General features: G+C 41.7%; 38 protein-coding genes. 20 read left to right on the top strand and 18 right to left on the bottom strand.

Annotated features, from left to right (window positions below):
* Positions 1-296 precede the first annotated feature (296 nt).
* From ACKLNX_RS01365 to ACKLNX_RS01355, 3 genes are all read right to left on the bottom strand, one after another.
* A complete protein-coding gene (locus ACKLNX_RS01365) occupies positions 297-584 on the bottom strand; it encodes a hypothetical protein (protein WP_412970940.1) in 288 nt (95 codons plus the stop codon).
* A gap of 233 nt (positions 585-817) precedes the next feature.
* On the bottom strand, positions 818-2,854 hold the full coding sequence (locus tag ACKLNX_RS01360; protein WP_412970939.1) for a DUF3857 domain-containing transglutaminase family protein: 2,037 nt from the start codon (positions 2,852-2,854) through the stop codon (positions 818-820).
* Between the two features lie 3 nt (positions 2,855-2,857).
* Entirely contained in the window at positions 2,858-4,243 is a 1,386-nt protein-coding gene (locus ACKLNX_RS01355; protein ID WP_412970938.1) for a hypothetical protein, read from the bottom strand.
* 1,254 nt (positions 4,244-5,497) lie between these two features.
* On the opposite strand from ACKLNX_RS01355, the gene ACKLNX_RS01350 reads away from it, so the two are divergent.
* The gene (locus ACKLNX_RS01350; RefSeq protein ID WP_412970937.1) at positions 5,498-7,825 is read left to right on the top strand and encodes a winged helix-turn-helix domain-containing protein; all 2,328 of its coding nucleotides are present in this window, start codon (positions 5,498-5,500) and stop codon (positions 7,823-7,825) included.
* On the opposite strand, the gene ACKLNX_RS01345 is transcribed toward ACKLNX_RS01350, so the two are convergent.
* The 8 genes from ACKLNX_RS01345 to ACKLNX_RS01310 form a co-directional block, all read right to left on the bottom strand.
* Positions 7,809-10,964 carry an error-prone DNA polymerase gene (locus tag ACKLNX_RS01345; protein ID WP_412970936.1) on the bottom strand — a complete coding sequence of 1,052 codons (3,156 nt, stop codon included), beginning with the start codon at positions 10,962-10,964 and terminating at the stop codon, positions 7,809-7,811. The genes ACKLNX_RS01350 and ACKLNX_RS01345 overlap by 17 nt on opposite strands.
* Positions 10,948-12,417, bottom strand: coding sequence for a Y-family DNA polymerase (locus ACKLNX_RS01340; RefSeq protein WP_412970935.1), 1,470 nt, complete (start codon positions 12,415-12,417; stop codon positions 10,948-10,950). Before ACKLNX_RS01340 ends, ACKLNX_RS01345 begins: the two co-directional genes overlap by 17 nt.
* Positions 12,418-12,430: 13 nt before the next feature.
* Positions 12,431-13,123 carry a translesion DNA synthesis-associated protein ImuA gene (gene imuA / locus ACKLNX_RS01335; protein ID WP_412970934.1) on the bottom strand — a complete coding sequence of 231 codons (693 nt, stop codon included), beginning with the start codon at positions 13,121-13,123 and terminating at the stop codon, positions 12,431-12,433.
* Positions 13,124-13,548: 425 nt separating this feature from the next.
* Positions 13,549-14,958 carry a YdgA family protein gene (locus ACKLNX_RS01330; RefSeq protein WP_412970933.1) on the bottom strand — a complete coding sequence of 470 codons (1,410 nt, stop codon included), beginning with the start codon at positions 14,956-14,958 and terminating at the stop codon, positions 13,549-13,551.
* A gap of 416 nt (positions 14,959-15,374) precedes the next feature.
* Positions 15,375-17,165: a DUF885 domain-containing protein gene (locus ACKLNX_RS01325; protein ID WP_412970932.1), complete on the bottom strand. Its 1,791-nt coding sequence runs from the start codon at positions 17,163-17,165 to the stop codon at positions 15,375-15,377.
* Positions 17,166-17,182: 17 nt separating this feature from the next.
* The gene (locus tag ACKLNX_RS01320; protein WP_412970931.1) at positions 17,183-17,506 is read right to left on the bottom strand and encodes a DUF1820 family protein; all 324 of its coding nucleotides are present in this window, start codon (positions 17,504-17,506) and stop codon (positions 17,183-17,185) included.
* A 207-nt stretch (positions 17,507-17,713) separates the two neighbouring features.
* Positions 17,714-18,853 carry an MBL fold metallo-hydrolase gene (locus tag ACKLNX_RS01315; RefSeq protein WP_412970930.1) on the bottom strand — a complete coding sequence of 380 codons (1,140 nt, stop codon included), beginning with the start codon at positions 18,851-18,853 and terminating at the stop codon, positions 17,714-17,716.
* A complete protein-coding gene (locus ACKLNX_RS01310) occupies positions 18,850-19,425 on the bottom strand; it encodes a TetR/AcrR family transcriptional regulator (protein WP_412970929.1) in 576 nt (191 codons plus the stop codon). Before ACKLNX_RS01310 ends, ACKLNX_RS01315 begins: the two co-directional genes overlap by 4 nt.
* Before the next feature lie 543 nt (positions 19,426-19,968).
* Here ACKLNX_RS01310 and ACKLNX_RS01305 point away from each other — a divergent pair.
* Both ACKLNX_RS01305 and ACKLNX_RS01300 read left to right on the top strand, forming a co-directional pair.
* Complete coding sequence (locus ACKLNX_RS01305) at positions 19,969-21,627, top strand: M28 family peptidase (RefSeq protein WP_412970942.1); 1,659 nt, start codon at positions 19,969-19,971, stop codon at positions 21,625-21,627.
* 160 nt (positions 21,628-21,787) lie between these two features.
* Complete coding sequence (locus ACKLNX_RS01300; RefSeq protein ID WP_412970928.1) at positions 21,788-22,861, top strand: CDP-glycerol glycerophosphotransferase family protein; 1,074 nt, start codon at positions 21,788-21,790, stop codon at positions 22,859-22,861.
* A gap of 17 nt (positions 22,862-22,878) precedes the next feature.
* On the opposite strand, the gene ACKLNX_RS01295 is transcribed toward ACKLNX_RS01300, so the two are convergent.
* The 3 genes from ACKLNX_RS01295 to coaBC all read right to left on the bottom strand — a co-directional run bounded on the left by ACKLNX_RS01295 (position 22,879) and on the right by coaBC (position 25,194).
* Positions 22,879-23,274, bottom strand: coding sequence for an adenylyltransferase/cytidyltransferase family protein (locus tag ACKLNX_RS01295; protein WP_411692350.1), 396 nt, complete (start codon positions 23,272-23,274; stop codon positions 22,879-22,881).
* 85 nt (positions 23,275-23,359) lie between these two features.
* Positions 23,360-23,953 (bottom strand): nucleoid occlusion factor SlmA, encoded by a 594-nt coding sequence (gene slmA, locus ACKLNX_RS01290; RefSeq protein ID WP_411692351.1) that lies wholly within the window; start codon positions 23,951-23,953, stop codon positions 23,360-23,362.
* Between the two features lie 8 nt (positions 23,954-23,961).
* Entirely contained in the window at positions 23,962-25,194 is a 1,233-nt protein-coding gene (coaBC, locus tag ACKLNX_RS01285; RefSeq protein ID WP_411692352.1) for a bifunctional phosphopantothenoylcysteine decarboxylase/phosphopantothenate--cysteine ligase CoaBC, read from the bottom strand.
* 92 nt (positions 25,195-25,286) lie between these two features.
* Here coaBC and radC point away from each other — a divergent pair, with 92 nt between their 5' ends.
* The 7 genes from radC to mutM all read left to right on the top strand — a co-directional run bounded on the left by radC (position 25,287) and on the right by mutM (position 29,882).
* On the top strand, positions 25,287-25,961 hold the full coding sequence (gene radC / locus ACKLNX_RS01280; protein ID WP_411692353.1) for a RadC family protein: 675 nt from the start codon (positions 25,287-25,289) through the stop codon (positions 25,959-25,961).
* 13 nt (positions 25,962-25,974) lie between these two features.
* On the top strand, positions 25,975-26,718 hold the full coding sequence (locus ACKLNX_RS01275) for a glycosyltransferase family 25 protein (RefSeq protein ID WP_411692354.1): 744 nt from the start codon (positions 25,975-25,977) through the stop codon (positions 26,716-26,718).
* A 206-nt stretch (positions 26,719-26,924) separates the two neighbouring features.
* Positions 26,925-27,161, top strand: coding sequence for a 50S ribosomal protein L28 (gene rpmB, locus ACKLNX_RS01270; RefSeq protein WP_311360759.1), 237 nt, complete (start codon positions 26,925-26,927; stop codon positions 27,159-27,161).
* A 9-nt stretch (positions 27,162-27,170) separates the two neighbouring features.
* Positions 27,171-27,326 carry a 50S ribosomal protein L33 gene (gene rpmG / locus ACKLNX_RS01265; RefSeq protein WP_311360760.1) on the top strand — a complete coding sequence of 52 codons (156 nt, stop codon included), beginning with the start codon at positions 27,171-27,173 and terminating at the stop codon, positions 27,324-27,326.
* Positions 27,327-27,493: 167 nt separating this feature from the next.
* A complete protein-coding gene (locus tag ACKLNX_RS01260; protein ID WP_412970927.1) occupies positions 27,494-28,540 on the top strand; it encodes a CDP-glycerol glycerophosphotransferase family protein in 1,047 nt (348 codons plus the stop codon).
* A 44-nt stretch (positions 28,541-28,584) separates the two neighbouring features.
* Positions 28,585-29,061, top strand: a complete 477-nt coding sequence (locus tag ACKLNX_RS01255) for a hypothetical protein (protein WP_412970926.1) — start codon at positions 28,585-28,587, stop codon at positions 29,059-29,061.
* Positions 29,062-29,069: 8 nt separating this feature from the next.
* Positions 29,070-29,882, top strand: a complete 813-nt coding sequence (gene mutM / locus ACKLNX_RS01250) for a bifunctional DNA-formamidopyrimidine glycosylase/DNA-(apurinic or apyrimidinic site) lyase (RefSeq protein WP_412970925.1) — start codon at positions 29,070-29,072, stop codon at positions 29,880-29,882.
* Positions 29,883-30,018: 136 nt separating this feature from the next.
* On the opposite strand, the gene coaD is transcribed toward mutM, so the two are convergent.
* A complete protein-coding gene (gene coaD, locus ACKLNX_RS01245; RefSeq protein WP_411692358.1) occupies positions 30,019-30,513 on the bottom strand; it encodes a pantetheine-phosphate adenylyltransferase in 495 nt (164 codons plus the stop codon).
* Positions 30,514-30,671: 158 nt separating this feature from the next.
* Here coaD and ACKLNX_RS01240 point away from each other — a divergent pair, with 158 nt between their 5' ends.
* The gene (locus tag ACKLNX_RS01240) at positions 30,672-32,135 is read left to right on the top strand and encodes a capsule assembly Wzi family protein (protein WP_412970924.1); all 1,464 of its coding nucleotides are present in this window, start codon (positions 30,672-30,674) and stop codon (positions 32,133-32,135) included.
* A gap of 123 nt (positions 32,136-32,258) precedes the next feature.
* On the opposite strand, the gene ACKLNX_RS01235 is transcribed toward ACKLNX_RS01240, so the two are convergent.
* Complete coding sequence (locus ACKLNX_RS01235; protein WP_412970923.1) at positions 32,259-33,035, bottom strand: 3-deoxy-D-manno-octulosonic acid kinase; 777 nt, start codon at positions 33,033-33,035, stop codon at positions 32,259-32,261.
* Between the two features lie 79 nt (positions 33,036-33,114).
* Here ACKLNX_RS01235 and ACKLNX_RS01230 point away from each other — a divergent pair, with 79 nt between their 5' ends.
* The 5 genes from ACKLNX_RS01230 to glpG all read left to right on the top strand — a co-directional run bounded on the left by ACKLNX_RS01230 (position 33,115) and on the right by glpG (position 37,803).
* Positions 33,115-34,161 carry a glycosyltransferase family 9 protein gene (locus tag ACKLNX_RS01230; protein WP_412970922.1) on the top strand — a complete coding sequence of 349 codons (1,047 nt, stop codon included), beginning with the start codon at positions 33,115-33,117 and terminating at the stop codon, positions 34,159-34,161.
* A 97-nt stretch (positions 34,162-34,258) separates the two neighbouring features.
* Complete coding sequence (gene kbl, locus ACKLNX_RS01225; protein WP_411692362.1) at positions 34,259-35,452, top strand: glycine C-acetyltransferase; 1,194 nt, start codon at positions 34,259-34,261, stop codon at positions 35,450-35,452.
* A 35-nt stretch (positions 35,453-35,487) separates the two neighbouring features.
* Positions 35,488-36,516, top strand: coding sequence for an L-threonine 3-dehydrogenase (gene tdh / locus ACKLNX_RS01220; protein WP_411692883.1), 1,029 nt, complete (start codon positions 35,488-35,490; stop codon positions 36,514-36,516).
* Positions 36,517-36,520: 4 nt separating this feature from the next.
* Entirely contained in the window at positions 36,521-36,862 is a 342-nt protein-coding gene (gene glpE / locus ACKLNX_RS01215) for a thiosulfate sulfurtransferase GlpE (RefSeq protein WP_411692363.1), read from the top strand.
* Positions 36,859-37,803, top strand: a complete 945-nt coding sequence (gene glpG / locus ACKLNX_RS01210; RefSeq protein ID WP_412970921.1) for a rhomboid family intramembrane serine protease GlpG — start codon at positions 36,859-36,861, stop codon at positions 37,801-37,803. Before glpE ends, glpG begins: the two co-directional genes overlap by 4 nt.
* Before the next feature lie 18 nt (positions 37,804-37,821).
* Here glpG and ACKLNX_RS01205 read toward each other — a convergent pair whose 3' ends face one another.
* Positions 37,822-38,238, bottom strand: a complete 417-nt coding sequence (locus ACKLNX_RS01205; protein ID WP_412970941.1) for a flagellar basal body-associated protein FliL — start codon at positions 38,236-38,238, stop codon at positions 37,822-37,824.
* A gap of 70 nt (positions 38,239-38,308) precedes the next feature.
* Here ACKLNX_RS01205 and ACKLNX_RS01200 point away from each other — a divergent pair, with 70 nt between their 5' ends.
* Positions 38,309-38,983: a chorismate--pyruvate lyase family protein gene (locus tag ACKLNX_RS01200; RefSeq protein WP_411692365.1), complete on the top strand. Its 675-nt coding sequence runs from the start codon at positions 38,309-38,311 to the stop codon at positions 38,981-38,983.
* 5 nt (positions 38,984-38,988) lie between these two features.
* Positions 38,989-39,849 carry a 4-hydroxybenzoate octaprenyltransferase gene (ubiA, locus tag ACKLNX_RS01195; protein WP_411692885.1) on the top strand — a complete coding sequence of 287 codons (861 nt, stop codon included), beginning with the start codon at positions 38,989-38,991 and terminating at the stop codon, positions 39,847-39,849.
* A 70-nt stretch (positions 39,850-39,919) separates the two neighbouring features.
* Here ubiA and ubiK read toward each other — a convergent pair whose 3' ends face one another.
* Entirely contained in the window at positions 39,920-40,165 is a 246-nt protein-coding gene (gene ubiK / locus ACKLNX_RS01190; protein ID WP_412970920.1) for a ubiquinone biosynthesis accessory factor UbiK, read from the bottom strand.
* A 124-nt stretch (positions 40,166-40,289) separates the two neighbouring features.
* On the opposite strand from ubiK, the gene rep reads away from it, so the two are divergent.
* Positions 40,290-42,296 (top strand): DNA helicase Rep, encoded by a 2,007-nt coding sequence (gene rep / locus ACKLNX_RS01185; protein WP_411692367.1) that lies wholly within the window; start codon positions 40,290-40,292, stop codon positions 42,294-42,296.
* A 145-nt stretch (positions 42,297-42,441) separates the two neighbouring features.
* Complete coding sequence (locus ACKLNX_RS01180; protein WP_412970919.1) at positions 42,442-43,629, top strand: IS4 family transposase; 1,188 nt, start codon at positions 42,442-42,444, stop codon at positions 43,627-43,629.
* The last annotated feature ends 21 nt before the right edge of the window (positions 43,630-43,650 follow it).

The following is a 43,650-nucleotide window of genomic DNA, read 5'->3' as shown; positions in this document are numbered from 1 at the left end:
GTCGTAGAGTTGTTGTGCTAACATCTTTTTCTTTATGAAAATTTGAAAGCACTAGTTTGATCTCATTAATATCATAGTCAACATAAGTTTGAATTGACTAAAACTTAGTGATCGAAGCTTAACCGATCAGCATTACGCCTTCGCGAGGATGACGGTGTGTAGTAGGACCTGTGCGCTTACTAAATGTGTTGGGAGGTCCCCGCCTTCGCGAGGAAGACGGTGTGTAGAAGTAAGTTTATAAGTTAGTTTAATTGGCAAGGATGATAGGCACGATGCTACAATTGCAAATGGGTTACCTATCTACGTGACAAAAACTTTCTTACAAGTTTATTCAAGTGCTTACCCATATCGATATCAAATGAAAATGTCATGCTGACATCTATAGGTTTCTCTTCTTGTTCAATTTCGAGTTGTTTTGAGTCTTTAATTGTTTCCACGGCACTCAATTTTAGGTTTGAAAATAAAGAGGTCGATTGTTCATCTTCAACGGTTGCCAATTGGTAAGTTAAAGCTACAACAGTAACTAACACCAATTTCTTAGCTAAACTTTTAGTATTCTTTGTTTTCAATTGTTCATCTAACATCGCAATTCTCTTAACTCCATTTGCTATCAGGTAATTATGACGAGGATCGTATAAATAACAAACACAAGAAGTTAGGAGATATGTCTAAATACTTTGTCAGTTACACTTTGACACATAAAGGCTTTCTAACTTTAGGTTATTCGACGAAAACCATCTGAAAAAGAATAGCAAAACTTGTTGCTAACAATGCTGATGAGACCAAAGTCAATCAAGCTGAAAAATAAAAGAATAATCTATTCTGTTGTTTTACCCAAAGCTCTGCGTAATCTTTCTTGTAGATCTAATTTTATCGTAGACTGATCATTTGGCACCGTTACCTGAAAATAGAGTGCTTCGCGAATATCACGAATCTTCGAAACATGCTGCCTAGTATTTTCAATCGCAATGTGATCAGACTTCGTCTCATAATGGTGGACTACATGGATTCTTTTTGGACTTGCGTCAATGTTACGAGTATAGGTAATACCTTCGTCCTCAATTTTAATTTTTCTATCTTGCAACTCCCAACCAATTGAAAACGGCAGGTTCACTTCAATATCATGAGTAGAGGTGAACCCCTCGTAAAGCGCAATTGGTGTCTTTCTTTCCTTTACAGATGGTAGCTCAACATAAGAACTGACATTAGTTCCATAAAGCGGTATGCCCACTTGGGAGGTACCTGAAGAAAAAGGGTTCGTCATTTTGAACTGACTAGTGAAACTTAATTTATTTAGGCCGTAGTCGTCGGATTTGATCAGGCTACCTACCTCTACAAGGTCAGGATACGTGCGTAAATAAAAGTTAAACAACTCCGCCTGAAAAACCTTCATGCCCGCACTCGCAATATATTCCCTCATTCTTTCTGCTTCTGAACCTGTGTACACTACGTCTATGGTCACATCAGCGTTTGAAACTTTGTCCTTGATGTCGAACCTTTCGAATATCGAAATATCTCTCTTGTGCTCTGTAGGAGAAGTAACCTTGGCGAGTTGCTTTTCGCCTTCTTTGATAACTAAGCCATACTGAAAGTTACTGATACTTTTATTATCCAATTCGGTTAACTGGAAGCTTTTCGTACCATCGATCCAGTATTCTTTCCCTTCAAACTCAAAGCGAGTCACAACATGGTTAAACGCGCCTGGGCTTGGTAGCACCTCTAGTAATTTGCGTCGCTGAGTAGTGGATATAAGCGCTGCATGAGCTTCTATCCCAGCGTTTTGCAGTAAGGCCGCTATTAGCAGGGCCTTATCTTTGCAGTCACCAAAGCGTCGATCAAATACTTCAATCGGCGTGTGAGGTTTGTGACTATTTTGACCCAATTCTAAACCTAAATAACGGATGTCATTTTGGGTAAACTCGATCACCTTATTGATGTAGTCCTTTTGGTTACTACTTTGTGCTAACCACTGTTTGTTTTGAGATTCGATTGCAGACGATAACTCTGCCGAATAAGGGAATAATTCAGTGGCCCAATTAACAACTTCTTCCCAAGACTGGTATGACGAAAACTCGATATAACCATAAGGGTTATACCAATAAGGATAGTTATCTTCTGCTACAACAGGAGGGAGATCTTGGTATGACCACGCGTATTGCGTTAAACCGCTTTCAGAGTTTATCGACTCAGTCACTATCACTTTACCTGGCGTATTCTCTATTTTGTATTGGAGAGTTTGGTCGGATAGCACGGTAATATAGCTATCATTAATCGGAACTTGCCAGGTTGTACTAAAGCCAGTGAATGCTTTATCTCCGAAAATGCTATTCACGCCGTTAATAGAGTAGGAGTAATCTATTTGGTCGCCAACTCTCACATCCGGAAGTAACACGATTGCTGTTACTAAGCCTGTGATCAAACCCATATTTAAATCTGATTCCGGTTGAATAAGTCGAATATTCTTCGTGTCGAGGATGTCTACCTCTTTGCCATTGCGCGTTCGTGTTATTCGGTGAAATCGTAGCTTCTGGAAGTCAGGGTTAAAACTAATTTCAAGTTTTGCACCATCTTGTAGACCTTGCTCTGAGCTAATGCTATGGACGGTTCTTCTATATGCTTCTCGACGTTCACCCTGAATCAAATACTGAGAATCAAGAAGATGGAAATTCATTCCAAAATCAGTGTTTTGTTTGTAAGTTCTTTTTTCTCTGCCTTTGATCCAGTCTGGCGCAGGAACAACTTCATATTGAAACCTATTTGATTCAACAACTTGAGCTTGTAGTGGCGAGCTGAATAAACCGGCAGATACGATAAAAGCGCCCATGCAAACTACGAAAGACTTGTAAAATGTCATACTTTAAAACCTACCTTGAAGAGATACTATCGATTCATTTTCTAATGAGTTAAGTGCACGATTGAACAGTTCTATTCGTCTGTTAAATTCCGCTGAGCGCTCGTTATGACTATCTTGTATATAAGCTAGTGCTCCCTGCCAACCAGCAATAGACTCTGGACTTAATTGGCTTACAAGCTCGCTTATATAGTTACCTAATGAGCTATCACCTAGCAAAGTGCGAGTCCAAACTAAACTCGCATTCTCAAGACCAATAATTGCGGCATTTTTTTTGAATGAATTAACAATCAAGTTAATATCACTTTCGGCTTCTTTGTTTTCCAGGCGGCGAACTGCCGAAAAGTCGTTGCCGTGTTCATCGTTCATTTTTAACAAAATCATTGCTGAAACCGCCTGCGATTCAGGAATACCTAAATTAGCATATAAGATTAGCTTGTCTTCGATCTGTGGAATGCCAGTTGAGTCATTAGTTGCCATATAAGCCTGAGCGAGCATGGAATATGCGCTAGGTGTTGTGTAATTGTTTTCTTTTATGCGCTCAATAACTTTAAAATACTCCCCTGAATAAAGCTGCCTTCTTATATCCCAAAGGACCATTGAGTAATGATCGCCAGTTAGAAGCGTCTGTTGCTTAACATTAACTAGCTCGGACTTGGGGAGCACTTTCTTTAGGCCAGCTTTTGACATTGAAGTGTTAAACGAATGCATGAAGAATTCACTCTGGTCAGCAAAACTAATTGAATACTGACTCGTTATCTGGTCAATGCCGTGGTGTAAAATCAATAATCTTTCATTCTCTACAATCATTTCCGTTTCATAAACTTCAATGCCTGCCAAGCCCAATAAAAACTCCCCTTCATAAAGCTCTCTTACCAATATAGGCGTAGTTCTTGAATCACCTCTCGCAGTTTGTTTCAGTAACTCCTCACTAATAATGGCTATGCTTTGGGCGATGTGAGCTTGTTGATCGGAACGTTCAAAACGTTCAGCGCAAGCTAGAGCGTAAGACAAAACTGGAATACTACTCGGATGGTTCGCCAGTGCTTTCCTAATATTTATAATACCTGCTCGGTTACAACGCTGTTTGACTGAAGTCTTGTGAAGCTCTGTAGAGTAATTAACATATCTTGAGGTTGCGCCGAGGTTTTCTTGAGCAGAGTAGGCTTTAATAATCGTCGCCCACTTTTGTCTATCTTGATTGAGCTCTTTTAATTGCTGGACAGTTTTATCAAATAATTGAATGTCCTGTTGCGTAAAACTGGCAGCATTGGAAGAAATCGAATTTTTCGTTAAATCTGGTGAACCTGAAGGTGTAGTTGAACCGCAGGCACCTAGGAGACCAAGTGCTAACACTTGAATTGAAATTTTGATCAGAGATGCTGTCTTCATCGTCCTTGAGCCAACATGGAATTAGTCTAAATCCAGAATACTACATGATTAGAAAATAGTGAAATTGGAAAGTGTTGCTTTCGATCATTTCATTAATACCCCGTAAGAAGACGCTTAAGTATGTAAGTACTTACTGGGTTGGCTATCACTCTGTATTAAATAATTTTTTTAGTAATAGCACTGATATAATAAGCGGATTAAACGGATTTTTGGCTATCGAAGAAAAAGAAATGCTACGGCTGAAGGTTATACTTTGCAACCCCAACAATACGATTTCAAATCTGAAATTTAATATTCTATTCGTTTACCGTTAATCAATATAATTTAGCCAATAGTGGCAAATCTACTTAGCTTACTTTTATCTCAATTATCGTAGAAAAAGCAGAATTAAATTAGTGTATTTTTATAAAATCATAAAATCATAAAATCATAAAATCATAAAATCATAAAATCATAAAATCATAAAATCATAAAATCATAAAATCATAAAATCATAAAATCATAAAATCATAAGTGAATTCTAATACAACAATTTCTGTGTTGACCAACATTCATGTCATTCAAAAAAAGTGACATTTTTACGATCATCAAAAGATAAATAAGCGCTAAGTTACGCCTAACTTTAACATTTAAATATGAGATCTTAGAATTCAAAACTGTCTATTTCTGTGTGAAATCGATACTCCAATAATGGTAGAAAAACGAGTAAACGAACTGGGTAACTTTCCCGATTTCTTATTAACTACATTATTTTGGAATTGCTGGATTTTAAGTTCAAAATTTCAATTGGGGAAAAAGTAGAAGGAAAAAGAGAACAAATTTTAGCTCCTACGAAGTGATTTATTCTTGAAATAAAAGTACCCAGAATAGCTTATTTCCATTTAAAAAATGCCTTCTAATTCGCATTTTCTTAATTCTGAATTCTTTTTAAAGATAAAAATGAGAGTAGAAAAAAAATTCTGAGGGCAACTAAAAAATCCTGTTTGCAAGCTATGCTAAAACTTAAATTAACGAGATCTCAGAGTGAAGAATAATGAAATTTTAATGAGTAAAATAACGTAAATATGATCCCTTGTTTGCCATTTTCTCTCACTAGTAAAATGAAGTGAATACAATAAGTTCATAATTTTGTGCTTAGTCACATTGATGATATAATCACCACCTCAATAAAAACGACTTACTACTGTTTGTTAACAAAAGCCAAATTAAATAAGCCCTCTGTCGCTGTTCACAAAAAGTCATATAGGAATTTAAGTGCAAGATTCTTTACTAACATACTTTGGTGAGAGCGTAATATCTTTTGACCAATTCATAATTCACACTCCTTCCGGACAAGTTTTCAAGGGCAAAGAGCTCGTGAAACTCGAGCCTCAAGTTTTCACTTTTTTATTGCTTCTAATTCGTAACAAAGATCACATCGTTAGTCGCGATCAAATCATCTCAGAGGTGTGGGCAGGTAAAAAAGCAAGTGATGATGCGATACGTGCCTTGGTTAAAAAACTGAGAATTGCATTAGGTGATAATGCCAGGGCGCCGAAGTTTGTAAAGACAGTTCCGCTGCAAGGTTACTTGTTCATTATGCCGGTCCAAATTGAATATCATCAAGGGGATTGGTGGCGTTCAAAATATGTCATTTATGGTGTATCTATAGTGGCAATCATTTTGATTACTATCCTGGTGCAATCGCAATTTGGTTCTTTTCAAAGTAATGAGTTAATAGAAAAGCGAAAAGCCTTTGTTTCGACTATTTCTGAAATGAAAGGTTCTGAAGTAAGTCCTTACTTATCTAAAAATGATCGGCTTTTGTATTCGCACCGTGGTAAAAATGATCAATCTCTCCAGCTCTACGCAAAAGATCTAAATTCCTCAGTTTCGAAACGTTTAACTTGGGATAACGCGAATTATGTCGATGGCATTTTTTCTTCTGATGCCCGCCAAGCCATCGTAAAAAGAAGAGAGGGAGATGAAGAGTCTCTACTACTTTTTAAGTTTGATGAACAGTTCAACTTGATGGGGGTTGAACCCATTGTCTTAGATGAGGCTTTGTTAAGGCAAAATATCCAAGCAGTTTCGTACTCACATGACGGTAAGAGTCTCTACTTAACGAGTGAATATGCAATTAGTGAGTCAACAGACTCAATTGTTGAGGAGTCATTCATTACAGAAAGCCCAGATAATTCTTCAGGGGACAATATTAGTGACGCTACAAGGCCTGTCACTGCAAATGAGAGTGTTGCTTTACTCCGTTACAACATCGAAACAAAACAATCAGTCGCGCTGCCCGTTTCCATTTCACTCGGCTCTCAAATCGTAGATGCAAAAGAGTCTCACAATGGCGAATTATTAGCGGTGTTAGTGGGTAATGAGAAACAGTTTGATATGCATATCTGGGATTTGCTGACAAAGGAAGAAAAGTTCGTAAAACGCATGCCTCGCTTCAGCAATAGTTTTGTTTGGTCGGCTGATGCCAGTTCGATTACTTTGTCGAACAAGGCTGGCAAGCTATTCAATCTTAACCTTTCTCGTCAGCGACTCTATGCTTGGTCCGGTTTAGAAATGAAAGTCAGTGAGGTTGTTAGTCAATGCGGTGAGTTTTGCTTCGTCATTAAAGAGCAAGAGGCGGATTTAGTTAATATTGTTGAGCGTCCGTTTAGTTTTAAAAATCAAGCATACATAAGTGCGAATCAGTTTTCGCTTACGTCTAATGATCGCTTTCCGATTTACTTTGACGATGGGAAAGGCATCTACTTCTTATCTCTTACTGACAGTTCATTGTCGTTAATGCGCTATAAAGCAGCGACCGGTATCGAATCGATTTACGACTTACCGAGAACAAGTGATATTAATTCCTTCATATTGAGCCCAGATGAAAAGCAGTTCGCAGGTGAATTAGACGGTCGAATTTTCGTATACAACCTTGGCATGAAGACACTCTCGTTTGTCACGTCAGGTGCACAACGGCATTCAAACCCGGTATGGGTAACAAATGACACTCTTTATTATCAGAAGGAAGACGCAGGCACTACCGTGATCTATGAGCATGATTTACTCTCAAATAAAGTAAATGCGATAGCGAATGAGCTGCTGTTGATTAAACCTTTGGGTGAAAAAAAATGGCTACTGATCGATAAGAATTATAAGGCTTATTTGTATGAATCGCAGATAGAGCAAGGACAAGAACAAGTACAAGAACAAGAACAAGTACAAGAACAAGTACAAGAAGCTTCACCCGATAAACAATTATCAGCGTTCAAATTCTCAACTGAACAATTGGCGGCGCGTAAAAACTTTGCTGTCGTCGAATCTGCAAATAGTAGTAATTTTAGTGTTGTGAAGAATGAGCTTTTTTATCTCAGCAAGTTAAATACGCTTCCGTCACTCTCTAAACTCGATTTGAAAACTGGGGAACTAGAAAGTCGTGAGTTAGGTTTAACGTCAGTTTTAGCTCAACTAGATATTCGCCCCGATTTACAAACGATCTTAGTGGTTGAATCGTCATTGTCTCAAAGTAACTTATTGAAAGTGGATGGTCTCACGCTCACTACTAGACAGGTAAATCAGGTGCTTAGCGAAACTCCCTAGATTGAGTTTCCAATTGTGCGAGTAGGTGGGTTTGGTCGATCAACCTGCCAGCTATAATATGTACAACACCGCCATCGCCTCTTTCAAGAATGCCTTTTACTTGCAGTATCTTGGCGTTCATATATGCCTTTTTTTGTTCTCTTGCTGAGGCTTGCCATACTACCACATTGATATTACCCGTATGATCCTCCAAGGTGATGAACGTGACACCGGCAGCGGTACCAGGACTTTGTTTGCCAGTAACAAGGCCTATCACACTAATTAATGTTTGATGAGGGACGTTCGCCAAGTTATTTGCCGCATGGAACTTGGGTAGTAAGTTGGCTTCGCCTAATAAGGCAATAGGATGTAAATCGATAGAGAGTCCTGTACTGGCATAATCTTCAACGAGGTCATCAAATAATGAAGGCTGTTTAGCATAGGTGTCAGTCGCCTGGCTATGTTGAGCGAATAAAGGTAATTCCATTACGGAGTCCATTAATTCCCATCGAGCTTGATAGCGATTATCAGCCATAGTGGAAAAAGCATTTGCACTCGCCAGTGCCTGTAAACAGGGGGAAGGTAAACCTAACTGACGTATTTGATCTATGTTCGCGTAACCTTCTTTTGGGCGGCACTTAATCAGGGTTGCGATTGAATCCGACTTCAAACCCTTAACTAATCGCAAACCCATACGAATACATAAATCGCTACTGTGCTTGTGTGAGTATGGCGCTTGAGATTGAGACGAAGGCTCTGGTTCACTAAAGACCTGCAAGCTATGATTAGCATCGGATTGATTGACACAAAACCCTAGCACGCCGACGTGATGATGTTTCGCATCCTGAATAATTTGCGAAGGTGAGTAGAAACCCATAGGCAAGCTATTCAGCAAACCAACATAGAAGGCTTCAGGATAGTAATGCTTTAACCAAGCTGAGACATAGGCTAAAACCGCAAAAGATGCTGAATGTGATTCGGGAAATCCATATTCACCAAAGCCACAAATTTGCTCAAACAGGCGCATCGCATAATCATGGCTGTAACCTCTTTCGGTCATGCCGTCAGTCAATTTTTGTTTGAATTTAAATAAGTCACCGTTTTTCTTCCAACTGGCCATTGCGCGTCTTAAGCCATCTGCTTCGCCTCCGCTAAAACCTGCGGCTACCATTGCCAACTGAATCACTTGTTCCTGAAATATAGGGACGCCCATAGTGCGTTTTAGCACTTTCTCAACTTCGGGGGACGGGTATTCAACGTGCTCCTTGCCATCACGGCGGCGCAAATATGGGTGAACCATGTCGCCCTGGATAGGACCGGGCCTAACAATCGCAATCTGTACTACGAGATCGTAATACTCCTTCGGCTTCAGGCGCGGCAGCATGCTCATTTGTGCTCGTGACTCTATTTGAAAAACGCCCACGGTATCGCCTTGTTGAATTTGCTTATAAACTTGAGGATCATCGGGAAGCGCGGTGATAAAAGGAATACTGTAATCATGCCCATAATGCTGTTTGATCAAGCTGAAGCTTTTGCGAATAGCGGTAAGCATACCTAGGGCGAGTACATCGACTTTCAGCAGTTTCAAAGTTTCTAAATCGTCCTTGTCCCATTGAATGACGGTTCTGTCTTGCATCGATGCGTTTTCAATAGGCACCATTTCATATAAAGGACCTGCTGAAATAACGAAGCCGCCAACATGTTGTGACAGATGCCTTGGAAACCCAATCAGTTGTTCAACTAAATGAATGAAGTGCTTGCCGTTGGTGGAGTCGGGATCGATGCCCAGTTCGCTTAGTTGTGATTGCCAGCTGAGTTCGCGGTCACGGCGGTTGACGTTCTTAATGAAGTAATCCAAGTCGGTGCTATTTACGCCAAGCACTTTGCCCACTTCTCGCAACGCGCTTTTGAAGCGATAACATACAACGGTAGCCGCAATGGCCGTTCGTTCACGGCCATATTTAGCGTAAATGTATTGAATCACTTCTTCACGTCGTTCGTGCTCAAAATCGACATCGATATCAGGTGGCTCGTTACGCTCTTTAGAAATGAAGCGCTCAAACAGCACGCTAATCTGGCGAGGATCGACAGCGGTAATTTCTAGGCAATAACACACAATAGAATTCGCTGCGGAGCCTCTTCCCTGATATAGAATGCTTTGAGACTTAGCGAATTGCACAACATCATAAATGGTGAGGAAAAAGTACTCATAAGCTTGTTCATGTATCAGCTTCAATTCCTTTTCAATAGTCGCACGGATATCTTCACTGACACCGTCGGGAAAGCGCCTTTCAATGCCTTGCTCAACCAATACTCGCAAGTATTCCGAAGGAGTGTATTTTGCAGGCAGTATTTCCGCAGGGTATTGATACGCGAGTTCTGATAAATCAAAAGTGCAGAGCTTGGCGACTAATACAGAGTTGTCTAACCATTCTTTGGGATACAAGTTGGCAAGTTTGTTTAAGGGACGCAAGCAAGCTTCTTGGTTTGATAAGGCATCGCGACCGAGTTCATTAACTAGCTTTCCTTCGCGAATAGCATGTTGGCAATGCTGTAATGCTTGTCGGTTTGGATCATGCATGAGTGCGCAGGAGGTGGCGATGATGTCAAAATGAAAGTGTTCAGCGAGGGCTTCGCAGTGACTGATATACTGGTACTCGTTTGCCGTTAGCCAGCGTTTTACTCCCAACCATACTCGCCCAGCGTAGTGCTTGTTGAGCCAACGCGCCCAATCGTGATCTTGAGCCTCTTCTCCGCTAGGCAGCCAAATGCACAGACAGTGCTTAATCGACTTTAAGTCCCACTCGCTGAGTTCGTATTCACCTTTATCTGCGCGTCTACGTGCATTTGTGATAATGCGACAACATTCGCTATAAGCCGCTTTGGTAGGGCATAGCAGAACGATGGTGTTGCCATTGAATACAAACTTACTACCGACAATCATTTTTATCGGTAAGTGATGTTGGGATATTTCGGCATAGGCTCGCACAATCCCAGCCATTGAACATTCATCGGTGATCGCAATGGCTTTGTATTGCAAAAAGTAAGCTTGTCGCACCAATTCTTGCGGATGTGACGCCCCATATAAAAATGAAAAGTTGCTTTGGCAGACGAGTTCGGCAAAAGCAACATGCCGCTCGGGTTTAGATAAAGTAGCCATGTATAAACCACTCATCGTCGAAGGTTCTAAATATCCAAAGCTGTTGGCCTTGGAGGCTCTCGGCTAGGAAGTAGTCGCGTTGAATTTCGTGATTATCCCACCAACCTGAGGCGATGCGCTCGGGGCCATCAATAATGCTCACTTTGCTGTTAAGGGCGATAGGTGTTTGTAGTAGAAAACCCGGTCGGTCTAAAAACACAGGTTTTTTGATTACACTCTGTTTTGTGTTCTTACTGGGCAGTTCCGCAGGTAATTGGGTGCAACATTCTGGGCGATAATCATCATGATAGTGCAGGCGTTTTATTTGTTGTTCACCTAGCTTGGCTTTCAATCGAGATAACAAAGTCATGGCGGCCACATGAGTAGACTTCTCGCTAAAAAAGTCACTCTCACAGCCGTCAGCCTGCTCTATTTTTTCGCATTGAATGGTAATACCGTAAACACCCGAACTCAGCGCGAGATACTCAAATCGTAACTCGATAATATCTAGCCATTGAGCACTTTTATATATAGGTAAAGCGCTATTGATGACTTGTGTAATAGGCTCGTGTTCGCGTTGAAAAAGAGTGATGTGAATGCTTAAGGCTAAACCATTGCGTACTAATAAATACGCTTCGAGCGCGTCAAGGCACTTTCGAATAACAGGGAGTAATCTGGCCGTGAGTTCAATGTCATATAAGAGCTCAAGGTAATGTTCATAGCGTTGCGCGGGTTGGTAAAAACGTAGTTTTGCAGCAGACTCACCGCGCAACTCAGACATTATCTGTAAGCTAAATTTAGATACTCTACTGGCGAAGGCGGATAAAGGCTGCTCAAATAAATCAGCAATACTCTTAATCCCAATACGTTGCAATTTCTCGATGTCTTTTTTATCAATGTCGGTCAGCAGCAGCGAGCATTGTTGCAGTTTTTGCTGAATAAGTTTTTTGTCATCACTCATAAACGCCTGCTCATGTTTGGCAATGAGTTTCGCGACATTGACGGAGTAAGCACTGGCGTAATAAAAATCATAAGCTTGCAGACGAATGACGCCCTGAATAACTTGCCAGTATTGGTTCAAGCTGCCATATAAACGTAGCATGTTCTGAGCACGTAAAAACAAGCCTGAGGGCTCATCAATCACAATGTCTGAGGTAACCAGGTAAAGTTGATTAGCAAGCTCTTGTAGCGCCTGTAGAGCAATCGCCTCTTTATATTCACTCACGACTAAGTGACTACATATAATACTGGCACTGGCAAGTCCCATGCCTTTCTTGATGCCGAGCTTTTGGGCTTGCTTATTCAGTTGTAGTACTTGATTTAACTTGGGATCGTAGACGATTTGAGCGGGTGGCTCTTCCATTACAGTTTGTTTATCGGCAAGCTTTAATGCTTCGGCGTGTGCTTGCTGAATATTGAGCTGCAAATTAGGTAGATATAAATATATCCACAATGAGGAAGTATCAAACTGCATCGTTATTGCTTAGCTAGTTATTGGCATTAAACGCAACGACGTTATGCGAAGGTTTTGGCTTTGAACGATAACGCATAGGTGAACCTAATTTGGCTTTAAAAGGCACTTTGACGCTAAATGGGGGAATAGGCCAACCCACTTTTTGTTTATTGACGCAAATTTCAACTTGGCTGTTGTGGCGTTGAATAGATAAAGACAAGCTAACAGGTAAGTTCTCTGTTTGTTGCTTTGCATCGCTGAAGAAAAAGCTAAGACAATCACCTTTCAATGCCGCAAGCTCTAACTTCTTAGCCTGCACTTGTTGAAGCTTTGCTTGCCAAATAAAAACGGCACTACAAGCCCCACTTTTTGCGCATTGCTCAGCGCTCCATAATGCCTGTTCAGGGGTATTCGCTTGAATAAATAATACCTGCTCCAAAGCAATACCTTCAGCGATCAAAAACTCGGCATTGAGCAAGTGAGGAGGTGCAATAAATGCATACAAACGTTTTTCTTGCTGCCTACTCACAATCGCTGGAATAACTAAACGTAATTCACCACAACCCATTACGGAAGTAATATGGATTAAACCGGATTGTGGAAAACCACCATTGAGGGCTTCATCGAGTTGCTTATAACCTGTTGCAACACGCTCCTTATGTTGGTCGAGATTAGCCGCAGTCCACACAAGTTGTTTTTTCTGTAAATCATGCAGAAGAGATTTCATTTCCAACCTAATCATAATTAGTTTATCTGTATATCCATACAGTATAAATAATTGTGTTTGATGATCAAGAAATTGTTTTAGAAATACCACGACAAGCCTATTAAAAAAATTAACAAGCTGATTTCAAAAGCTATTTATATCGGGCTAGTGACTTGTTCTTATTCGGCACTCCCTTTGTCATTTTTGCGCCGGCAAGAGCCTCCCAAAAAGCAAGGCAAGCACAAACATAACGCGTTATTTCGAGTGCAGTGTGGATAGTTGGAGATTACTGCTTTCGCGGTAATGACGAGTGGAAGGTTACTGTTTTTTAGTAATGACGAGTGGTTAGCTTACTGTTTTTGCAACAATGACAAGAAGGCAAAAAAAAGCCAGAGCTAGTTATTCACTAATTCTGGCCTTTATTACTAGCTAACTCTTTCTAGGTATTAGAAAGGAAGCGGTATCGGGTTGCCGTTCAATACAGCTTGACCGTCTTGCATAGTAAAGGTCATTTCGTATTCGCCATCAGCAGTGACCGTAATCATGCCTTGCTGAGTGAACATCTCAATCATGCCATCTACTTGTTGAGCAGCAACAGCTTTAATCTCTTCATCAGTCATGCCGGCAGCATTTGGGTTGCTTTGTATCTGGCTAGTAACAACTTGCTGACCAAGCCAAAGTGCCATTGCTTTATCAAGTTTTAGCTTTGAATCAACCACTGCTTTAGATGCCCAAAACGCAGGATCATCAATTGGCTGAGGTAAAGCATCAACGCCAGTCACTTTCCCCATAAACATGCCACTGAAGTTACCTTCACCTACTTTTCCTGACATTTCAGTAATGTTGAATTCAGGTGAAGCTTGTAGTTGAGGTAAAAGTTTCGTCTCAATGATTTCTGCCATCGCCTGTTCCATTTGCGCAGGTTTTGCACTTGCTTCTTGATAGGCTTTAGCAAAGGCTTGTTCTATATTATTGATTTCAGACTTTATAAGTAAGTCACGACCAGAAAAATCAGGCATATCAATAGATTTGATTGAGTAATCCATATCTATATCCATCAACTTACCGTCTTCACTTTTCTCTGTGAGCACATCAATCAGTAAGTTGTCTAGTTTTACATTTGTGTCCATCATAGGCATATCGAAGCTGATAGATTCAATACCAAACTGACCAACTGAGTCGTAAAATTCGCTTCTCATAGCAGCCATCCAATCACCTTCAATCTTTGACTCTAAGGTAATGGCTTTAATTTCAAATGTGACACCTTCAGCAACTAGTTTCACTGACTCCGTTAAACCGGAATATGAGGCATTACTGGAAGATAATGTACCTTGACCATTCCAGCCACTGACAGCGATTTCTTCACCGTCATTATCTTCGGAAATCACGGTAAAAGAAGGCATTTTATCTTCGAAGCTAGCGCTACCGAATAAGTTAACGCCGCCTTTAACACTGTAGAATTTTTCATCTTCAGCATAAGTTAAAAATTCACGAAATACCGACTCGTCAACTTCAGCTTTCCAAGCAGATAAACCCAAGCCTAAACCGTTGAGGCTTAAGAAAGGACCATGCTGAGCAGTCACATTCACTTTTGCTGATAAGTTTTCGAAGTTTTCCATATCGGAATCACTCAAGCCCAAATCTGCAAACATAGCTGGATCAATTCCTACTTTTACAACAGCAGAACTTGAGAACCAACTTGTTTCGCGGCTTTCAATTGTGGCTTTGTACCCAGGGGCGGAATTTACGCTTGCAATGAAATTGTCTAAGCCTTCGTTAATTGCACTACCCGTAAACTTTGGAGCAACTAAGCCAACAATAGCGATAGCGGCTACGGGAATTATAATTTTTTTCATGGCACATCCTTGTTAGGAAATTTGAATAATTGTTATTTTGATTGACGTAAGTTCGCAGTTTACCTGACATGCAAGAATTTGGCGACTGCTTTGCTGTCATATTGACAATGCTTACATTGCAAGACGTAAGCTCAACTTCGACACAAGGTACCGTCATCCTTGCTACAACTTATCGTCATCCTTGCTAAAACTTACCGTCTTCCTTGTTACAACTTATCGTCATCCTTGTTACAACTTATCGTCATCCTTGCGCAGGCAAGGACCTTCCACCATGGGTATTAAACCCAAAAAGATCCCGTCCTTCGACGGGATGACGAGCTTAAGTGACGACAGCTGTGGGCTTGTATTTACAGCAGCTGCGGGCTTGTATTCACAACAGCTGCGGGCTTGTACTTACGGCTAATACTATCTGGTATCTAACCTTTCTCTGCTAGCTTAGTTTGGATGAAGTTCTGGATATTCTTCTCAAGAACAAACAAAGGTACTGAGCCATGTGCTAATACAGCATCATGAAATTCGCGAATATCAAAGGCTTCGCCTAAGCGCTCTTCAGCTTGTGCGCGTAACTGCTTAATCTTAATTTCGCCAATTTTGTATGACAGTGCTTGCGCTGGCCAGGAAATATAACGATCGATTTCAGTGCGTACATTATGTTCAGATAAAGCCGTATTTTCGAGCATGTAATTCAATGCTTTATCGCGACTCCAACCAAACATATGCATGCCGGTGTCGACAACTAAGCGGCAAGCACGCCACATTTCATAGCTCAAACGCCCGAAGTTATCATAAGGGTCGTCATAAATGCCTACTTCTAAACCAAGGTATTCGGAATACAAACCCCAACCTTCACCGAAAGCCGAAATATAAGTTGAACGGCGAACTTCGGGCAATTCATCCATTTCTGCAGCCAATGATATTTGCAAGTGGTGTCCTGGAACCGCTTCATGCAAGGTTAAAGCAGGCAAAGCATACAAAGGACGTTTATCGAGTGCGTAAGTGTTTACCCAATAATAACCAGGTTCATCGTCTGCGCGGGGTGATATGTACCTTCCAGTTGTATACTTGGGCGCAATACTCTCTGGTACCGGCTCAACACCATAAGGTGTACGTGGCAATTTCTTAAACAACTTCGGAAGCTGCGCATCCATTTTTTTAGCAATGTATGACGCTGTGATAATCAAATCTTCAGGAGTTTGTGCGTAAAAACGTGGATCGGTTCGCAAGAAGTCGATGAATTGATTGATGTTGCCGTCAAACTCTAGCTCATCAACGATGGTTTGCATCTCTGCTCGTATGCGTGCTACTTCAGACAAACCTAGCTGGTGGATTTCCTCCGCGCTCATGTCCGTAGTGGTGTAGTGCTTGATGCGGTTTTGGTAAAAAGCTTCGCCATCGGGCCAAGTTTTTACAGAGATATCACGCTTAGCCATCGGAATATAATCATTTGATAGAAAATCGTAATAAGCCTGATAGCTTGCGTTCACCTTCGCTACCACAGCTTCTGCGGCTTTCAAGTTCTCGGTAGTTTTTAATTCCTCAGGCATATTTGCAAAAGCTGTAAAGAACGAGCTTTCACTGGGAGTTTCCGCAATGAATGTAAGAACGGATTCTTCATAACCTTTTAGCACAGCTTTAGGCTGAACTTGGCCCACTCGCATGCCTTCTTGCATATACGCTATTTGCTGTGAAAAATGCGCAGGTATTTCGCGCAAGAGCATCATATAGCTGGCAAGTTGCTCGGCATTTTTAATCTGTGTGTTACTGGCTCTATTGCCAATGCCACTATGAAAACCGTATTCAGATGTAATGGGTACGCGGTACTCTTTAAAATTATGCGTATCAACATAGTTTTGAATGCGATATTTTTGCATGAGTAAGGTGATATTGTCGGAGTCAGACAATTGCTTTTCGTCAATTTTTTCCAAGGCGTCTAAGAAGCTTTGAAATTTAGCCGCTTCAGCATCTAAGGCTTCGATGCTGATATCGCTCAATGCCCGCGTTGGAGTTAATCCTCGGGATTTTGCTAGGCTTGGAGAAATCGACAACTCATATTGCCAAATATCATCAAGCAAGGCATGAAACTTTTCAGACGAATGGCTTTTTACCACTTCTACTTTCGCGGAAACTTGCTTTGGTGCTTCGGGAGCAGTTGAGCCACAGGATGCGACAGATACTGCCATTGCAATTGAGTAAACCAGCTTTTTCATATCACGCTCTTATTTTGTTATTTTTTAGGAGTATAAATTGGGCTACTAAGCGCAGCCACTTTATCCGATAGCAAGGTTATTTTTGCACTGCCTTGCTTTTTAACTTGATCGATTCTTAGTACGTTGTGCATTGGAATATATGTCCGATTCACATCTGCAAACTCATCTTTGAGTTTTTCATGGCTGGGATCTAAGACCAATTCAGTGTGTTTATCCCATACAAACTCAGCAATCTCAACAAAGCCAAATAGACTTCCTTGGCTTAACTCCTTTACATACAACTCGTAACGTTCACCATTGCTGATAAACTGAATACGATACAAAGGTTCTTTATTGCTCATAATATTTCGTACCTGACTCTGTTTCTTTTTTATGTTCAATATTCATAACATACTGATATAGCAACGTTACTTGTTCAGTAGCATGACTTATTCAGAAGGCTATTTACTTACAAAGACTGCTCACTTAAAAAGGCCATTCATTTAAAAGTGCTAAGCTTTAAATTTACTATCGTTTAAAACGCTATTTAACTAACAATAAACTTCAACTCACTCTACAAGGAGGCTTTCACCAATAGCCAAAGTAATAAAGCGCTCATCGCTTATGCCTTTACTCACTTTTTCTTGAGTTAATGCTTTTACTGGTTCCCCGGGCTCTTCAGCTGTCATAGGAAAAGTGCCCCAATGAATGCCAATCGACTTTAGCGCTTTGACATCTTGATGAATCTGTACCGCTTCGCTCGGGTTAACGTGGTATTTCTTCATAAACCACCTTGGCTCATAACCCCCGATAGGAATTAGAGCCAAGTCGACCTTTTCTAAGGCACTACCAATTTGTTTAAACTGTTTATCGTTGTATCCGGTATCACCCGCAAACCAAACAGTAAATCCATTAAAGTCTATTGCCCAGCTAGCCCACAGCGTTTGCAGCCTATCGGACAAGCCCCTAGCTGACCAATGCTGGCTAGGTAACGCTTGGATCTCGGCAGATGAAAATGCGTTCTTTGCGAGGGCCTTACTCCACCAATCCATTTCTGAAATGTCAGTCGGATTCACGCCTTCATCTATCAAATGTGTCTTTAAACCCAGAGGCACAAAAAACTGAATCGGCGACACTTGTTGTGCCGACTTCTGTGCAAGCTGCTCAATACTATCATTATCCAGATGATCATAATGATTGTGACTGATCACTACAATATCAATATCAGGTAACTCATTATAATCCATTGCGTGAGGTACGTAGCGTTTCGGGCCAGCGAAAGAGAGTGGGGAAGCTCGTTCACTGAAAATCGGGTCGGTTAACAAAGTCAGACCATTATGTTGCACAATAAACATTGAATGACCAAGCCATGTTACTAAGGGAGCATCGGCATCATTATTGGCTTGCATCTCACTCTTTGCTTTAAGCCGAGCGATGTCCACTGCTTGAATAGGAACCTGATCAGCTAACGATGCATGATCTGCCCATTCCTCATCGCCTAAAAATCGCATCTCTAAGAAGTCGAAAAAATTCTTGTCATTATCTTCAACATATAAATTCTTGAAGCCGTCCTTGGTGTGATGTGCTTTTCTTGGGTCTACTCCTCCGTTTTCACGGGTATTTGACTCAGTACTTTGACATGCAGATAACAAAATCAAGCATGTAAGGCTAGCCAGAAAACACGAACTGCGTCGCAGAGCTGGATTCATAGTTCAATGCTCGACATTAATTCGCGCATAGCAATGATGACATCGTCTTCGCCGTTTTGAAGAATACTGGAAACAGCAAAACCTTGGGTGAAACAGGTGAGTTGTAGAGCGACAGATTCGATATTGATAGTCGATTTAATTTGTTGGTGTTTTTGAGCTCTCTCTAAACAAGCTATAAAACACAGCTGCAACGAATCGTAATAATGTCGCGCAATAGACTGTACCTTTTCATCATTCCTGCCAAGCTCACTAATACAATTAACTAGCAAACAACCTTGCTTAGAAATCAATTCGTAATAGGCTTGGAAATAATCGTAAATAGCTTGTGTGCCTGAATCTTTGCGTGCAATTAAACTTTCCTGACAGGCCGATAGATTATTCTCAATATAATGCGCGAGTACGGCGTGCAAAAAGCCTTTCTTACTTTTGAATTCAATATAAAAAGCACGTCGATTGAATTGCGTTCGACCGATTATCTCTTCCATTGATGCCTTTGCGTATCCTTGTTCTGTGAAGATATCGACGGCATAAGTCAGAATTTCAGGTAAATCATATTGAGCTTGTTTCGGCATTTTGGGCCTCGTGTCAGCGCGCTTTTTGTGCTTATTCTTTATGAGCACTCTTTATAAGCACTCTAAATATGTAATCTTGTCGGTACTTTTACAGAAATAGCGGGTGCTTCGAGTTACAAGAATATACATTCTTTCATTCAACTATTACTTTATATAGCAGGCTTTCACCAAAAAACCAAATCTACTCATTACTTTTGAGCGCTGAAACTCACCTTCCAACAAGGTTTACACCTAAAAAAGAAATGGAAATGTTACACAATATTTCAAAATACCGTGCGGCGAGAAATTTGCATTGATTTTGTGATATAACATCGTCGTAAAATAGCGGGTAACAGGAATATAGCGTTGCTTGACTATGTTTAAATAATGCAAATTGGAATCGACTACAGATACATTATTTGCATACGAGCTAATTTGCACACGAGCTAATTTACAAATAGACAAATTTACGAACAGATTGTATTCACTTACAAGCTTATTAACTATCGAGAGCCTTAAGCGCTCCTCTCTATGGAATTTTATATGAAACGCCCTACAAAGCTTATGCTTAAAGTCACATTCGCAGCTATTGCTAGCGCATTGGTTTTAGGTTGCTCATCTACTTACCAATCTTCAGCGAACAAGGCTTCTTTCGTTCCTGAGCCAAACATTGCTAACATCAAATCTCACATGAGCTTTTTAGCTGATGACTTGTTAGAAGGGCGTGAAACAGGTTCAAGAGGTCATGAAGTGGCTTCATTGTACATTGCCGGAGAGTTTGCGAAGTATGGCTTGCAGCCTGCCGGCGATGAAGTCGATGGCAAGACAAGTTACATACAGCGAATTAACTTTAGAAAAGGCTTGTTAGTGCAGGCTTCGCCAAGCTTTATGGTGAAAGGTCCGAAAGAAAGCTTTGAATTGTCATATCCGGACGACTTTTTAAATAGTCCAGATTTAGTGACTACAAAATCAGAGGTGAGTGCGCCAGTGGTTTTTGTTGGCTATGGTGTAGTTGCTCCAAACCTAAATCACGATGATTATGCTGGTTTGGACGTTGAAGGTAAAATAGTGGTGGCCTTAACAGGTAAGCCTAAGTCTTTTCCTTCAGAGGAAGGCGCGCACATTGCCTCAAGCTCACAAAAAGCAGCCTATGCTGTTGAGCGCGGTGCCGTAGGTTTTATTACCTTAACTACGCCAAGTAACGAGAAGGCTAGACCTTACAAAAACTCACTTAATTACATTTACTCTCCACGCATGCGTTGGGTGCAAGATGATGGTATACCTGCCAACGTTAACCCTGAATTGAAGGGCGGCGCTTACTTGAGTTTGCCTGCAGCTGAGAAACTGTTCGCTCAAGGTCCCACTCCAATAGCGGATGTTTATGCTCAACTAGAAAAAGATGAGTCTCCAAAAGGCTTTGACCTTCCTGTTACAGTTAGCTTAAAGCGAGAAACTACACATGAAGAACTTTCTAGCCCGAATGTGGTGGGTATTTTAGAAGGTAGCGATCCCGTATTGAAGAATGAATATGTGGTTTTTTCTGCGCATTCTGATCATATCGGTATTTCAAAAAGTGTGAAGAAAGACAAAATTAACAACGGTGCGATGGATAATGCCAGCGGTACATCTGTGTTGATGGAAACAGCACGTATGTTTGCTAATTTACCAAAAGCACCTAAGCGTTCTATTATCTTCATTGCGGTAACAGGCGAAGAGAAGGGCTTGTTAGGTGCAGATTACTACGCTCGCAACCCGACTGTACCAAAAGGCAGTATGGTAGCCAACGTTAACTTAGATATGCCTATTCTCACTTATGAATTTGCTGATGTTATTGCCTTCGGTGCCGATCACAGCACAATGAAGTATTCAGTGGAAGCAGCGGCTAAAAGTGTTGGTCTGACTCTAAGTGATGATCCATGGCCACAACAAAACCTATTTACACGTTCTGACCATTACAGCTTCGTTAAACAGGGCATTCCTGCAGTATTTTTAGTACCAGGTTTGCAATCTAAAGATCCTGAAGTGGATGGCAGTAAAGTATTCGGAGAGTTTTTATCGACTCACTACCATAAACCAAGTGACGATATGAACCAGCCATTCAAATGGGAAGCGGCTGATACCTTCACTAAAGTTAACTTTCAAATTGGTTTAGCGTTGGCAAATCAGCCAGAAAAACCAAGCTGGAACGAGGGTGACTTCTTTGGAGAGACCTTCGCTAAGTAGAAGAAAAGCTCTGAGCTCCCCTAATTTCCCGTTCGAAAACGTGCGTTAAAACAAGCACCTTATTAAAAACGTCCAGGAAATTAGGGTGAACTAATGTAGAATTTTATCACGCATAAAATTCTGCTAAGCTCATGCTCAATTACCATATTAGATGTAAAATATGCAGACTGTTCACTTTGACTTGCCCCATTTGTATTACTTACCTCAGTTTATGCCTGTTGTTCAGGTACTGCGTAATAGTGGTGCGGAATTGTCGGTGACTCTTTATGCTGATAGTGATGCACTGAATATTACGAAAGAATCCGTTGCTAATGAAGGTTTGAGTTACGTCATTGTTGATGATGAAAAGCAAGCCCTTGAACATTATCGAACAAGCAAGCCGGACTGGATTGTTTTCGGAAATGCGCCTTGTATTTCATACGCTATGCTTAAGAAAGACGGAATCAAGCTAGCCTTTATGCAACATGGTATTGGCCCAAAATCTTGCTATTATACAGCCAGTGAATTTCCATTTGACGTGAGATTTGTTGAAGGGGAAACTCGAAAAGAGCGTTTGCAGGAGATGTTTCCTGACGGCACCTTTGTTGATGTGGGTTATGCTAAGTTAGATCCACTATTTAATGATGCCGAAGATACGATATCTCTAAAATCCTTAGGTTTAGACCCGAGGAAGAAAACACTCCTATATGCTCCTACATTTTATCCTTCAAGCATAGAGTGTTTTAGTAAAGATTGGCCAGCAGAGTTAGCCAACTACAATCTAATTATAAAGCCTCACTTCTTCAGCCTCACTAAATCTAAATATGCTAAACAAAAAAAGATTCTCGAAAGTTGGTCGAAGTTTGAGAACGTGTATCTTTGTTCCGTCGACTCTTACTCACTAATTCCTTTCATGCAGTTTGCGGATATTCTTCTATCTGAAGCTTCGTCGACTGTGTTTGAGTTTGCAGCACTAGACAAACCAATTGTGTGGTGCGATTTTTATCGAGTCAGATGGAGTTACCGAGGTATATTCAAATATAGACTTGCGCAGAGAATGGATGAAGACCTCAAATTATTCGATTTGATCTGCGATCGAGCAAAATCACCCAATGAAGTACTTTCAAAGATTGAACATTGTATAAAAAATAGAAACGAAAAATCGGATGTGAGATCTGAGCTGACGCTTTCAATGGCGGGCAAAACCGATGGACAAGTTAGTGAACGTATTGTTAACTATTTGCTGGCGAATTAAACCCGCAACCTATTAAATTACTCGATGTCTTTAATGACTTCGATGATTTCCGTTGTAGATATAGAAGGTGTTCTTGGTAGATATTTGACTTCACAAATGTCTTTAAATTCTTCAAACTTGCCCTTCCAGTCATCGCCCATCACTAAAATGTCGGCTTGATGTTCGATAATATATTCGCGTTTCAAATCTAAAGACTCTTCAACGAACACTTGATCCACATATCGAATCGCATGAAGGATATTCATTCTGCTTCTTAAGGGATAGACTGGATTACGGCCTTTCTTGCTGAAGTTCAGTTGATCCGATGAAATGCCAACGACAAGGCGGTCGCCCATCTCTCTGGAACGACGCAGTATGTTCACATGACCAGAGTGAAATACATCAAAAGTGCCAAAAGTAATTACCGTTTTCAAAGTCACTTCCTTTTCGGATAGTAGATTCAATTTATCCAAGCTACCTTGCCTTTAAGCAAAGTACCTACAAGTACTAGCCTAATGCTTAGTTAGCTAAATAATGGTTTTTAATCGCCGCCCAATGCTCGCCAAATTGATGGGTTGGAGTGCGTTGGAATTTAGTACGAACAAACTGGTTGATTTTTCCGTCTACAAAACAAATAAGCATATTGGCCAAAATGGCTTCGTCTACATCCAAGGATTTGCCTTCACGTAATTTACGTTCACGCAAAATTTGCTTAAGTTGCGATTCTAAACGTTCGAACAGCTTTGCGATGCGATCACGCAAACGCTCTTGCTCGCCCATTAAGGCGTCACCATTTAATAAACGAGTAATCCCTGGATTCTTTTCAGCGAAACCGAGAATGAGATGCAAGATAAGCTGGCAACGCACAGCTGCTTCTTTCTCTTCATCCATGATTTTATTGATTCGGGAGAAGAGGGTTTCTTCAATGAACTCAATCAAACCTTCGAACATGCGGGCTTTACTAGGGAAGTGACGGTATAAAGCCGCTTCTGAAACACCGACTTGCTCTGCTAATTTAGCGGTCGTAATTCGTTGACCATGACTGTTTTCTAACATTCCAGCGAGAGCTTGCAGGATCTGAGCGCGCCTGTTAGGTCGTTTTGTTGCGGGCATGATGGTACCTATTTGCTTTTCTTATTATTTTGGATCGTTGAATACTCATTATTCAACAACTTCAGCAACTCAATTGCTAGTGAATATTTACTAGCAGCAGGCAGGCTGATTTTATTATCTGTTGTGATGACCGTTAATGCATTTCGGTCGGAATTAAATCCTAACTCAGATGATGACACATCATTCGCTGCGATCATATTTAATTTTTTACGCTCAAGCTTGTTTCTTGCATAGGCTTCAACGTCATTTGTTTCAGCAGCGAAACCTAGCGTGAAGGGCGGATTCGTTTGGGCTGCTACGGTTTTAAGAATGTCTGGGTTTTGTTCGAATGAAAGCGTTAATGTGCCTTCCTTCTTCTTTACCTTGTGCGTGGGGACATCCGCAAGCCTGAAATCAGCAACTGCCGCACAGGCAATAAATATATCTTGCTGTTGTATGTTACCCATCACTGCATCGTGCATCTGTTGAGCACTAGTGACTGAAACTACATCCACATTTGCTGGTGGTTTAATGCTCACGGGGCCTGATACAAGAGTAACTTGAGCGCCCATTTTTCGAGCTGCTTCAGCCAAGGCATAACCCATTTTCCCAGAACTGTGATTGGATATATAACGAACAGGATCAAGTGCTTCGCGTGTTGGTCCAGCGGTGATCATTATTTTCTTACCTGCAAAGATAGCGTCCGCTTCGCTCACATCGGAAAAATAGTCGGCAATAAAACTGACGATATCTTCAGGCTCCACCATGCGACCATAACCAATATCACCACAAGCTTGTTCACCGCTAGCGGGGCCTATTTGCAATACGCCACGCTCTTGCAGTTTTTGAATGTTTTCTGTTGTAGCGGGTGCTGCCCACATTTGTTGATTCATTGCGGGAGCAATTGCGATAGGTGCGGCAGTGGCTAAGGCGAGTGTTGTCAGCAGGTCGTCGGCAAGGCCATGTGTGAGTTTGGCCATCACATTAGCGGTTGCTGGCGCAATTACAAATATGTCTGCCCAGCGAGCTAATTCAATATGCCCCATCGCCGCTTCAGCATCTTCATCTAATAAGCTATTACTTATTTTATTACCAGAAACTGCTTGTAAGGCCAAAGAGCTAACAAATTCTTTTGCAGAATCCGTCATTACGACTCTGACATTTGCACCCTGAGCAATTAGTTTACGAACAAGATCGGGCGTTTTGTATGCGGCAATACCACCGCTAATACCAAGTAAAACATTCTTTTGTTCAAGTTGCATATTTTGCTATTGCGAGTACAACTGTGTGCTGCACTCGTTCATCAAAGGAGTAGATGAATGTATTGTGACAAAGTTAACCAAGGAATGGAAATATGAAAATCACAAATTGGCCCCAATATGAGCGTCCAAGAGAGAAATTATTGCAATTCGGAGCGCAAACACTATCGGATGCTGAGTTATTAGCGATTGTTTTGCACACCGGTGTGAAAGGTAAGAATGCAGTTGAATTGGCCCGTGAAGCCCTTGTTTCATATGGTTCGGTGCGCGCTTTAATGAGTGCTAGTAAAACCCAGCTAACAGCTACCCTAGGTTTCGGTGCTGCAAAATATGCCACATTGACGGCGTGCTTTGAATTAACTCGTCGCTCATTAGCTGAGAATTTGCTAAAACCGCATAGTTTTACTCAAGCTGATGCCGCATCCACATACTTACTCGCGGAACTGCGAGACAAACCTCACGAAGTTTTTTCAATGTTGTTGCTCGATAGCCAACATCAACTCATTGCTTTCAGGCAAATGTTTAAGGGCACTATTAATAGCGCGGCAGTTTATCCTCGAGAACTCGTCAAACAGGCGCTAGAAGACAATGCTGCTGCTGTTATCCTAGCGCATAACCATCCAAGTGGAGTGGCAGAACCTAGCCAAGCAGATATTCAAATTACGGATAGAATTAAGCGCGCCATGGAATTAATTGATGTTAGGGTGCTCGATCACTTTGTGATCGGTGACGGAACTGCGGTATCATTCGCGCAACGAGGATTGTTGTAGCAAAATATCGCACATGAAAAAATGGAAAATCTACTTAATTAATTTGGCGAGGTCTACGGATAGACTAGCGGCCTGTGCACGTCAGTTTGAAGAGCATGAGCTGTCTTTTGAGCGTATTGAGGCGATTGATGGTGACAAATTGTCACCTGCTTCAATAAGTGAAATCTATGATTTTAGCCATTCGTCTTATCACAAACATATGACCAATGGAGAAATTGCCTGTTACTTAAGTCATGTTAAAGTTTGGCAAAAAGTCGTCGATGAGCAGTTGGATTACGCTGTTATCTTAGAAGACGATATTTTGTTGAAAGATGATATTTTAGAAGGGCTTGAGGCTGTCCACCAAATTCAACAACCTTGGGACTTGATTAAACTTGCTGAGGCTCCAGAGAAACGCAAAGTAGTGCATCAATATCCCGTTGATGATTTTTCTTTAGTAACCTATAACAAAGTGCCTATAAGATGTTGCGCACAGGTCATTAGCTTGTCAGGGGCAAAAAAGTTACTCGCAAAAAGTGCGAATGTAACAAGGCCTATAGATATTGAACTACAGTATTGGTGGGAATCTGATTTAAATATATTTGGTCTAAAACCTTACATAGTGAAACCGAATCAAAACTTAGTTAGTGAAATTGATCGAGAGAGTAATCGAAAAAAAGCAAAACAAAGCTTCCCAAGGAAGGTAGTAAGCGGATTTTATTTTCTCTTTAAGAATAAAAAAGAGCTTAGTAAGCGACTCGAACAATTATCTAAATAAGAATCATATTTATCGTTTTTCACTGTTATTGTGTATAAAAGAGGCTCTAATTCACGATATTTTCAAAAAGATCGCCTAAAAGAGAAGTTTTTGTTGAATTGGGGTGTCAATTCCTGTATAAAATGCGCCCTCATTATTAAAGACGTTTAACAGCAATTTTTGTTTGCTTGGGTTAGACGGCAAACAGTTTTTCTGGAGACAATAAGATGTCAAAAGTTTGTATAGTTACAGGTAAGCGTCCTGCAGTCGGTAACAACCGCTCACACGCTAGAAACGCGACTCGTCGTCGCTTTTTGCCAAATCTTCAAACTCACCGTTTTTGGGTTGAGAGTGAGAACCGTTTCGTGAAATTACGCTTAACTACTAAAGGTATGCGTATTATCGATAAGAAAGGCATTGATACAGTATTAGCTGACATCCGTGCTCGTGGCGAGAAAATCTAAGGAATTACCATGAGAGATAAAATCAAATTAGTTTCTTCTGCTGGTACTGGTTTCTACTACACCACAGACAAAAACAAGCGTAACATGCCTGGCAAAATGGAGATCAAAAAGTATGATCCTAAAATTCGCCAACACGTTATGTTCAAGGAAGCAAAAATCAAGTAATTAACTTGCATTTTGTCTCCACAAAAACCCGGCTATTGCTGGGTTTTTTGCTTTTTACTACTTTGCTTTTGGGCCAATCTTAGTTTAGATTTTGGTTTTCCACGTTATCTGCTAGACTCACTGCAGACTCCATAACTCATATTTGAGATTTTGCATTACATAACTCAATGAAAACATACAAATTCATATTACTCATTCAGCAAAACTACACCTTCGAGATACTAAGGCCAATGCAGGCTGAAATGAAAGCTCGTGGCGATCAAGTGCTGTGGTTAGCTTTAGGCCGTGATGTAAAAAGTGAGTTATTTGATGAACAAGAGAATGTGACTCGTTCTATCTCTGAGGCAATTGCGTTTAAGGCGGATGCTATATTTGTTACTGGCAACGTCGTTCCAGACTTTATTCCAGGTTTGAAAGTGCAAGTTTTTCATGGCTTTGAATGGAAGAAGAAAGGACACTTTAGAATTCGCGGCTCCTTCGATTTGTATTGCACACAGGGTCCACTATTTACTCGAAAATTTGACGAATTTGCCAAGCAGTATGGTTATTTTGATGTTGTGGAAACGGGCTGGCCAAAAATGGACAACGTTTTTCCCTTACAAAACACAAACACAAAACACGATAGAAAACAGATCCTTTATCTACCTACATTTTCGCCAAGTCTAACTAGCACAACAGACTTGCTACCTGAAATTACAAGGCTCGCAAAAAGTAATGAATATGATTGGGTTGTGAAGTTTCATCCGAAAATGGATAAAGAGGTGATTGCTAAATACGCTCTTATGGCGGAGCAGTTCGATAATGTGAGCGTTTATGCGAAAGCAGATCTCATGAGTCTTATTAAAGCGTGTGACTTAGTTTTATCAGACACTTCTTCTGCTATTGCGGAGTCTTTACTGCTGCGCAAACCGGTGATCACATATCGAAATTCGAAACCAGATGAATTCATTATCGATTTCAATGATCCAAGCCAACTTCAGGCAAATATCGAGAGTGTGTTTACCAATACTGAAACACAAGACAAAAACTTTGACCAGTTTTCTGCAGAGTATCATCCTACCTCGGATGGCAAAGCATCGAGTAGAGTGATTGATGCTGCTATTCAATGTGTTGAACAGGGCCTTAAAGCGAAAAAGAAAAAGCCGGCTAACTTGATTCGAAATTTGAAATTGCGCAAGCAAGAAAATTATTGGCCATGGACTAAATTGTCCTAGGCTTATTGCTATCGTCCAGAATAATAAATGAATGAGGAACCAGCATGGTTCGACTATCTCAAAAAGCGTGGAATAACGTTATCATTTTTGCCATGTTGGCGATGATCTTGATGCTTAATCTAAGTAGCTTTAAACAAAATGATTCAGATTTATCTCAGCCCATTATTGAAGAGGGCGGCATTTTACTGAGCTTACAAATCGACCAAGATGTTATTGAGCGGGCGGGTCAAACATGGCGGTTTTCATCTTCGAGCCCAGCATTATCCTCACAAGCAGATGTGAGCGCCCTTCAGTTAGCTGCTTTGGTCGATAACTGGCAGCGCGCCCTAGTTAAATCTCAAAATGATGTAGCGGCAGAAGCATTGCAGCCACCTGATCATGTTGTGGTTCTCTGGTTGGCGGGGGAGCGCAATGGACGTGTGTTGCCAATTAAAACGATCAATCAACAAACTTACTTAATGTTCAACGATGAAGTCATGTTATTGGACTTCCCAACTGTTGAGCAACTTACACAGTGGTAACTTAATCTATGCCTGAATTACCTGAAGTCGAGGTCACCAAACTCGGAATAGCCCCTTTCTTGGAAGGCAGTATCATCAATAAGATTGTGGTTCATCAACCACAACTAAGATGGATGGTGCCGGATGAAGTACAGTTAGCTTGCCAGCAAAAAATTAACTCAGTTACACGTCGTGCAAAGTACTTATTTATTAATACAAATGTAGGTGCCTTAGTGATGCACCTAGGTATGTCGGGAAAAATGCGCGTTGTAGATACGTCACTACCTAAGCAAAAGCATGATCATATTGAGATCGAACTGAAAACTGGCAAGAAGTTGGTATTCAATGATGCACGGCGCTTTGGCTCGTGTTTATGGCAGGCAAACACAGAAGCACCTTTGAAAATCTTACGTTCACTTGGACCTGAGCCTCTAACAGACGACTTTGATGCAGATGTTTTGTTTAGCAAGTCGCGCGGTAAGTTATCACCGGTCAAAAGCTTCATCATGGACAATGCAGTTGTTGTGGGCGTTGGAAATATCTACGCCAATGAATCCTTGTTTAAATCAGGTATTGATCCCAGAAGAGCTGCAGGTAAAGTGAGTCTGAAACGCTATCAGCTACTGACTAAAAATATTAAAGAAGTATTAGCCGATGCAATAAATCAAGGTGGTACCACGCTTAAAGACTTTGCTCAAGCTGATGGGAACCCGGGCTACTTCGCTCAGAAGCTTTTGGTCTATGGCCGCAAAGGTGAGGAGTGCGACGTTTGTCAGACGCCGATTCGTTCGGTGGTTATCGGGCAACGCAATACTTTTTATTGTATTCATTGCCAGAAGTAAACGTTTCTCAAAGTAGCTATTAACCAAAGTAGTTATTTATCAAGGTTGTTATTAACCAAAGTTGTTATTAACCAAGGTTGTTATTAACTACAGTAGTCATCGACCAAATTAGTTATCAGCTAAAAAGGCTTATGACTTACTCAGAAACAGGGTGTAATCGATTCTTCAATGCATCCCTAACATGAGGCGAGCAAAACTCACTAACGTCACCGTTATGCAAAGCGACTTCCTTAACAAGGGTTGAAGAAATAAACGAGTTTTCTTCGGAAGGAGTCAAAAAGACGCTTTCCAGATCGCGATTAAGTCGACGGTTCATATTGGCTAATTGAAATTCAAATTCGAAGTCGGATACGGCACGCAAGCCTCGAATGAGGATGTTCGCACCTTCGGTTCGAGCTAGGTCCGCAAGCAAACCAGTAAATCCTTTCACTTCCACATTCGGCAGATGCTCTGTGGCCTCTTTGACTAAGGCGACTCGCTCGTCCAAGGTGAATAGAGGTTGCTTGTTAGGATTATAAGCAACCGCTACCATGACATGAGAGAACATTTTCGATGCTCTGCCTATCAGGTCAGCATGACCATTAGTGATAGGATCAAATGTGCCAGGGTAAATCGCTTTTATTTGTGTCATCCCTACTTATGCCTGTGCTGTTATTTTAAAGTGGAGACAGACAGTAACTGAAAGCTGACAATAATTGCAATTATTTATCGATATTAAGTGTTTAACTGTATGCCAATGCGATAATATTAGCACTGGAATTTTATATTAATATGGATTGGTAAAACTTCGTGAATTTTCGTTTCTTCGCTATTCTCTTTTTCTCCTTTGTGTTTTCCTGTGCAACGCAAGCTTCGCCTTGGGTTGGGACGGTTGACAAACAATTGCATTATGACCTTCAAACGTTACAAGAATGGGGCTATTTAGACGCTACTGTTCTTACTTACCCTGTGCCGTGGAAAGGTGTTGCAGATCAAATATTAGCTTTAGATATAAGTGAAATGGCAAGCATGCCAAAACAGGCTGCACAACGTCTAAGTCATTACCTTAACTTACAAAAACGCGCACAACGCAGAACTTTTGTTGAAATACAGGGCGCGAGTGACGAACCCAGACTCACTTCTTTTGACGGCATCAGTGATATCAAAGCTTCACTAAAAATAACCAATGAGTTTTACTGGAAACGATTTAGTGGTCAATTAAGTATCAATTACCAAGCTGGTGGCGAAAAGAACTTAGACAATAGTTTTCTGGCCTATCAGTTCGGTGACTGGAATATACGCGCAGGCTCCATTGATCAGTGGTGGGGACCAGCTCAATCGAGTAGTTTAATTCTATCGAATAATACGCGCCCCATTCCTACCGTAGCCCTATCGCGTTCAGTCGCAACGGCATCAGACAGCCCCTGGTTATCATGGATGGGCCCTTGGTATTTCACTACACAATTAGGTCAACTAGAAAGTGAACGCGCAGTACCAAACACGAAGCTATTTTTAAGTCGATTCACCATCAGCCCCTTCGAACGTTTTGAATTTGGCGCGTCATGGGCAGCCATGTGGGGTGGTGATGGCCAGCCAAGAAGTTTGGGCACCTTTATCGATGTGATTACCTTTCGTGGCGTTTGCATTAACGAATTAGATGAATGTGAAGATTCACAAATAACCAAGCAAGGTAATCATTTAGCCGGTTTTGATATGAAATACAGTTTTCATTTCTTAGACCGCCCAATATCTGTTTACGCACAACGTATTGGTGAAGATGCGGTGAGCGGTGTCAATATCACTGACCAAGCAACCTTATTTGGTGTGTCAACTTACATTGCTAATACAAAAGTGTATCTTGAAAGCAGTGATACAAACATCGCTTGTGCTGGCGATGGCAGCACGATCACAAACTGCTATTACGAAAATGGCGTTTATTCAAGCGGTTATCGTTACAGAGGCAGGGCAATTGGCAGCACTTTCGACAGTGATGCAAAGCAAATAACCTTAGGCGCCAATATACGCTTCGATGGCGGTGCAATCGCAGAGCTCGTCTTACGCAAAGCTGAGTTGAATCCTGATGGCACAAGACCTTCACCTGTCCTGACGGATGACGTCACCGAAGATCTTATCCAATTGAGTGGTTTCTATCAGCGCCCGTTCGGAAATTGGTTATTAAAAGCCGGTGGTAGCATAGAGTCACGCCAGTTCGTCACTGAAGATGATGATGTCGAAGCCTTGCTATATTTAAATGCTACCTATGTATTTGATTAAGTAAAAAGAGAGGATTGCTCGACTTAAACTTCCCGCGTCCATACCCAATATTCAGAAGCTGAGTTAAAAGAGTTTGCATGTATGGTGAAGCATATTGAGCCAAAGCACAGATAAGCACCTCACTTAACGGTGGTAACCAGCCTCAATAAAACCCCAGCAGTCATCATCATAGTAATATGTCGAGAACTTAGCTTTTTGCTTTTCTAGTGAACGTTTGAACCTTTCTAAATTAGCCTTTTTCCATTGTTCACCTGTGCGGATCTTACATCCGTCGAAATCTAACAAATAAATATTGATAGCAGCCAATTCGGCCTCTTCTACTGGAACTTGCTGCAAGAGGACATTTTTAACGTTAATGTCGTAGTGGCAGGCTTGTAGATCGTGCATTTGACGCAGGGTCGCGCCTATTTGTTTCCAAACTGATGGCTCTAGTGGGCTTTGCAAAATGAAATCATGCAGTTCTTGAGCATGGTCAATTGCACCAGTAATGATATCTGCAGTGTAAGTAAAAGCTGAGCGAGTGACTTTAGCCGCAAGGGGCTTGGCGACTTTTAGCCCAGCGTTATACAAACTCGTTAGCAAACTTAATTCTTGAAACGGGCGTGTCTTTTCCAAGCCAGGGTAGATAAACGTGTCTTTGGATAATTTTGCGATTAAGCCACCACGATAGTAGTGGCGCAAAACACATTGCTCTTGAAAGGCTTCGAAAAAATACACCGTACCGCGACCAGTGGCAGTGTTCGTGATTAAATTCTCTGCTTTCAAATAAGCGGGATTGAAAAGTTTATGTGTACTATCAAGGTGATCGTCCAAGGAGTTATTTAAAGGTGCCCAGGGACTTTGCTTTGGTAGCAAAATAAACTGATTTTTTCCAAGGGGAAAAGTCTCGATCAATGGCATTTTAATGGTGTGCGCTTCAAAAACTAGCAATATGGTGTAACATATCAAAAAATCATGCACTTAGCCTAATGGAATTCAATTGAGCCAAGCTTTTCAACTTTGTATTTTACGATTATCAGCCATTGGTGATGTCTGCCATGCCGTTGCCATGGTCACGCGTATTCGTCGTCATCGTCCCGATATAAAAATCACTTGGATCATCGGTAAAATTGAACACCAATTGCTAAAGGGCATGCCCGGTGTTGAGTTTATTGTTTATGATAAGAAAGGCGGCAAGCAAGCAAAACAAGCAGTGAAAGAAGCGCTTGGTGGCCGAACTTTTGATGCACTGTTCGTTATGCAAGTGGCGCTTCGGGCCAATTTGTTATCTCGAGTGGTGAAGGCTAAGCGCCGCATTGGTTTCGATTGGAAGCGCAGCAAAGAAGGTCATTGGTTATTTACGAATGAACGAATTGAAGCCAAAAAATATGCGCACGTCTTGGAAGGCTTTATGGGCTTTGCTGACAAGCTGGGTATTCCTAAAGATGAAACGCCGCAGTGGGACATGCCCCTCGATGAAGCCGATTGGCAATGGGCCAAAGAGCAAACTGCAGGCTTAGGTCAGTACGCAGTGATTAGTCCCGCAGCTTCAAAAGCCGAACGGAATTGGACAGTGCATGGGTATGTAGCTGTCGCCCAACATTTGATCAAAAATGGTTATAAAGTTGTGCTTTGTGGTGGACCTGGTCCCGTAGATGCGGCAATTTCTGCGGAAATATTGGCAACACCAGACATCATTGATTTGAATCTGGTTGCAAAAACTACCTTGAAACAAATGCTCGCGGTGCTGGCGGACGCAAAACTTGTCATTGCGCCAGACACTGGCCCTGCGCATATGGCAACCACCATGGGCACGCCGGTTGTTGGCTTATATGCGCATAGTAATTACCGCCGCACAGGCCCTTATTTGTCGCAAGATTATGTAGCATCAGTGTACGACGTTCAAATAAAAGGCCAAAAGGGTAAAGAGTGGGTTTACCTTCCTTGGGGGGCTCGCGCCAAGGGTAAACATTTAATGACGTATCTACTGGTACAAACTGTATTGAAAAAGGTCGATCAAGCACTAGGTAAACTAGACAGCGAGTAAACAATACTGGACAATACGCAGGTCGAAAATTCACTTATAAAGCGGTGGGCTGCAATAGGCCCAATACACTAGCTTTCACTCCTTTGAGGGTTAATCTATGTCGCAAGGTTTCATCTCACACATTCAAGCTCAATTGGACGCCACGAAAAACGATGGTTTGTACAAAAAAGAGCGCGTTATTACATCGCAACAGCACGCGGATATTACGGTAACAGACAATAAACACGTCATCAATTTCTGTGCAAATAACTATTTAGGTTTGGCGAACCATCCTGATCTAATCGCAGCAGCTAAACATGGTTTAGATACGCATGGCTTTGGTGTTGCATCAGTACGCTTTATTTGCGGTACGCAGGACATTCATAAACAGTTAGAAAAGAAAATCAGTGAGTTCTTAGGAACTGAAGATACTATTTTGTATCCTTCATGTTTCGATGCCAACGGCGGTTTGTTTGAAACCGTCTTAGAGGCCGAAGACGCTGTTATTTCTGATGCGCTTAATCATGCCAGTATTATTGATGGCGTGCGCTTGAGTAAAGCTAAGCGCTATCGTTATGCGAGTAACGATATGCAAGCACTCGAAGAGCAGTTAAAACAAGCGACGGCTGACGGTGCTAGATTCAAGCTTATCGCCACTGATGGCGTTTTCTCGATGGATGGCGTTATTGCCAACCTCAAAGGCATTTGTGATCTGGCTGACAAATACGATGCGATGGTGATGGTCGATGACTGTCATGCAACAGGTTTCGTTGGTGAGAATGGTCGTGGTAGTCATGAGTATTGTGATGTCATGGGCCGTGTTGATATTCTTACTGGTACCTTGGGTAAAGCCCTTGGTGGCGCATCAGGCGGTTATACCTCAGGAAAGAAAGAAGTCGTTGAGTGGTTACGTCAACGCTCAAGACCTTACTTGTTCTCAAACTCAGTTGCTCCACCTATTGTCTCAGCCTCGTTGAAAGTGTTCGATATGATGGCGGACGGCAAAGACCTACGTGACGCTTTAATTCGCAACTCTGTGCACTTCAGAACACGCATGGAAGACGCTGGTTTTACTCTTTCAGGTAAAGACCACGCAATTATTCCAGTCATGCTAGGTGACGCCAAACTAGCCAGTGACATGGCAGATAAAATGTTAGAACGCGGTATTTATGTAGTCGGTTTCTCATTCCCTGTTGTGCCAAAAGGCAAAGCGAGAATTCGCACACAAATGTCGGCCGCACACAGCATTGCTCATATTGATAAAGCCGTTGATGCCTTTATCGAAGTGGGTAAAGAGTTAGGAGTTATTTAATGAATTCACCTGCAAATGAAGCCAAAGCAAAACAAATGAAATCATTAGCGAAACTGCATCGCGAGCCAGGCATGTGGATGACAGATAATCCTATGCCAGAAATTGGTGCGAATGATTTGATGATCAAAATTCGCAAAACAGCCATTTGCGGAACTGACATGCATATCTTCAATTGGGATGAGTGGTCGCAGCAAACTATCCCTGTGCCAATGATCGTTGGTCATGAATATGTGGGTGAAGTTGTTGAAATAGGCCAAGAGGTTTCCGGTTTCAAAATAGGCGATCGTGTTTCTGGTGAAGGCCATATTACCTGTGGGCACTGCAGAAACTGTCGTGCAGGACGCAGGCATCTTTGTCGCAACACAACGGGTGTTGGCGTAAACCGTCAAGGCGCATTTGCGGAATACCTTGTGATACCGGCATTCAATGCTTTTAAAATTCCAGCTAATATTAGCGATGATATGGCTGCGATTTTTGACCCCTTTGGTAACGCGGTACATACGGCATTGTCATTTGATTTAGTGGGTGAAGACGTATTGATTACGGGCGCTGGCCCAATCGGTATTATGGCTGCAGCGGTGGCTAAACACGTAGGTGCACGCTACGTTGTGATCACCGACGTAAACGATTACAGACTCAATCTAGCAAAAGAGATGGGTGCTACACGTGTGGTCAATGTGGCTTCTGAGAACCTGAAAGACGTGATGAGCGAACTAGGCATGACGGAAGGTTTCGACATTGGTCTAGAAATGTCAGGCGTCCCTTCAGCGTTTCGCGACATGCTAGATAAGATGAATCACGGTGGAAAAATAGCGATGCTCGGTATTCCACCACAGTCTGTTGCGGTTGATTGGAACAAAGTCATATTCAAAGGCTTAACCATCAAAGGTATTTACGGCCGTGAGATGTTCGAAACTTGGTATAAGATGGTTAGCTTACTGCAAAGTGGCTTAGATTTGAGTCCAATCATTACTCACAAATTTGGTGTCGATGACTTTGCTAAAGGCTTTGAAGTCATGGGCTCAGGTCAAAGCGGTAAAGTACTATTAGATTGGCAAGGTTAGAATAATGGAAAACTTTGAACACATTTCGATAGTAGACACAAAAGCGAAGCTAGATGCGGGTGCTGTGAAAATAGTTGATATTCGTGATGACCAGTCGTTTGAACAAGCCCACATTCCGGGGGCTTTTCATTTAACGAATGGCAGCATCCAGCGCTTCATTGATGCTAATGACTTCGACACTCCTGTCGTTGTCGTTTGTTATCACGGTCATAGCAGTCAACAAGCTGCACAGTACATGCTGCATCAAGGCTTCGAAGAGGTTTACAGCATGGATGGCGGCTTCGAAATGTGGCGAATGCAATATGAAACTCAATCAGGTAGTGATGAAAAAGGCGACCAATCTTGAGTCATACTAGCGGTGAAGGTACGCCTATTCTGGCTTTTTCTGACAAAAAGCCAGCCCGTTTACTCGCTGACTTCCTCACCAGTTCTAATATTGACGTTCGAATTGTAAAAGGAAAGCCGGAAGTTTCTGCAAACGATGATAATGCACCAAGCGACGACAAGGTTGATAATCTACACTTTCAAATTGTGGTCATTAACCCAAATGATGTCGCTAAAGCCTTAGTGATTGCCGAAGACTTTGTCGCAAATCCTAATCAAGCTAAATATCAACAGGCAGCTTGGGAAGTGGGCTCCGTATTCGACAGTGACAAAAATAAAAGCAAAGGCCTTAGAAGCAATCGATCAACAGCACCTAATTGGTTGCAAGATCTCAAATCTACCCCCTTTATGTCCTTGGTCATGTTTATCTGCCTGGCGGTGTTCGCAATAAGTTATTTAGGCGCATTCGACGCAATCTACCAAATTTTTACCATTCGTAGTTTTACTGAATTAAGTCAAAGTCATGAGTGGTGGCGCTTGTTTACACCGGCCTTTATTCATTTCAGCGTTATCCATATCATTTTTAACTTAATTTGGTGGTGGGTGCTGGGTTCACAGCTTGAACGCATTTTCGGTACATGGTTGTTAGTTATCATATTCTCGATTGCCGCCATTAGTTCGAATATTGCACAACTATTAGTAACAGGCCCTAATTTTGGTGGCTTATCTGGCGTGGTTTATGCCTTGTTTGGTTTCGTCTGGTGGATTGGTTTATTGCGTCCGCAATGGGGAATTGGTTTGCCTACAAACCTAGTGATCTTCCTACTCGGCTGGCTAGCATTGGGCTATTTTGATGTTCTCTGGGTGAATATGGCGAACGAAGCGCACTTGTTTGGCTTAATCTCAGGCTGTTTAATGGCCCTTGCGACACACCAACTCGCGGGCGCTCGCAAGCGGACCTGATAGTTAGCAGTTCAGCGCCTAACCGCCCTGACGTAAGTACTTGGTGAAGATAATGTTCTCTATTACATCTTCACCAGTTTCACGCTTCATAATATCTTTAAATTTCTGCAAGACCATTCTGCGGATATCTTCACGACCTGTTAGCGAACGAATTTTATCTTCCGGTTGAGCGCCGAATACTTCTATTGCGGTAGCTCTAAGCAGAGGCATGTGGTGTTCAACGTCCACAATTTTGGAAGGGTCCAGCACCATCATCTCTATTGTCACGCGAACGTAGCCGAGTTTCTTAGAGTTATCGCCCGCATAATTTGTCACAATATCCGGCTCTAAACCGACATAAGCATATTGTGGTCCAGTGGGCTGTTCTTGCGCATGGAGTGATGTTGGCATAGCAAAGAAACAAAAAAGCATGCCGATTAGCAAAACACTTTTCATCACTACTTCGAAATATTGATGGTTTGTAGTCGATGCAGCTTGTGTTTCGTATGATTTATGCAAAATTATCATGTTAGCGCCTTTAGGGATGAACAATACGGATGCAGATATAATCTTTGCTGTGTTAGACTTATTATATCGGATCAAACTCAATTTTCTAAATCACTTGTCGCAAATAAATAATTTTCCTTTAGGTATTAATGCGGTTTGGCACAAAGCGTCAGACTACAAACTTCCTGATCAACATCTCGCTGATTGGTTACTCCATACTGGCTCGCTTACAGAGCGTTTGCAGGCACTTACTAACAGTTTTGAAGTTAGGGTGTTAGGGCAAGCCACTATCGAAGCAGACGAAAACGAAAAATCTGCTTTAGTTGATTACGAGCAACATCAATGGCAAATTCGCGAAGTTATTTTGTATGGGGACGGTAAGCCTTGGGTTTTTGCTCGAAGTGTTTTACCTGAGCATTTATGCAAAACAACTTGGGCTACATTGGGTAATCAGCCTCTTGGTCAACGCATCTTCAACGACGATAATTTTGTCCGCAGTGAGTTTGTGATTACTCAAATGGATAAGAACCCGATTGCTAGCATCGATAAAAATGCACAGCATGGTCAATTATGGGGACGACGCTCAGCATTCAAAATCAAGGATTGGCACTTACTGGTTGCTGAAATCTTTTTACCCGATTGCCCTAGCTACCTTCAGCACCCTGAATCTGCTCAAACAAAAGAGAATGCTTAACCGTGATGCTTAGTTGGCACAATAGACATGCTTACTGGCGCTTAATGCGAGCCGACAAACCCATAGGTACATATCTATTGTTATGGCCAACTGTTTGGGGCTTGCTATGGGCGGCAAATGGCATTCCTGCCTGGCATATAATCGTGATTTTTGTACTTGGTGTCTTTCTAATGCGCTCCGCAGGTTGTGTCATTAATGACTATGCGGATCGAAAAGTTGATGGCTCAGTTGAGCGCACTCAAGCCAGGCCATTAGTCAGTGGCGAAGTTAAACCCAAGGAGGCGTTGCTGTTATTCTTCTTACTTGTCGCGGCTGCTTTCTTTCTTGTCTTATTTTTGAATACAAAAACAATTTTGCTATCGCTAGGAGCGCTATTTTTAGCAAGTTTGTACCCGTTTATGAAACGTTACACACACTTGCCGCAAGTTGTACTCGGTGCAGCCTTCAGTTGGTCTATTCCAATGGCATTCATGGCAATTAGGGAAGAATTACCGGCTTGGCTTTGGTTGGTCTATCTAGCTAACCTCACTTGGACGGTTGCCTACGATACCGCTTACGCAATGGTTGATAGGGAAGATGATTTAAAAATTGGCGTTAAGTCGACGGCAATTCTTTTCGGACGTTTTGACGTTGCGATGATCGTGGTCTTAAATACTGTGACCTTAATCTTACTTGCGTATGTTGGGATCTTAAGCCAATTACACTTTAGTTTTTACTTGGCTTTGATATGCGCTGCTATGCTGTTTATATACCAATTCACACTAATAAAAACACGCCAAAGAGAGGCGTGTTTCGCTGCCTTCTTGCACAACCATTGGGTTGGGATGAGTATTGCAGTGGGTGTGCTTTTCGGCTTGATGCTATAGTGTGAAAAGTGCTTTAAACTAGGCCTATAAGGCCTAAGCTCAAAAGCACATCAAATCTTTCTGCGAGTTATTATTCTGTATCAGACTCTAAGGCAGCAATACGTGCTTCCATTGCTTCCAATTTCTCACGAGTACGAATTAGAACTTGGCTTTGCACATCAAACTCTTCACGCGTAACTAAATCAAGTTTAGACAATTGAGACTGTATAACTTGTTTCACTTTTCCTTCAGCTTCGCCAGCCATACTTTTTACGCCAGCAGGTATTGCATCACTGATATTTTTGGCAATTTCTTCGAGTTTCTTCGGATCGAGCATTTGTTCATCCTTATTTTCATTGATACTGATAATTGTAGCTGTAAATGAAAAAGAAAAAAGCGTTATTCACTGCTCTTTTGTTATAATTTATTTCTTTGCTAGCTTTTCCACTTGAGAACCCTAAATGCGCTTAAATGATGCCCAACAAGAAGCCGTCGAATATGTATCAGGTCCCTGTTTGGTGCTTGCTGGTGCGGGCAGTGGTAAAACTCGAGTAATTACCAATAAAATTGCTTATCTAGTGCGTGAATGTGGTTATAAAGCAAGGCAAATTGCTGCGGTGACATTTACTAATAAAGCTGCGCGGGAAATGAAGGAACGGGTTGGGCAAACCCTTGGTAAAGCCGAAGCTCGCGGCTTGAAAGTATCAACCTTTCATACACTTGGTTTAAGCATCATCAAAAAACACGTATTGCAGCTTGGCTACAAAGCTGGCTTTTCACTCTTTGATGATAAGGACTCGATGAGTTTGTTACGTGATCTCACCGAGGCAGAATATGACGGTGATAAAGATCTGCTCTCGGCTTTGCAATCGCGAATCTCAAACTGGAAAAACGATTTAATCATGCCTGAAGCGGCACTAAAAATTGCCCAAGGCGATAGTGAAGTTGAGCAGGCAAAATACTATGTGCAATATGCCTCACATTTGAAAGCATATAATGCTTTGGACTTCGACGATTTAATACTACTTCCTACGCTGCTTCTTAAGACCAATGAAGCCGTTCGAGACAAGTGGCAAAGTATGCTCAAGTACTTGCTGGTGGATGAATATCAAGATACAAACACCAGTCAGTATGAACTCGTTCGTCTATTAGTGGGTCAGCGAGCAAGATTCACAGTGGTAGGAGACGATGATCAATCTATTTACTCTTGGCGCGGTGCAAGGCCACAAAACTTAGTATTGCTTCAAAAAGATTTCCCGAGTTTACGTTTGATTAAACTGGAACAAAATTATCGCTCTTCAGGGCGAATATTACACAATGCCAACATCCTAATTCAAAACAATCCTCATGTTTATGACAAGCGCCTGTTTAGTGAACTTGCTTACGGCGAGAAATTGAAAGTTATCGTCGCTAAACATGAAGAGCATGAGGCTGAAAAAGTGGTCGCCGAACTAATGGCCCACCGCTTTATGAATAATACGGGCTATGGTGACTATGCCATTTTGTATCGCGGTAATCACCAATCTCGTTTGTTTGAAAAAGTACTCATGACCAACCGTATTCCCTACAAGATTAGCGGCGGTACATCGTTTTTTGGTCGAACAGAAGTCAAAGACGTGATGGCTTACCTGCGTTTGCTGGTAAATCAAGATGATGATAATGCACTTCTTCGTATTATCAACACACCGTCACGTGGGATAGGACGCGCAACCCTTGAAAAAGTAGGACACTTCTCAAATGCTAACCGTATCGGTTTGTTTGAAGCGTGCTGTCACAGCGGCTTAAATAGCATTCTTGGTGCACGTGCATTCCAATCTGTAGAGCAGTTTTCACGATGGGTAGTTGAGGCCTCTGATAATGCTCAGCGTGGCGATACCGTTGCGGTATTGCGAGATTTCATAAAAGCCATGGGCTATGAAGAATGGCTGTATGAGCAAAGTACTAGCCCGAAGGCTGCCGAAATGGCTATGGCGAACATCAGTACTCTATTCGGCTGGATTGACGGCATGCTCAAGGGAGATGACCTTGAAGCTCCTATGACATTGCCAGAGGTCGTCAATCGACTCATATTACGAGATATGATGGAACGCGGTGAAGATGATGCAGAAGCTGACCAGGTGCAACTGATGACCCTGCATGCATCGAAGGGCTTAGAGTTCCCCTACGTATTCATGGTAGGCATGGAAGAAGGTCTGTTACCACATCAAAGCAGCATTGATGAAGACAATATTGATGAAGAACGCAGATTAGCTTATGTAGGCATTACTCGCGCCCAGAAAGAACTCGTTTTCAGTATTGCCAGAGAGCGCCGTCAATTTGGTGAAATTATACAGCCAGAACCGTCTCGTTTCTTATATGAGCTTCCACAAGATGATGTTGAATGGGAATTTCAAAAGAAAAAGGCCAGCGCCGAAGAAAGAAAAGAAAAGGGAGCTAAAGGGATCGCGAATCTGCGGGATTTGTTGTAAACCGCGTCACTTAGAATTTCTTCCTGCGAAGGTCGGCGACTACTACGTCTTTCCTGCGAAGGCACTGAGGGCTCCCCAAAAATTTGAAAAACATAGTGGATTGTGATCTTATTATTTTCGCCAAAAAACAAATAAGAGATCCACTATGTTTAAGACACAATATTGCCATACTTTATTAAAATCGTCTTTCGAAAATTTAAACAAGGCTAGAATAAATACCTTATTAAAATGCAGTGATGGTTTGATAAACTCTGACGAATTGACACTCACCGCAATAGGGAGAAACCTGCAAGGAACAAGTTTAACTAAGCACAAAATTAAACGCGTTGACCGCTTGCTGGCAAGCGATAAGCTCTTTAATGACAAGGTAGAAATTTACCAACAACTATCAAAAGTATTAGTCCCCCAACTACCATTTTATTTGGTTGCAGTGGACTGGAGTGGTTGCTGCAACGCAGATTATTGGGTACTACGAGCAAGCCTATTGGTTGATGGCCGTTCAATTGTATTGTACAACCAAGTGGTTGAAAAAGAAGAGCTTGAACAAACCTATATTCACGACACCTTTCTAGATGATTTATCTCGCTTCTTTGGTGAGCAAGACACGGTGTATATTATTGCAGATGGCGGCTTCAAGACGCCTTGGATACACAAAATTGCTTCGCTGGGTTGGTTTCATGTGACAAGGGTCAGAGGACAAATTCATGGCCAATTAGAGCACGGTGATTGGCGACCAGTTTCTAAGTTGTCGAAAGGGGCAACAAGCACACCCCGTGCCCTCGGACTTGGCAAATTAGGTAAGACATCCAAAACCCAATGCAGTGCTTACTTTCATGTATATAAAGGCGCGTCAAAGGGCAGGAAGAGCACTGGACATCAATACCCAGACGCCGAAAAAACTTACCGCAGTATCGCCAATGAGCCGTGGTTACTGGTCACGAATGATGACACCTTAAGCGCTAAACGAGTGGTGACCTATTACAATAAGCGCATGCAAATAGAACAGAACTTCCGAGATGACAAAAGTCAGCGCTACGGATTCTCATGGCGCAATAGTAAAACTACATCCGTCAAACGAATCGAAATACTTTGCTTAATTGCTTGTATTGCCACAAATATACTTTGGTTTATTGGCTTTCAAGCTGAGCGTAAAAAACTGCATTATCAATTTCAGGCCAACAGCATTAGAGTACGCAGAGTGTTATCTTTTTTAAGTCTCGCCAAAAACATACTCATTCACTTCACCTTTAGGAGAGTGATTGCATTATTCAGTCAAGGGGTGCGAAATCTTAACAAAGACTATAAAAAACGAATATATAGCATGGCCTCGTAAAAAATGGGGATCCCTCAGTGC

The organism is Glaciecola sp. MF2-115, assembly GCF_047250385.1.
GTDB lineage: Bacteria > Pseudomonadota > Gammaproteobacteria > Enterobacterales > Alteromonadaceae > Glaciecola.
This window is presented reverse-complemented; position numbering and strand designations above follow the sequence as displayed.

Bases quoted from the DNA above. Each gene is read 5' to 3' on its own strand.
- ACKLNX_RS01365 (WP_412970940.1), bottom strand. From the start codon at position 584: ATGTTAGATGAACAATTGAAAACAAAGAATACTAAAAGTTTAGCTAAG.
- ACKLNX_RS01360 (WP_412970939.1), bottom strand. From the start codon at position 2,854: ATGACATTTTACAAGTCTTTCGTAGTTTGCATGGGCGCTTTTATCGTA.
- ACKLNX_RS01355 (WP_412970938.1), bottom strand. From the start codon at position 4,243: ATGAAGACAGCATCTCTGATCAAAATTTCAATTCAAGTGTTAGCACTT.
- ACKLNX_RS01345 (WP_412970936.1), bottom strand. From the start codon at position 10,964: ATGGCTACTTTATCTAAACCCGAGCGGCATGTTGCTTTTGCCGAACTC.
- ACKLNX_RS01340 (WP_412970935.1), bottom strand. From the start codon at position 12,417: ATGCAGTTTGATACTTCCTCATTGTGGATATATTTATATCTACCTAAT.
- imuA (WP_412970934.1), bottom strand. From the start codon at position 13,123: ATGAAATCTCTTCTGCATGATTTACAGAAAAAACAACTTGTGTGGACT.
- ACKLNX_RS01330 (WP_412970933.1), bottom strand. From the start codon at position 14,958: ATGAAAAAAATTATAATTCCCGTAGCCGCTATCGCTATTGTTGGCTTA.
- ACKLNX_RS01325 (WP_412970932.1), bottom strand. From the start codon at position 17,165: ATGAAAAAGCTGGTTTACTCAATTGCAATGGCAGTATCTGTCGCATCC.
- ACKLNX_RS01320 (WP_412970931.1), bottom strand. From the start codon at position 17,506: ATGAGCAATAAAGAACCTTTGTATCGTATTCAGTTTATCAGCAATGGT.
- ACKLNX_RS01315 (WP_412970930.1), bottom strand. From the start codon at position 18,853: ATGAATCCAGCTCTGCGACGCAGTTCGTGTTTTCTGGCTAGCCTTACA.
- ACKLNX_RS01310 (WP_412970929.1), bottom strand. From the start codon at position 19,425: ATGCCGAAACAAGCTCAATATGATTTACCTGAAATTCTGACTTATGCC.
- ACKLNX_RS01305 (WP_412970942.1), top strand. From the start codon at position 19,969: ATGCTTAAAGTCACATTCGCAGCTATTGCTAGCGCATTGGTTTTAGGT.
- ACKLNX_RS01300 (WP_412970928.1), top strand. From the start codon at position 21,788: ATGCAGACTGTTCACTTTGACTTGCCCCATTTGTATTACTTACCTCAG.
- slmA (WP_411692351.1), bottom strand. From the start codon at position 23,953: ATGCCCGCAACAAAACGACCTAACAGGCGCGCTCAGATCCTGCAAGCT.
- coaBC (WP_411692352.1), bottom strand. From the start codon at position 25,194: ATGCAACTTGAACAAAAGAATGTTTTACTTGGTATTAGCGGTGGTATT.
- radC (WP_411692353.1), top strand. From the start codon at position 25,287: ATGAAAATCACAAATTGGCCCCAATATGAGCGTCCAAGAGAGAAATTA.
- ACKLNX_RS01275 (WP_411692354.1), top strand. From the start codon at position 25,975: ATGAAAAAATGGAAAATCTACTTAATTAATTTGGCGAGGTCTACGGAT.
- rpmB (WP_311360759.1), top strand. From the start codon at position 26,925: ATGTCAAAAGTTTGTATAGTTACAGGTAAGCGTCCTGCAGTCGGTAAC.
- rpmG (WP_311360760.1), top strand. From the start codon at position 27,171: ATGAGAGATAAAATCAAATTAGTTTCTTCTGCTGGTACTGGTTTCTAC.
- ACKLNX_RS01260 (WP_412970927.1), top strand. From the start codon at position 27,494: ATGAAAACATACAAATTCATATTACTCATTCAGCAAAACTACACCTTC.
- ACKLNX_RS01255 (WP_412970926.1), top strand. From the start codon at position 28,585: ATGGTTCGACTATCTCAAAAAGCGTGGAATAACGTTATCATTTTTGCC.
- mutM (WP_412970925.1), top strand. From the start codon at position 29,070: ATGCCTGAATTACCTGAAGTCGAGGTCACCAAACTCGGAATAGCCCCT.
- coaD (WP_411692358.1), bottom strand. From the start codon at position 30,513: ATGACACAAATAAAAGCGATTTACCCTGGCACATTTGATCCTATCACT.
- ACKLNX_RS01235 (WP_412970923.1), bottom strand. From the start codon at position 33,035: ATGCCATTGATCGAGACTTTTCCCCTTGGAAAAAATCAGTTTATTTTG.
- kbl (WP_411692362.1), top strand. From the start codon at position 34,259: ATGTCGCAAGGTTTCATCTCACACATTCAAGCTCAATTGGACGCCACG.
- tdh (WP_411692883.1), top strand. From the start codon at position 35,488: ATGAAATCATTAGCGAAACTGCATCGCGAGCCAGGCATGTGGATGACA.
- glpE (WP_411692363.1), top strand. From the start codon at position 36,521: ATGGAAAACTTTGAACACATTTCGATAGTAGACACAAAAGCGAAGCTA.
- ACKLNX_RS01205 (WP_412970941.1), bottom strand. From the start codon at position 38,238: ATGAAAAGTGTTTTGCTAATCGGCATGCTTTTTTGTTTCTTTGCTATG.
- ACKLNX_RS01200 (WP_411692365.1), top strand. From the start codon at position 38,309: ATGTTAGCGCCTTTAGGGATGAACAATACGGATGCAGATATAATCTTT.
- ubiA (WP_411692885.1), top strand. From the start codon at position 38,989: ATGCTTAGTTGGCACAATAGACATGCTTACTGGCGCTTAATGCGAGCC.
- ubiK (WP_412970920.1), bottom strand. From the start codon at position 40,165: ATGCTCGATCCGAAGAAACTCGAAGAAATTGCCAAAAATATCAGTGAT.
- rep (WP_411692367.1), top strand. From the start codon at position 40,290: ATGCGCTTAAATGATGCCCAACAAGAAGCCGTCGAATATGTATCAGGT.
- ACKLNX_RS01180 (WP_412970919.1), top strand. From the start codon at position 42,442: ATGTTTAAGACACAATATTGCCATACTTTATTAAAATCGTCTTTCGAA.